This is a genomic window from Planococcus soli (assembly GCF_016881065.1).
In the GTDB taxonomy this organism is placed as follows: Bacteria; Bacillota; Bacilli; order Bacillales_A; family Planococcaceae; genus Planococcus; species Planococcus soli.
Map to the genome: position 1 here is coordinate 288357 of NZ_WXYN01000051.1, position 57671 is coordinate 346027.

Genomic DNA, 57671 nt, shown 5'->3' on the forward strand with positions numbered 1-57671 from the left:
GTACTAATATATGATGATAATTGAAATGAGGGATAGAAGATGAATGCTGGAATAATCGGTTTGGGCAGATGCCTGCCGGAAGATAGATTGACGAACTTTCAATTAGAGCAGCGCATGGATACTAGCGACGAGTGGATCCGTACAATGACAGGCATAGAAGAACGCCGCATTGCGAAAGACGATCAGGACACTTCCGACATGTCACGGGATGCTGCAAAAAAAGCGATTGAAGATGCTGGCATTGATCCTGCTGAAATCGGTTTGATCTTAGTGGCGACAGTTACGCCTGACCAGCCATTTCCATCAATGGCTTGCGTCATCCAGCAGGAAATTGGCGCTGTCAACGCAGCTGCTATGGATATTTCAGCTGCATGTGCAGGGTTCATGTATGGAGTCATTACCGCCAAACAGTTCATCGATTCTGATGTTTATAAATATGTGTTAGTTGTCGGCGTCGAAAAACTATCGAAAATCACCAATTGGGAAGACCGCAACACCGCTGTCCTTTTCGGTGATGGCGCCGGGGCTGCAGTCATCGGCAAAGTTTCGGAAGGCCGTGGAATTCTGTCTTTTGAACTTGGAGCTGACGGTTCTGGTGGGAAGCACCTTTATCAGGACGAAAAAGACCACTTGCAGATGAACGGCAGAGAAGTATTCAAATTTGCTGTACGCCAGATGGGTGAGTCAGCAATAAACGTGATTGAAAAAGCAGGAATGCAAAAAGAAGATGTCGATTTTTTGATTCCTCATCAAGCTAATATCCGCATCATGGAAGCATCCAGAGAACGCTTGGGTCTTCCGGTTGAGAAAATGTCAAAAACGATTCATAAATATGGCAACACTTCAGCAGCGTCCATTCCGATTTCTCTAGTAGAAGACGTCGAAGAAGGCCGCGTGAAAGACGATGATGTTATCGTTATGGTCGGCTTTGGCGGCGGATTGACATGGGGCGCAATTGCTATGAAGTGGGGCAAATAATCAGATATGCGAAAGGAAGAAGATAGAATGGAAAATCGCCGTGTAGTTATTACAGGAATTGGTGCTGTAACACCTTTGGGAAATAATATTGAAACCACATGGGAAGCCATAAAAAATGGTGAATCCGGTGTTGGGCCATTAACTAGATTGGATGCAGATTTGTACTCAGCGAAAATTGCAGCAGAAATAAATGACTTTTCGATAGAAGATTATATTGAAAAGAAAGATGCGCGGAAAATGGACCGATTTACGCATTATGCGCTGGCTGCGTCTATTATGGCGATGAAAGATGCGAATCTTGAGTTGGATGACAAAACAGCGTTGCGGACCGGTGTTTGGATCGGTTCGGGAATTGGTGGAATGGAAACCATCGAAAACCAGATGAACGTACTGAATACGAGAGGTGTTCGGCGCATCAGTCCTTTCCTGATTCCAATGATCATTCCGGATATGGCGTCCGGCCAAGTATCGATTTACTTTGGTGCGAAAGCCATCAACTCTTGTTCGGTGACAGCTTGTGCTTCAGGCACAAACTCGATCGGAGATGCCTTTAAGGTGATTCAGCGCGGAGATGCAGACGCCATGATTTCTGGTGGAGCAGAAGCGCCGATTACTCAATTATCAGTAGCTGGATTTACAGCCAATACAGCATTGACAACAAATCAGGATGCAGCTACAGCATCCCGCCCGTTCGATAAGAACCGGGATGGTTTTGTCATTGGTGAAGGTGCGGGAATCGTCATCCTTGAAGAATATGAACATGCAAAAGCACGCGGTGCTAAAATGTATGCCGAAGTTGTCGGCTATGGTTCAACTGGAGACGCTTATCATATTACAGCTCCTGCTGAAGGTGGGGAAGGTGCAGCCCGTGCAATGGCACAAGCACTGGCAGATGCTGGTGTTGAAACTACAGAGGTTGGATACATCAACGCTCACGGAACAAGCACACCATATAATGATTTATATGAAACAATGGCTGTTAAAACAGTATTTGGCGAGCACGCTTATAAGCTGGGAATGAGCTCGACAAAATCCATGACCGGCCATTTGCTCGGAGCTGCCGGCGGAGTCGAAGCGATATTCACTGCCCTGGCATTGCAGGAAGGCATCATGCCGCCAACAACAAATTATGAAACGCCTGATGAGCAATGTGATTTGGATTATGTTCCAAACAAAGCACGTAAAGCGGATCTTAAATTCGCCATGAGCAATTCATTAGGATTTGGCGGACATAATGCATCTTTGGTATTCAAAAAGATTTAAAGAGTAACAGGAGCAAATGGCAAGCTGCGGAAATAATCCGCTGCTTGCCATTTTTATATTCATGAAAGTAAATGATTAGGGAATAAACCCATAATTTTATAAAAATTGAAAAAGTTTTCCGATTATTCTTTGTCTTATGTTATCCTAAATTAGAGAGGCAATAGTATTGAGGTATTTGGATGGATAATTCAAGTTATATGATTAATAACTCCTATTATTGCGGATTGTTAAAGGACAAGTATTTATGTCTAAAATAAAAAGCTCTCAAAATGCTGATTCTTCAGCGTTCTTTCAAAGAAATACGAACTTTGTACGGCTTGATTTTTTGGAAAATTAAAAATAATATTGTTTTTGTAATTTTATTGTAATAAAATTAATAGGAGAGACTATTATTTAAAAAAAGTATAGTTGCTTATGTGAAATTTTTACATAAGTGAAAACTTACAGTTTTTACTTTATTTTTTTAAATTGATAAGTCTGAAGATTGAATTTTTATGATGTGCCGGCTGCAAAAGTGAGTTATCAAATTACCAGAGAATAGCTATAAGTTGAGGGGGATAAATGTGAGTGAAGTTTTGCTTGACATCAAAAATCTAAAAACGTCCTTTCGAATAAAAGATCACCATTATGCTGCTGTCGATGATGTAACGTTAACAGTCAAAAAAAATGAAGTGTTAGCAATTGTTGGCGAGTCAGGTTCTGGTAAAAGTGCATTTGCCTTTTCCATTATGGGACTGCACACAAGAGCCAAAATTGAAGGGGAAATCAATTACAAAGGCAGTAATTTAGTTCAAGCAGGCCCCAATCAAATGAAAAAACTGCGGGGCAAAGAGATGGGGATGATCTTCCAGGATGCCCTTTCTGCGCTGAATCCGCTTATGGTAGTAGGTGCCCAAATAGATGAGGCGATTTTCCTCCATAACCCAAAAAGCTCCAAGAACCTGCGGAAACTGCAGGTCATTAATTTGCTGAACCAGGTCGGCATTCCCCGACCCGAAAAAACCTATCATCAATATCCACATGAGCTTTCTGGAGGAATGCGGCAGCGTATTGTAATTGCAATGGCAATTTCAAATCAGCCAGAACTGCTGATTGCAGATGAGCCGACTACTGCTCTGGATGTGACAATCCAATCGCAGATATTGGATTTGATAAAAGAATTGAAAGAAACCATCCATGCTGGAATTATTCTGATCACCCATGATTTAGGGGTAGTAGCGGAAATGGCAGATAGGGTAGCGGTTATGTACGCAGGGCAAATTGTGGAAATCGCGGATGTTTATACGTTGATGGAAAATCCGCAGCATCCGTATACACGATCTCTTTTAAATTCAATCCCGACATTAAATGATGTAAAAGAAGAACTTCACGTAATACAGGGCGTCGTTCCATCGCTCCAGAATTTGCCGAGAACCGGATGCCGGTTCGCTTCACGAATTCCTTGGATCGAGGAATCTGAGCACGAGGCTTCACCGGAACTCCACGAAATTAGTCCTGGCCATTATGTGCGCTGCACTTGCTACAAGGACTTTTACTTCCCAGAACAAGCCGAGGAGGAGCGCAATTATGTCGCTAATTGAAGTTGAAAATCTGAAAGTTCACTTTCCGGTGCGCGGAGGTGTCTTTCAGACAGTTAAAGATCATGTGCGTGCGGTGGATGGCGTCTCGTTTTCGATTGAGCAGGGCCAGACTTATGGGCTGGTTGGTGAATCCGGATCAGGAAAAACGACGACAGGCCGCGCAATTATTGGATTAAATGATATAACTTCAGGAAAAGTCATGTTCGAAGGCAGAGATTTGGCTTCTGTCAGCAAAAAAGAATATATCGATGTGCGAAAAGATATTCAAATGATTTTCCAGGATCCTTTTTCATCACTGAATCCCAAAAAACGGGTGGCGGATATTGTAGCTGAGCCGCTTCGCAATTATGAAAATCTATCTCCTAAAGAAGAGCGTGTCCGTATTCAGGAGCTGATGGAGTTAGTGGGACTAAGTCCTGAATCCATCTATAAATACCCGCACGAATTCTCGGGAGGGCAGCGGCAGCGGATTGGCATTGCCCGTGCAATTGCGCTCAACCCGAAATTGATTATTGCGGATGAGCCGGTTTCAGCTTTGGATGTATCTGTACAGGCCCAGGTACTGAACTTTATGCGAGAAATTCAAAAAGAACTGAACTTGACGTATTTATTCATCAGCCATGATTTGGGCATCATCCGCCATATGTGTGATCACATCGGCATTATGTATAAAGGGCGATATGTTGAACACGGCACTTCGGAAGAAATTTTTACGAATCCTCAGCATATTTATACGAAGCGTTTGATAGCGGCCATTCCAGACAGCAATCCACGGAATCGCGAAATGCATTATGAAAACCGCAAATTAGTAAAAACCGAATATGACAAGCTGGAAAAAGACTTTTTTGATGAAGAAGGTTTGCCTTTCTCGTTAAAATCAATTTCAGCTACCCATCAAGTAGCATTGCCTGAGAGAGGTTGAATGGTATGTGGAAATTAATTGTACGAAGAACGCTTATAACCATCCCGCAAATTATTGTCTTAAGTATTTTGGTCTTTATTTTAGCTCAGGCTATGCCTGGTGATGCATTGACCGGGCTGATCGATCCAAATATCGATCCCGCTACCATTGAAGCGATGAGAGAACGGCTCGGCTTGAACAATCCCTGGTATGTACAGTATATCGATTGGGTTAAAGGCGTCCTGCAAGGGGACTTCGGACAATCTTTCCGCTTTAAGATGCCTGTATCCGAACTGATCGGTGAACGCATGATCAATACATTGTGGCTGTCTTTAGCTACTTTGATCCTGACTTACTTGATCGCCATCCCACTTGGCATCATCAGCGGCCGCTTTAACGATACATGGTTAGACCGTGCCATCACTGGCTATACGTACATCGGATTTGCAGCTCCATTATTTATTTTTGCTTTGGTTATGCTGTTCATTTTTGGATTCCAGCTCGGCTGGTTCCCAACTAGCGGCAGTGTCGCACCAGGCACAGAGCCTGGAACTTTTGCCTATTTTATCAGCAAACTCAACCATTTATTATTGCCGGCATTGTCGATGGCATTGATCACGACGGTTTCTACAGTCCAGTATTTGAGAAGTGAGATCATTGATACAAAACAAAAGGATTTTATCGTAACTGCCCGTGCCAAAGGTTCTTCCGAATCAAGGGTTTATAATCGCCACGTATTGCGGAATTCCCTGCTTCCAATCGCAGCTTTTTTCGGCTATGAGATTACCGGTTTGATTGGCGGGACCATATTCATCGAAAATATTTTTGGCTACCCAGGTATGGGTGAATTGTTCCTTTCTTCCATCAGTTTACGTGATTACAGCGTAATGACGGCTCTAGTCCTGTTGTTCGGACTTGCAGCAATTATTGGTGCATTGTTATCTGATATTATCTTGAGTTTAGTCGATCCACGTATCCGGATTAAATAATAAATGACAATTTTGAGGTGTAAATATGAGAATTGATAAAGACAGCGGAGCACAAATACCGGATGTAAGCCTCGGCAAAAGCCCATCCGGATTTAGTATATTACTAAGAGAGTTAATTCGGGACAAAATTGCATTTGGTTCTCTCCTGTTCTTGTTCCTGATCATTATCGGTGTTTTCGGTACATCCATCATCATGGACCAGTCCGAAATCATTAAAGTCGACCTTTTTGCTCTTTATGAACCGCCGTCGGCCACTTATTGGCTGGGCACTGACTATGGTGGACGCGACATTTTTGGCCAATTGATCATTGGAACGCGCAATTCATTGGCTATCGGCTTTTTAGTTACTCTATTGACAGGAATCATCGGTATATTGGTCGGGCTGATTTCTGGATATTACGGCGGCACAGTGGACAATGTTTTCATGCGTTTCGTCGACTTCTTCATGGTATTGCCAATTTTGATGATTGTTATCGCATTCGTAACAGCTGTACCTGGATACAGCATCGTATCCTTTTCGTTAATCATGACAGCTTTCTTATGGATGGGAATTGCGAGGCTGATCCGTTCAAAAGCACTTCAGGAAAAAGAATTGGACTATGTAAAAGCCTCCAAAACATTAGGGACTTCTGATTTTAAAATCATGTTTTTCCAGGTACTGCCAAATCTTAGTTCGATCATCATTGTGACGATGACGTTAAATTTGGCAGGAAATATTGGAATCGAATCTGGCCTTTCCTTTTTAGGATTCGGCTTTCCAGAATCGACTCCAAGTTTAGGGACTTTGATCAGTTATGCAAGAAACCCTCAAACACTGGAATTAAGATGGTGGATTTGGTTACCGGCATCAATACTCATTTTTGTCTTGATGCTTTGTATAAATAATGTCGGGCAAGCCTTAAAACGCGCTACCGATGCCCGTCAGCGCAGAGGGTAACAAAAAAGTGGGGAAAAGGGGGAGTAGGGTTCTAAGTACCAGGCAGAAATTACTCTATTCAAGTGCAACAACAGTCCAAAAGAGCTTTATTCGAGAAGAAAGAGGAGGAAACAGAGAATGCCGAAAAATAAATGGTCTAGATATTTAGCATTGCCAATGTTGTCTTTTGCTTTGATATTAGGAGCTTGTTCCGGTGATGAAGAGGCTTCCCCAGAAGAAGGCGGCGGAGAAGCCGAAACTGATGGCGGACAGGAACTTGAGAATGGCGGAATGTATTCAATCGATGATTTCAGCAACGTGAAAACAAATGAAGGCGAAGCGATTGACGGCGGAACTATTACATTTGGTTTGGTATCAGATACCGTATTTGAAGGAACACTAAACTGGAACTTCTATTCTGGCGCGCCGGATGCTGAAATCCTTGAATGGTTTGATGAAGGTTTACTAACTTGGGATGAAAACTATGTCTACACAAATGATGGAGCAGCAACATATGAAGTTTCAGAAGACGGCCGTACATTCACTTTTACAATTGGCGACAATGTCAACTGGCATGATGGCGAACCTGTAACTGCAGAAGACTGGCTGTTTGCCCACGAAGTAATCGGTAACCCAGACTATGATGGCCCACGCTATAACTCTGATTTCACAAACATTGAAGGAATGGAAGAGTACAACAGCGGATCCGCTGATACGATTTCAGGCATTGAAGTAGTTGACGAAAAAACTTTGTCAATTACGTATATTGAATCTACACCTTCTCTTTTGACAGGAAGCATCTGGTCTTATCCATTGGCTAAGCACATCTTTGGAGACATGGCAGTTGCCGATATCTCTTCTTCACCTGAAGTGCGTGAAAACCCAATCGGTTTTGGACCATTTAAAGTGGACAGCATCGTACCTGGCGAGTCTGTAACTCTTTCTAAAAACGAAGACTACTGGCGCGGCGAACCAAACCTTGATGGCGTTACAATCAAAGTAATCAGCAGTTCGACAGTAGTTCAGGAACTGGAAACTGGCGGAGTAGACTTGATCAGTGAGTTCCCAGTGGATCAATTCCCGGATAATGCTGAAATGTCGAACGTGGAATATTTAGGAGCGATTGATCGCGCCTACACTTATATTGGCTTTAAATTAGGAACATGGGATGCTGAAAGCAGCACTGTAGCTTATGACCCTGAAGCGAAAATGAACAACAAGGAACTTCGTCAAGCTATGTGGCATGCAGTAGACAACACAGCAGTCGGCGAACGTTTCTATAATGGTTTGCGTTGGAATGCGACAACATTGATTCCACCATCCCACCCTGAATTCCATGACGATAGCAATGAAGGCCGTGCGTATGATCCTGAAGCAGCAAATCAGCTTTTGGATGACGCAGGCTATGCAGATACAGACGGAGATGGCTTGCGTGAAGATCCGGAAGGCAATCCACTTGAGATTAACTTTATCTCAATGACTGGCGGCGACACAGCTGAACCGTTGGCACAATACTATGTTCAGTCTTGGGAAGCTGTTGGTTTGAAAGTGAACTTGGAAATGCTTGAATTCAACTCATTTTATGACCGTGTCGGCAACGGCGGCGAAGATGATCCAAATGTAGATGTCTTCCAAGCAGCATGGGGAGTAGGCATTGACGTAGATCCTTCAGGGCTCTACGGCGCTAACGCCATTTACAACTTTGCGCGTTGGGAAAATGAAGATAACGAGCGCCTCCTTGCAGAAGGTCGTTCAGAAGAATCGTTTGACCTTGCATACCGCCAGGAAGTTTACAACGAATGGCAGCAGTTGATGGTTGAGGAAGTACCAGTATTCCCGACATTGTACCGTGCAGTATTAAGCCCGGTTAACGATCGTGTATTAAACTACGCAATCGGCGATGGTACGGAAGTTTACTTGAATGAACTTGCGGTCAACGCAGAATCACCAGTCACTGCAGAATAGTAAAAAGAAAAAGTAACCCTCGGGTTGCTTTTTTTTTTGTTTGAAAATGCATTACAGTTTTTAGTCCATTCGCATCCCGGCACGTCGTTTCGAATTTATAAGACAACTAGAAAGTCCTGTTAATTTCACTCCTCTGCTTAAACTACTGTCTTTCTGGATCTATAAAAAGTTTTATGATGATAAAAATTTGATTAATTAATCATAAATATCAAATAAATGATATGAATTTAGCGAGATAAGCGTATAATAAAATCATACATATAGACTAAATTTGAAGGAGGAAAAGAAGTGAAGATCACCAAAGTTTTTATGCTTATGGTATTGGTTTTACTGGCAATTGTCGTTTTGTCTGGATGCAGCGAACAAGACATTGTCACAGAGACGGATGCGGCACGGAGCGGCGGTGAAGAGACAAAAGAAGAGGAGAGTGGAGGCGGAAAAAATCATTTCGAGAAGGATGACGAACAAATTCTCAATATAATGGAAATGGGTGCACTGACATTGCTGGATTCGGTACTTGCTCAAGATGTGGGTACGTTTAATGTATTGAACAATGTTAATGAGGGGCTTTTCCGTCTGGATGAAGACAACCAAGCGATTCCGGCGCTTGCTGTAGAAGAACCAGAGATTAGTGAAGATGGATTGACTTACACATTCACCTTGCGTGACGCCAACTGGTCGGATGGTACACCGATTACGTCAGCAGATTTCGTTTACTCCTGGCAGCGTGCAATAGACCCGGCTACAGAGTCGCCTTATGGACCTTACATGATGACGGGAACTATCGCAAATGCTGAAGCCATAGCTGCAGGTGAAATGGAGCCTACGGAATTAGGCGTAGAAGCACCGGATGACAGCACATTGATTGTTACACTCGAGCGCCAAATCCCATACTTTATTTCCCTGATGTCGTTCGGAACTTTCTATCCACAAAATGAAGCGTTTGTTACAGCAGCGGAGGACGCTTATGCTACAAACGCTGATCAGGTTCTTTATAATGGGCCATTCAAATTGACCAATTGGGACGGCAGTGATGGATCAAGCTGGACAATGGAAAAAAATGAAGAATATTGGGATGCGGAAACAGTTGTTCTTGAAACGATCAACGTAGACGTTGTAACAGATCCTCAGACCGCTGTTGACCTATACACTTCTGGTGAAAAAGACATTACGTTTCTTGCAGGTGAGTTCGCCAATCAATATTCCGATGATCCGGAAGTGATGGAAGGGCAGAGTCCGAACGTGTTTTACTTTAAATTCAACCAGCTACGTGAAGATGAAAGAACAGCTCTCGCAAATGAGGACATTCGCAGAGCTCTAGCACAAGCCTACGATAAGGAGGACATCGTTGAAAAAGTCCTGGCAGATGGCTCAATGCCGGCAAACTACTTAGTGCCGTCAGAATTTGCTTTCAATGAAAACGATGAAGATTTTCGCTCTATAAATGGAGACATGCTTGAGTTCAACACTGAAGCAGCTGCTGAATTATGGAGCCAGGGATTAGAAGAAGAAGGGCTGGATGAACTCACGCTGGAACTTTTGGGAGAAGATCATAATGTTGCTATTGAACTGAATGAAGAGTTGAAAGTTCAATTGGAAGAAAATCTGGAGGGACTTACTATTGATTTAAAAACAGTCCCTTTTGAGGAACTCCTGGCACTTGAAGAAGCACAGGATTATGATCTCCTGCATACAGGGTGGGGACCGGATTATTTGGACCCGATGACATTTCTTGATCTGTTTGTGACGGATTCTCCACTCAACTCGATGTCTTATTCGAATGAAGGATTTGATGCATTGATCGAATCGGCTAAAGGGGAGCTGGCACGAGATCCGGTTGCCCGGTGGGAAGCTATGGCCGAAGCTGAAAGAATCCTGCTCGAAGAAGATGTGGCCATTGCCCCAATCTTTCAGATGGGGACCATGTCGTTGAAGAAACCTTACGTGAAAAATATCGTAAAACACCCATTTGGAAGTGATTATAGTTTTAAATGGACATATATTTCTGGAAAAGAGTAAACAAAAAGGGCTGCAATCAGAGCAGCCCTTTTTGTTTTATTATCTTTTACGCCCGAGACCCATGGCGTTTTCCATTTTCTTTAATGTCTTGTTTGCCAGGAAGTTGGCTTTTTCAGCGCCAGCGTCAAGAACTTTGTCCAGTTCGTCCGAATCGATCAAAGCAGCATACCGTTCTTGGATAGGTGCCAAATGTTCAGTAACAGCTTTAGCGACAGAAGCTTTAAAATCCCCATAACCTGAGCCTTCGTATTTCGCGACCAGATTCTCAATTGATTCACCGGTCAGAGCAGCTTCAATGGTCAATAGATTTGCCACACCCGGTTTATTGATGGGATCGTAGCTGACGATGCCTTCCGAGTCGGTCACTGCGCTCTTAATTTTCTTTTCAATCGTTTTCAAGTCATCCAGCAATGTGATGATTGCTTTTTTGTTGCCATCTGATTTGCTCATCTTTTTTGTTGGATCTTGAAGTGACATGATGCGAGCGCCATTTTTCGGGACACGGATATCAGGGATCGTAAAGATATCATTGTATTTGCGGTTAAACCTTTCTGCTAGATCACGTGTCAGTTCAATATGTTGTTTCTGATCATCCCCCACAGGCACAATATCGGTCTGATACAACAGGATATCAGCAGCCATTAATGGAGGGTATGTTAACAACCCGGCTAGTACAGAAGTATTTTTAGCTGATTTGTCTTTATACTGGGTCATGCGTTCAAGTTCTCCTATGGTCGAAACGCATTGTAGCATCCATCCGGCTTGTGCGTGCGCCGGAACTTCCGATTGGATGAACAACGTCACTTTTTCAGGATCGATTCCGACAGCCAGGTAAAGCGCCGCTAATGCCTTGATATTTTTGCGCAGCTCTAAGCGGTCCTGGGGCATCGTGATCGCATGTTGATCCACTATGCAAAAGATACAGTCATATTCATCTTGCAAATCCGTAAACTGTTTAAAAGCGCCTATGTAATTTCCGAGTGTTACTGTACCGGTAGGCTGAACGCCTGAAAAGATTTTTTTCATCCCAATTCCTCCTCAAAGTAAAAAACACAGCACACATCCCTAAAAAAAGGGACGAATGATGTGTTTTCCGCGGTACCACCCTAGTTGCCGTCGCCGGCCACTCTTCTTCATAACGTGAAGAACACGGAACCGGCTACTTAGTTGTTCACCGGTTCAGCTCAAAAGTCCATTCAATGCAGCACTTCATCTGTTTTCACCAACCACAGACTCTCTATTATAGAAGGAACTGCATTTACTCCTCTTTTTCATCGCTCATTTTATATCCTATTATTATAATACATTAACAAATCAGGACGCAATATTAGAGACTGTAAATCGCTAAGCAAATTGCCATTAACAGCAAGGTGATAGTTCCTGAAATAAGCAATGGTGCACTAGAAAAGCCTAGAGCTTCGGAAGGCGGCCGCATTTCGTCGTCATCCAATGTGGATTTTAGCTTGAAAGCTTTTCTCATGCTGGCAGTGAATATATCAAATACACCTGTCCGCACGACAAAAATCCAAGCGCCAAAAAACATCAGGATTCCGCCATAGATAAACGAGTTGTTAATATATGACAGAAGGGAAAGGTTTTCTGTTCGGAAAAATATGGTGAGAAAAATTAATAATTGAATAGCAATTACGAAAAAAAGGATTTTTTTCAAGTTTGGCACCTCGATTCTTATCAATTGTAGAAGAAATTTAAAAAAAAATCAAAAAAATCTTCGTTTATCGTAGACGCCGAAAACGCTTACAAATCCAATATTCTTGCGGTTTTCTGTAATATCAATGTAACGGAATTGTTACAAGAGTGTAAAAATTTCCAAAAAAAGTTCTGTACAAGAAAAAAATATTATGTATAATTAGCCTTGTACCAATTTTTCAGAAAATTCGAGGGGGTCAATTAAGTGAAGAACAGCAAGATTTTTTGGCTATTAAGCCTAGTTTTAGTTCTAAGTGCTTTTCTAGCAGCATGTGGCGGTGGAGACGATACTGACACAGGAACTGAAGCTCCAGAAGAAACAGAAGGTACAGAAGAAACTGGGGATTTAGACTCAGAGCAAGTTCTTAACTTGATGGAAACAGCTGAAATTCCTACTATGGATATTTCATTAGCTGAGGATGCAGTTGCGTTTAACATTTTCAATAACGTGAACGAAGGCCTATTCCGTTTAGATCAAGAAAACATAGCTGAACCGGCAATTGCTGAAGGCGAACCTGAAGTCAGCGAAGATGGTTTGACTTACACATTCACCCTACGTGATTCAAACTGGTCAGATGGTACACCCGTTACTGCCAACGATTTCGTTTACTCTTGGCAACGTTCAATTGATCCTGCTACAGGTTCTCCATACGGAGCTTACATGATGGCTGGTTCGATTGTAAATGCTACTGAAATTGCTGCAGGCGACATGGAACCAACTGAACTTGGAGTTACTGCTGTAGACGAAAAAACTCTTGAAGTACAACTAGAGCGTCCAGTACCTTACTTCATGTCACTAATGGCTTTCCCAACTTTCTACCCACAGAACGAAGCTTTCGTAACTGAAAAAGGCGACGCTTATGCTTCTAATTCTGAAAACTTAATTTTCAACGGACCATTTACTCTTAATGACTGGGATGGTACTGGTTTAACTTGGTCAATGCAAAAAAATCCTGAATACTGGGATGCTGAAACAGTACAACTTGAAACAATCAACGTAGACGTTGTAAAAGAGCCTGCTACTGCAGTTAACCTTTACAACTCTGGCGAAAAAGACCGCGCTGGTTTAAGCGGCGAGTTTGCAATGCAATATGCAAATGACGAAAACTTGGTTACTGAATTGGAACCAACTGTTTTCTACTTCAAGCTTAACCAAGAACGTAACGGCGAAGAAAATGCACTTTCGAATGTCAACATTCGCCAGGCAATTGCAAAAGGTTTCAACAAGCAAGATTTGGTTGACGTAGTATTAGCTAACGGATCATTGCCAGCTAACTACTTAGTACCAACAGAATTCACTTTCGATGAAAACAATACGGACTTCCGCGATGTAAATGGAGATCTTGTTGAGTTCAACGCTGAAGAAGCTGCAGAACATTGGGCTACTGGCCTTGAAGAATTGGGAGTAGAAGAAGTTACTCTTGAAATCCTAGGTGGAGACACTGAAACTGCTAAAAACATGGATGCTTATCTTAAAGAACAACTTGAAACTAATCTTGAAGGTTTGACGATCAACCTTAAAGCTGTACCTTTCGGAGTTCGTTTAGAACTTGACGAAGCTCAGGACTATGACATCCAAACTGCTGGATGGGGACCTGATTACCAGGATCCTATGACATTCATTGACTTGTTTGTTACTGGATCTGCTCAAAACAAAATGTCTTACTCAAATGAAGAGTATGATGCTTTAGTTGAATCAGCTAAAGGTGAATTGACTTCAGATCCTGCTGCACGTTGGGAAGCAATGGCACAGGCTGAAAAAATCCTTCTGGAAGATGACGCTGCAATCGCGCCAATCTATCAGCGTGGTTTGATGTCTCTTCAACAGCCTTATGTTAACGGAATCGTTACACACCCATTCGGTGGAGATTACAGCTACAAATGGGCATACATTTCGGGCAAAGAATAATTTAATCCCGCTACTGTAACAACAAAATAGAAAGAGAGTATATCGCATTTATAGGTCGATATACTCTCTTTTCTAATGTAAAGGAATTAACCGAAAATTGACCATTTTCTGCTAACTAATGAATGCTGCAAGTTCCATTTTTAGAGCAATGGACTTGTCAAAATAGAATTATTTTTGGAGGTGCACTATGGCGAAGTATATAGGCAAGCGTTTAATTTATATGGTGATCACTTTAGCGCTGATCGCTACTTTCACATTCTTCTTAATGAAAATTTTACCTGGATCCCCCGTCGCTTCCGCAGATAAATTATCTCCAGAACAAAGGGCAGTCGTAGAAGCTAGATATGGATTGAACGAACCTCTTCCGGTTCAGTATTTCAATTACATGTTCGGCTTAGTGCAAGGTGACTTAGGAATTTCCATCAATCAGTTTAAAGGAGCGGAAGTTACAGATGTCATTTTAAGCCGAATGGGTCCTTCTGCACAAATCGGTTTCCAAGGGATGGTCCTAGGAACAGTTTTGGGAATTCTACTGGGAATGATTGCTGCTTTAAGGCAGAACACCTGGGTTGATTACACCAGCACATTTGTAGCGATTGTCGGAATATCGATTCCTTCCTTCGTGTTTGCATCATTGCTTCAATATTGGTTTGGATTAAAATGGGAATTATTCCCTGTAGCTTTGTGGAAAGACGGCTTCATGTCCAGCGTTCTTCCATCCATCGCATTGGCAATGTTCCCGCTTGCAACAGCAGCACGTTTTATCCGCACTGAGATGATTGAAGTTCTTGGCTCGGATTACATTACATTAGCAAAAGCTAAAGGCGCGAGCGGCTCTGAAATTGCATTTAAACACGCATTCCGCAACGCATTGATTCCATTAGTGACGGTTCTAGGGCCAATGGCTGTTTCCATCCTTACCGGATCGTTGGTTGTAGAACAGATTTTTGCAATTCCAGGCATCGGGGAACAATTCGTTAAATCGATCATGGTCAACGATTTCTCTATCATCATGGGAACTACGATTTTCTTCTCAGTATTCCTTATTGTAATTATCCTGCTGGTAGATATATTGTATGGTGTCATTGATCCTCGTATCCGTCTTTCAGGAGGTAAAAGTTAATGACTCAAAAAATTGATAAAATTCCGGAACTGCCGAAAGGTTCGTTTGAGCGAATTACATTGGATTCCCATCAAGCGGAACGCATCACGAAGCCAAGTGTCAGCTTCTGGCAGGACGCCTGGTACCGTATCCGTAAAAACAAAGGTGCCTTGTTCAGTTTGATTTTATTCGGCCTAGTTGTCATCATGGCTTTTGTAGGGCCAGCTATTAGCCCTTATGAGCCGAATGCACAGACAATCACGCATGCAAACTTGCCGCCGAAAATTCCGGTAGTTGAAAATCTTGGGATTCTTGATGGCGTCGGCACATTAGGCGGCCAGGAAGTTGACTTGTATGAAATGAAAAATGTTGAAGTCAACTACTGGTTCGGAACTGACGGCCTTGGCCGTGATATGTTCTCACGTGTCTGGAAAGGTACTCAAGTATCCTTATTCATTGCCTTTGTTGCAGCTGCAATCGACATGCTGATCGGCGTAATCTATGGAGGAATTTCCGGTTATTTTGGCGGCCGCGTTGATGACTTTATGCAGCGGATCGTTGAGATTTTGACTGGTATTCCTAACTTGGTTGTCGTTATCCTGTTTATCCTAATAATGGATCCTGGAATACTGGCCATTATTATCGCCTTGACCATAACCGGCTGGACCGGCATGTCCCGGGTCGTCCGTGGACAGGTGCTTAAATATAAGAGCCAGGAATTCGTATTGGCTGCCCGTACATTGGGAGCGAGCGACTCACGCATTATCTGGAAACATTTAATGCCGAACGTTTTAGGTGTAATTATCATCAACACGATGTTTACTATTCCAAGTGCTATTTTCTTTGAAGCTTTCTTAAGCTTTATCGGACTGGGGCTACAGGCGCCGGATGCTTCACTCGGTACATTGATTAACGATGGTTATGCGTTAATTCAATTCTCACCGCATATTTTAGCATTCCCGGCTGTCTTGTTAAGTTTAATCATGATTGCGTTCAACTTGATCGGTGATGGACTTCGCGATGCCCTTGATCCGAAGATGAAAGATTAAGGAGGAAAGTTGATAATGGAGAAAATTCTACAAGTAAAGGACCTTGAGCTTTCCTTTAACACCCAAGGTGGGGAAGTTAAAGCGATACGCGGGGTTAACTTTGATCTATATAAAGGTGAAACTTTAGCAATCGTTGGAGAGTCGGGTTCAGGAAAATCTGTAACGACAAAATCCATCATGCGTTTGCTGCCGGAAAACTCAGCTGAATTCAAAAGCGGTGAAATTTTATTCGGTGGACGTGATTTGACGAAGTTGAGCGACAAGGAAATGCAGAAAATCCGCGGAAAAGAAATTTCGATGATTTTCCAGGATCCGATGACGTCTTTGAACCCGACAATGCCGATTGGCCGCCAATTGACGGAGCCATTACTGAAACACCAAAAAATCAGCACAAGTGAAGCCAAAAAAGTAGCAATCGACTTGTTGCGCCTTGTAGGCATGCCAAAACCGGAATTGCGGATGAAGCAGTATCCTCACCAATTTTCAGGCGGACAGCGCCAGCGGATAGTCATTGCTATATCACTAGCTTGCAACCCGAAGATTTTAATCGCAGACGAGCCTACAACGGCACTTGATGTAACCATCCAGGCGCAAATTTTGGAATTGATGAAAGATTTGCAGAAGAAAATTGATACATCGATTATTTTCATTACCCATGATCTTGGTGTTGTTGCAAACGTAGCAGATCGCGTAGCGGTCATGTATGGCGGGAAAATTGTTGAAATCGGCACAGTCGATGAAATTTTCTATAATCCGCAGCATCCTTATACATGGGGGTTATTAAGCTCAATGCCATCGCTGGATACAGAAGATGCAAAATTGTATGCAATCCCAGGAACGCCTCCTGATTTGCTGGATCCTCCGAAAGGAGATGCCTTTGCACTTCGAAGCGAATATGCACTTAAAATTGATATGGAGCAAAACCCTCCATTCTTTAAAATCAGTGATACTCACTCTGCAGCAACATGGTTATTGCACCCAGATGCGCCGCAAGTAGAACCGCCATTGACGGTTATTGAACGAATGAAGAAATTCCCAGGCAGCAGATATTATGAAGGGGGCGTGGTATAATGGCTGAAAAGTTACTCGAAATTAAAAACTTGAAACAGTATTTCAATATCGGTAAAGCGAATGAAGTCCGCGCGGTAGATGATATCAGCTTTGATATTTATAAAGGTGAAACTTTAGGATTGGTTGGCGAGTCAGGCTGTGGGAAATCCACAACCGGCCGCTCAATCATTCGTTTATATGATGCTACGGATGGCGATGTTTTCTATGAAGGCGAGAATGTCCATGGCAAGAAATCAAAGCAGGAACTGAAAAAATTCAACCGCAAAATGCAGATGATTTTCCAGGATCCATATGCTTCATTAAACCAACGGATGAAAGTTATGGATATCATTGCAGAAGGCATCGATATCCACGGCTTGGCAAAAAATCCTGCTGAACGCAAAAAAATGGTCTATGATTTACTGGAGACTGTTGGGTTGAACAAAGAGCACGCTAACCGCTATCCTCACGAGTTTTCAGGCGGACAGCGCCAGCGTCTTGGAATTGCCCGTGCTTTGGCTGTAGATCCTGATTTCATCATTGCCGATGAGCCGATCTCTGCATTGGATGTTTCCATCCAGGCACAGGTTGTCAACTTATTGAAGGAACTTCAGGAAGAAAAAGGTTTGACTTTCCTTTTCATCGCCCATGATTTATCGATGGTTAAATATATTTCTGATCGCATTGGCGTAATGTATTTCGGTAAGTTAGTAGAATTGGCACCAGCAGAAGAGCTATACAATAACCCGTTGCATCCTTATACGCAATCATTATTGTCAGCTATTCCTTTACCGGATCCGAACTACGAACGCAACCGGGTGCGTAAATCTTATGATCCTGCAGTTCATAACTATACACAAGCTGATGATGTACGGATGAGAGAAATCAGCCCTGGCCATTTTGTTCAATGTTCAGAGCGTGAACTCGAATTGATTAAAGCAGCTTCAGTAACCAATTAATAGCAGAACGATGTCCTAAGGGGCATCGTTTTTTTGTGCCAGCAGTTTTCCTGCGGCGCTCAAAATTCGAACTTGGGAGACAGAATAGGCTTTTGAAAAAACTGGATCTAACTACAATAATTTTATTTCAATTTGTCAGAAAAATGATAGAATGGAAGAACAATGGATATGAAAACTTTAATCAAATGGTGTTATTGGACCCTGGTTGATGGTTAGTAAATCCACTCAGTCTTTTGAAATGATTATTCGGATTTAACACGGACATTTCTTGGGTCGCAAAAGAGGAATAAAGGGGTGCAGAAAATGGCGAAATCGTGGAAATGGCTGGCAATTTATGCAGCAAGCATCAGTTTAGCAAGTGCGGGCAACGTTTATGCCGCTGAAGAAGACAAGGCGCCGGATTTTACACCGCGGTCTTACCACGTAGCCGAACTTGATTCGCAAGTATTGGCAGCTTCAAGTTTATATGCGTTTGATTCGGGCTTGGACTTTGCTTATCCGGATGCTGTCCGCGGAATTTTTGTAACCGCCAACTCAGCTGGGGGAGAACGGTTTGATTCGTTGATCGATCTGGTGGATGAGTCGGACTTGAATGCTATGGTTATTGACATAAAAGAAGATTTTGGCCACTTGACATACATACCTGAGGAAGGCTCGGTTTTGGCAGAGCTTGATATGGGACAAGGGTTGATAAAAGATCCGAGAGCTATGCTGGAGCGGTTAGAAGAAAAAGAAATCTACCCAATTGCCCGTGTAGTTGTTTTTAAAGATACAGTTTTGGCGGAAGAAAGGCCCGAACTGACGTTCATGGATGGAGACCAGGTTTGGAAAAACAATCGCGGCGAATCATTTGTAAATCCTTTCATGAAAGAAGTATGGGAATACAATGTGCAAGTTGCTATCGAAGCTGCCAAACTCGGATTTAAAGAAATCCAATTTGATTATGTCCGTTTTCCGGAAGGATTTGAAAACCGTGCGGATAGTCTGAGCTACTCGCTTGGGGATTATGAAGAGGCGGATATCGACCCGACACAAAAAAGAGTACAAGCAGTTACTGATTTTGTCGCATATGCAAGAAAGCAGTTAGCACCCTACGGAGTAGAAGTATCGGTCGATATTTTTGGTTATGCTGCAACTTTGCCGGAAGCTCCAGGCATCGGCCAGAATTTTTCAAAGATCTCTGAAAATGTGGATGTTATCTCTTCTATGATTTACCCAAGCCATTGGACTTCTTATTTCGGGATCGCAAAACCGGATCTGGAACCATACCAACTGGTGGCTGAGTATGCCAAAGTGGAAAATCGGGTATTAGGCGCATTGGATAATCCGCCCGTCTCACGGCCATGGCTGCAGGATTTTACAGCAAGCTACCTGGGGGCTGGCAACTATATGAATTATGGCAAGCCAGAAGTGGAAGCCCAAATAAAAGCCCTGCACGATAACGGAATTGATGAATACCTTCTATGGAATGCCGGAAATTCCTATTCACCGGGTGTGGACTATACTCCTTGATTGCTGGCAAGAGGGCTCGGCGTTCTTCAGCCGGGCTCTCAGCGTGGAGCAATCCAGAAGCGCCTTTTAATGAGTGACTTTTTTCTGCTTTTATATATAAACGGAATTAGTCATCATATAATCAAGCCATAAATGAAACTATTTTCTTTTTGAAACGTAATATATACATGTAATAGCATTTTCAAAAAGCTTCCGTAACTGAGAATAAATAAATTTGGTTTGGAAGTTTACGACAAAAGAAAAAGGGGTAAAATTATATTATATAGTTGTGTAAGTATAATGAATATATAGCTATTATGTGACAAAAAGATTGATTTCTAATTTTTTTATTAAGATATACTATTAAATTCATTCCATACATTGTATAATGAATGTAGAGCCTCTAAACTATAATGATTCTAATTTGAAGCAAAATAATGAGTTTTTAAGAATCCGAAAGGAAGTGCTCCACTATGATGGTTACACTATTTACTTCACCGAGCTGCACATCTTGCAGAAAAGCTAAAGCTTGGCTTGAGGAACACGAGATTCCATACACAGAACGCAATATTTTTTCTGAGCCATTAACAATTAGTGAAATCAAAGAAATATTACGTATGACTGAAGACGGCACAGATGAAATCATCTCAACCCGTTCTAAAATATTCCAAAAATTGAATGTGGATGTTGAGAGTTTACCGCTTCAACGTCTGTATGAGTTAATCCAAGAACATCCAGGGCTGTTGCGCCGTCCGATTATCATGGACGAAAAACGCCTGCAGGTCGGCTACAACGAAGATGAAATCCGTCGATTCCTTCCACGTAAGGTTAGAGCTTATCAATTGCTTGAAGCTCAGCGAATGGTAAACTAACTAAAAGCACATTAGCTGTCCGGTCTTTATGGTATTTCATAAAAGATCTTGGGCAGCTTTTCTTTATTTTAATTAGTTGCATAAATCTGTTAAGTGCATTAAACTCTATGTACTTGTAACTTGTCTTTGGTGATAGGCAGAAACTTTTTCTTTACTCATGAAAAAAGTTATACTTGTTAAAAGAAATACAGCACGGCTCTGAGGAGTGTTCTCTTAGTCCAAACCGTAAAGGAGAGGTGTAAAATGGAAATCGAACGTATCAACGACAACACAGTTAAATTTTACATTTCCTATCTCGACGTTGAAGAGCGAGGGTTTAGCCGTGACGAAATCTGGTTTAACAGAGATAAGAGCGAAGAGCTTTTTTGGGAAATGATGGATGAAGTTAATGAAGAAGCCGATTTCGTAATGGAAGGTCCGCTTTGGATCCAAGTCCAGGCTATGGACAAAGGTCTTGAAGTTACAGTAACGCGTGCTCAATTAACTAAAGATGGGCAGAAGCTTGATTTGCCTGATGATATAGAAGAACGCCGCAAAATGTTTGCAAGTGAAGATGCGGTCACTCCGGAGTTTGATGAATTTGAACCGGTTTTTGATGAACCTGATATTAAGAAACTTGAATATACATTTGTTTTTTCCGAAGTGGAAGAGCTGCTTCCAATTGCGCGCCGGTTAATGTATGTGCCGATTGAATCTGCAGTTTATCATTTCGAGAACAAATATTACCTATATACAAGCTTTGATGAACTCCTCCACTCGGAAGAAGACATCAAAAACAATGTCAGCATCTTTACTGAGTATTTACGTATTTCGCCGGTAACGGTGCACCGTCTTGAAGAATACGGAAAACCAATTTTCAAAGAAGATGCGCTCTCAAATGTACTTCATTATTTTGGCTAAGATCTCCTTTCAGGAGGTCTTTTTTTTATTGCCAAAATGCTCCTAGTTCCATAAACTAGAAGAAAGGAGAGTGATCTATATATTAGTAGCCAAAACCAAACAACAGGAATTGTTTTATTTAACCGGCAAGCATTCCCGCACAGAACTCAGGGAGATGCGCCAGCGAAAACAATTTTTTTGCCCTTCCTGCAAGGCGCCATTGCATTTGAAAATCGGAGAAATCAACATCCCTCATTTTGCCCACCAGACTCGTACAGATTGCGACACTTTCAGCGAACCAGAATCTTCTCTTCATCTCCAAGGAAAACTTCTTCTTTACCAATTCTTCTCTCAGTTAAACCTCAAAGCCGAATTAGAAAGCTATGTTCCCCAAATCCGTCAGCGTGCGGATCTTTTGGTCAACCGCCAACTTGCAATTGAATTTCAATGCAGTACAATTCCGGTCCAACAACTCAAACAGCGATCCGAAGGTTATTTAAAGATGAATTTGGAGCCTATTTGGATCAAAGGCTTAAAAGAATCCTGCCGCGAAGGAATAAGTTTACTCAGACTGAAAACGCATGAATTTGAAATGAGGCAAAACGTCGCCGGAACTTTTTTCATCCTGTTGTTCTACCCACCGGACAATCGATTTTACTATCATTCAAACTTGTTTTATGTGAGCTCGAATCGTTGGGTAGGAAAAACCAAGTCAATCGAGGCAAGCAAGCAAGTTTTTCCTTTCGCAATCCCAAAGTTTCTGACCAAAGAGGAATTTAATAAAGTTCTGGGAATTTTTCGGAATGTGCGCCAGCAATACATCCGAAGCCAGCTGTATAACGAAAATCGAATAAAAAGTTTGTACTGCCGATTATGTTATGAGTTGCAGCTGGATATGACTAATTTGCCGGCTCATTTCGGAATTCCATTGCTCGGTGCCGAATGTCTGAAGCAGCCGGCGGTGTTGTGGCAGTTGCAGGCAGCGGCGGCATGGGAAAAGGGGATTTCGGTGGATTCGCTAATCGCTTCTGGAAAACTAGTGCTATCAGATCCTTCAAGGGCTCCTGAAGCAACGGAAATAATGTCTAGCTACCTGGATTTATATTTGCTGTTAAAAGAGGGTTTTTCAAAAGATTCCAGCCTTTTGGAAATCACCTATGATAACTATTGCAAAAACTTGCGAAAATTGAGAAAATAAGGTGTAGTTCGTTTCCCGAAAGAATGGGACAGAGGAGGAAATTTAATGGTCAACAAAGTATTGGCAAGAGAAGAAGTTCCAACAGAATTAACGTGGAGATTGGAAGATATATTCGAAACCGATGAACTTTGGGAAAAAGAATTTGTGGAAGTTTCTGCAATCGGAGATAAAGCAGAGTCGTATCAAGGAAAATTGCAGGAAAGTGCGGAAGCGCTTTATGAGGTGCTGGTTTATAAAGATGAGTTGACCGAACGGTTGAGACGCCTTTATACTTATTCGCATATGCGCTACGATCAGGATACGACCAATTCGAAATACCAGGCGATGGACAGCCGTGTGAAATCTTTGTTTGCGAAAGTCTCTGCTGGCTTGTCATTCCTGACGCCTGAAATACTGGCTCTGGAAGAATCTGTCCTAAACGGCTATGTGGAAAGCCACAAAGGCTTAAGTTTGTACAAGCAGGCGCTTGAGGAATTGAATTCACTTCGTCCGCATGTATTGCCTGCCGAGCAGGAATCCTTGCTGGCGCAAATGTCCGAGGTAAGCCGCGCATCATCAGAAACGTTCGGCATGCTGAACAATGCAGATTTGGAGTTTCCAGAAATAGAAGATGAGTCAGGCGAAAAAGTCCAAATTACGCATGGCAATTACATCCGCTTTTTGGAAAGCAAAGATCGCCGCGTGCGGGAAGATGCATTTAAAGCAGTTTATGCAACCTATGGCAAATTCCGCAATACTTTTGCTTCCACGCTTTCGGGCAACATTAAGCGCGATAACGTTAACGCACGGATCCGGAAGTTTGAGTCAGCTCGCCAGGCAGCCTTAGCTGACGACCATATCCCGGAAGCTGTTTACGATAACCTGGTGGAGACTGTCAACAATAACCTTCATCTTTTGCACCGCTATGCAGCGTTGCGCAAGGAAGTACTTGGAATCGACAAAGTGCATATGTGGGACATGCACACTCCTTTGGTTAAAGAAGTGAAAATGGAGATTCCATATGAAAATGCCACAGGGATTATGCTGAAAGGCCTTGGAGCACTTGGCGAGGAATACGTAGGCATTGTTCAAGAAGGCATCAACAACCGCTGGGTAGACGTCAAAGAGAACAAAGGAAAGCGCAGCGGAGCATATTCATCCGGTGCTTATGGGACCAATCCCTATATCCTGATGAACTGGCAGGACAATGTAGACAATTTGTTCACATTGGCCCATGAATTTGGCCACAGTGTCCATAGCTATTATACACGCGCAAACCAGCCGTATATTTACGGTGATTATTCGATTTTCGTAGCGGAAGTGGCTTCGACCACCAACGAAGCTCTGCTGAACGAATACATGGTAAAATCCACTGAGGACGACCAGGAGCGCATTTACTTATTGAACCACTGGCTTGATGGATTCCGCGGAACGGTATTCCGCCAGACCATGTTTGCCGAGTTTGAACACATGATACACAAAATGGATCAGGACGGGGAAGCATTAACAGCTGATCGCCTGACAGAGGTTTACTACGAACTAAACCAAAAGTATTTCGGACCGGATGTGGCAGTCGATGAAGAAATCGGATTGGAGTGGGCAAGAATTCCACACTTCTACTATAATTATTATGTCTTCCAGTACGCCACGGGCTTTAGTGCTGCGACAGCATTGAGCAAAGGAATACTTGAAGAAGGGCAACCTGCAGTAGATCGCTATATTAATGAATTCCTAAAGGCCGGCAGCTCGGACTATCCGATTGAAGTGCTGAAAAAAGCCGGTGTCGATATGACGCAGTCGAAAGCTGTTGAAGAAGCGTGCAAAGTATTTGAACAAAAGCTGAATGAACTCGAAAAATTATTGCTGAATAAATAAATAAGCAAAAGAAGTAGACTTCATAACTCTACTTCTTTTCTTTTTGCTATATAGGAATAATTAAAAGGAATAGTTGAAATGTATAAAGAAGATTGATTATGACGAAATTGTGAAAGTCTTTGTGAATTATTGCATTAACTATTATTCCGTGATAAGATTAAGTTGTGAAATAAATCACATACAAACATACACCCCTTTGTTTGAGCGTGAACATTTCTCCCATCCCCTTTGTGTAATATAGAAAGGCGCCTTCCGGACGTGGAAGGCGCCTTTCGCTTTGGGAAAAGAAAAGCGGCAGCGCCCGTGTAGCTCTGACGGGCATTTATAAAAGGTTTTATTTCCACTAACTGGATATACTTTCTGATCCTATTTAAATACTTTCTAGTTCAAGCCAAATACTTTCCAGCAGAAATCAATTACTTTCCCAAAACCTTAAAATACTTTCCGAAGCCAAATCCGAGCCAAAAAAATAACCTGTCTCCCACAAGTGGGAGGCAGGTTATTTTACTTTCCATAAGGTTTCTTTCGGCATGCAGATGCGTTCGAGCTTTTGTTGAAGAACTTGTTTCTTCAGTTCGCATTCTGCGGTTTGTTCGGAAATATTGTATATAGAAGCAATTTCTCTAGTTGCCATAGTTGAGTATTTTGTAAAAAGATCATCCAAAGATGGTGGGGTTTGCCGGTTCAGGCTTTCTTCCCCCAGCATTTCTTGTAAAATTGTTTGATAAACATCATAAGAATAAAGTCCGGATACTTTCACGCCTTCGTCTTCAATGCACTCGTTAAAAAAGACGATGCTTGGCACTTCGTTGATTTCCATTTCGCGGGTAATCTGTAAATCGCATTGGAAAGCTTTTGCGGTATGTACAGAATGAAAATCCAATTTGAATTCTTCCTGATCCAATTCTGCTTCTTCCGCTATTTCCAACAAGACGCTGTATGAAGAAACATCTTTGGACTGAAGGAACAGATGCTCCTGGAGTTTGTGAAGGAACCGGTTTCCTGAACGTTTTCCCTGAAGTTCTGCAGCTTTTATCGCTACAGACGGCAAGACAGGATGCGTCAAATTATCGGTATCAATATTTGATGACAGTGTTGACTTGTTTAAGTTGAATAATTGCGTACTCAAGACAATGCGCATGGAAAAATAATGGCCGTATTCGATTTGTAATTTCCGGATGATTCCTTGCAGTTCCCAGCATTCCGAGTTTAATGGATCTACGAAAACGTATAGTTCCATTGGTTTAAAGGAATTCGCAGGCTCACGAATCTCCTGAGCCAAATCTAAGTTGCTCACTCCAACTCCTCCTCACTGTCATACTCATTGATCATATGATGCGCAGTCATAACAAGGCGATTGTATAACGTTTCACGGAATTTTCCGCTTAACCCCACTTCGTCCATTGCTTCACTCATGCACTCCAGCCAAGCCTGAGCTCTGGCAGGCGTAATTGCGAATGGGTGATGTCTTGCCTTTAGTCTCGGATGGCCATGCTCTTCTGAATAAAGGTTGGGTCCACCTAAGTATTGGGTCAAAAATTGTTTTTGTTTACGGGCGGTCTCTGAAAGATCATTTGGAAAAATAGGCTGCAGCTGTGGATGCTCCGCTACGCGGGCATAAAATGCATCGACTAACTTTGATAATGTTTCCGCACCAATTTCATCATACGGAATAATAGGTTTTCCAGTCATTATCGTGTCTCCTTTGCTTTAGCTGTAAATTCATTCTAACAACGCAGCCCGAATATCTCAAACAAATCGATTGAGCAGCTGCCAAATTTTAGGTTTAGAGAATATTATTTTGTTCAGTTGACAGATGCAGAATCCATAAAGCGGGCAATTTTTTTGTTTGCCGGCCGTTCAGGAATCTCTTGTTGCTGAAGGAAATGGAAAAAGCGCTCTTGGCCAGTTTCGGCATCTGCCACTTCAAACTCCAGTTCGAAATCCTCTTGTCCATTGTACTCAGAATGATCGATGACCAGTAAGCCTTCCAGGTAATTGAATTCCACGCGGTGAGTAGTCAATGTGCCGATCGTTTTCAATTCCGCAATTGATACATCCATTTTTTGAAGAGCATCTGATACTTCAGCTGCTTCGAAAATTTTTAATTCGAGCATGCGCTGCGCCTGCTCTTTGGTCAATTTATCGGTAGTTTCGTAATGGCCGACAGGAGCAGGAGTTTTCAACGTGCACTCAAAAAGGCCGCTTTTGTTCCGAATGCGCAAGGCGCTGTGCTGTGTCTTTAATTGAAAATTATCGGTATCAAAATAATGGTTATGCTGGGTGACAGGACCGTTATGGAAAGCCGCAAAATCTTTCAGCAAGCGTGTATATTCTTCTTTTGTCAGCATGTTTTTAAATTCGATTTCAAGTTCTTTTGTCATAGGGAACACCTCTCTGTTAACTTCATTATCGGATAGTTTAGTGCAAACTGCAACGAATGGCAGAGCTGTGTTAAAATATCATTATTAAGAAGCTAGAAAGGAAGTATCGATTTGCACAAATTCGTAGCGGTAAACCGAACCGAAATCACTGAAAACAACATTGAATTTTTCATTGAAGAAACTGAACCATCTGAAGCAATTGAAGCGTCAGGACAAATGCTCACAGATTCTGACAATCAGGCGTTTGTCTATTTGCTGGATACGGGTACTGACTATATATATGTTCAGTTTGGCGTACATACATGGCCAGCGTTGACCAAAGCGCTGCAGCAAAAAAAAGTTCCGCTCCTGACATGGGGCAAACAAGTCATGCCGCTGGCAGAGTTCCACGAAGAACTATGGATGCTGGTGGAGAACATAGAAGGCAATGACAACTACGGAGAAGCTTTCCGTACTGCTGTAGAACAGGCATTTCATGAGGCACTTGCTTCACGATCTTAAAAGAAGTGAGGAGGACCGGAGATGGGTCAATGGAATCGATTTTTAGCACCATATAAACAGGCAGTAGATGAATTAAAGATAAAATTCAAAGGGATGCGAAGCCAGTTTGAAACCGACAACACAAATTCGCCGATTGAGTTTGTGACTGGCCGCGTCAAGCCTTTAGCGAGCATCTACGACAAGACCCTGGAAAAAGGCATTCCATTTGAGCCTTCTGAAGAACTTGCCCATCAATTGCAGGATATCGCCGGAATTCGAATGATGTGCCAATTTGTCGGGGATATTGAGACGGTGGTCGGTTTGTTGAGGCAGCGTAAAGACTTGCGTATTGTGGAGGAAAAAGACTATATCTCCAATGAAAAACAAAGCGGCTACCGCTCATACCACGTCATTGTGGAATACCCGGTTCAGACCATCAGCGGAGAGCAGCTGATTTTAGCGGAAATTCAAATCCGGACTTTGGCAATGAATTTTTGGGCATCGATTGAGCATTCCCTGAATTACAAATACAAAGGTGTTTTTCCGGAAGAAATCAAGAACCGCCTTCAACGTGCCGCCGAAGCCGCGTTTCAATTGGACGAGGAAATGTCGCAGATTCGGGATGAAATTCAGGATGCTCAGGCCTACTTCACCGAATTCAAGGAATCGCCTGGAACTCATTTTCGAACCGATAGAGAGGGAGGTCGACCAGAACGATGAAATTTTATATCATATCAAGAAGCGACAAATTATCCAATGAACTGATGGCTACTGCTAGAAACTACCTGGAGGATTTCGGGATGGAGTGGAACGAAGAATCGCCTGATGTAGTCTTGTCGATTGGCGGGGATGGAACTTTGCTTCATGCATTCCATAAATACAGTGAAAAGCTGGCAGATGTGGCTTTTGTCGGAATACATACAGGCCATCTTGGTTTTTATGCTGATTGGAAGCCGATTGAAATCGAGAAACTTGTTTTATCGATTGCCAAAAAGGAATATGAAGTGATCGAGTATCCATTGCTGGAAGTGAGCATCCATTACCAGAACCTGGAGGAACCGGCCGTTTATTTGGCGTTGAATGAGTCGACTGTCAAGTCTCCGGATGTCACATTGGTTATGGACGTCTTTTTAAATGAACATCATTTTGAACGCTTTAGAGGAGATGGCCTGTGCATGTCCACCCCTTCAGGCAGTACAGCTTATAACAAGGCGCTGGGAGGCGCCATCATCCATCCGTCGCTGCAGGCAATGCAATTGACAGAGATGGCTTCTATCAATAACCGGGTTTTCCGGACGGTGGGATCGCCGCTGGTCCTGCCTGGCCATCACCGTTGTGCCTTGCGCCCGGTAAAAGCGCCTGATTTCATGGTGACGATCGATCATCTTCAGCTGCTTCATAAAGATGTAAAATCGATCGAATACAAAGTTGCAGATGAAAAAGTTCGATTTGCCAGATTCCGCGCGTTTCCATTCTGGCAGCGCGTCCACGATTCCTTTATTGACAGCGAGCTTTCAGATTGAGCGCCATGAAACCCTTTCAATTGACCTATACTGCTAAAGCCCCGAGCCTGTTGCGCGAGGCGCTAGAGGACTGGGGCATCTCCAAACGAACATTGGCTTCCGTCAAATATGGCGGCGGTCAGATTTTAGTGAATGATGCAGAAGTAACGGTCAGGCATCCCTTGAAAAAAGGCGATGCCGTGACCGTTATTTTTCCGAATGAAGAGCATGGGAAAGGCTTATCTGCAGAAGACGGTGAGCTGGAAATCGTCTATGAAGACGAGGCGCTGCTGATTGTTGAAAAGCCGCCTTTGCAAAATACCATTCCATCGCGCGAGCATCCGTTTGGCAGCTTGGCCAATATTGTCGCGAAGCATTTCAATGACCACGGGATTCCTTCCACCCTGCATATTGCGACGCGGCTGGACCGGGACACTTCCGGGCTGGTTTGTATCGCAAAAAACCGCCATATCCATCACATGATCTCGCTGCAGCAGCAGGAGAAAAAGATGAAACGGCGGTACGAGGCATTGGTTCATGGAACAGTAGAAAAAGATGCATTTACGATTACTGCTCCCATCGGGCGAAAAAATGCCAGCATTATCGAAAGGGAAGTGCGTGAAGACGGGCAATTTGCAGAAACCGAAGTCCGCGTAATCGAGAAACTGGAAAGCTATTCGCATGTCACCTTGCAACTGAATACCGGAAGAACCCATCAGATCCGTGTCCATCTGGCCCATCTCGGCCATCCGCTGCTTGGGGATGATTTGTATGGGGGCAAGAGGGATTTGATCGGTCGCCAGGCGCTTCATTGTACGGAGTTGGAACTGATCCATCCGGTTTCTGGGGACTCGCTGTTTTTCAGTTCTTCGTTGAACCCGGACATGCAGTCATTGGTTTAATGGAAAAGATGAAAGCGATCCGGTTGATAAGGCTGCTGGGAAGGCACTGAGACTATTTCTTTTTCGGGAAAGCGGAAAGCGGTCAAAGTGCCGCCAAACACGCAGCCGGTATCGATATTGACGGTGTTGTTAACAAAATAGGGCTCTGCAGTTGGCGTGTGGCCGTAGACCACCCACTTTTTTCCTCTATAAGATTTAGCCCAGTCGCGCCTGACAGGACGGCCATCAGCGTGAAATCTTCCAGTGATATCGCCATATAGTACAAAGACCGCAATGCCTTTGCTGAGCGGTTTCCCAATCATTTCGGCCTTTAATCCGGCGTGGGCGACAATCAAGTCGTTTTCCAGCTGTTGGTAATGCGGAAGCTGTTCATAAAAGTGGATATAGCGTTTTCGGAATTGAGTTTTTTCCGGATCGGGCAGCTGCTGCCACTCTGCTACAGTGACTTCCAGGCCGTGGGCAAGCTGAACATCGTGCCCTTTAAAAAAACGAAAAAGTTTGTTGCAATGATTTCCCGGAGAATAGTACAGGATGCCTTCGTCCTGCAGCGCAAACAGCAGTTTCAGAACATCGAGAGATTGGGGGCCGCGGTCCATCGCATCGCCGACAAAAGCGAGTTTGCGGTTTTCCGGATGAACAAATAGATGGCCTTGCTTTTCATAGCCAAGCTGTTTGATAAGCTCCAGCAGCTCCTGGTAGCAGCCGTGGATATCACCAATAATGTCATATTTCATAATGGACACCTTCTTTGTTTTAAAATTTACTATACATACCTAGGGTGTAGCGTATAGACTACTATAGCAAGCATAGAGAATCTTCGAAAGGAGGGAGTATACATGATGGAAGAAAAAGCAGTACGTGATGAAGAATTGAATGATGCATTGTTCACTGAATTGCTGATCCGCGGAGATGTCAAAGAATTCCGCGATGAGTTTTTATCGCACCATCCATACGACCAGGCAAGTTTTTATGAAAAGGCGGATTCCGGGAACAGGCAATTGCTGTATCAGTATCTCTCTCCTAAAGAGATGGCGGATATTTTTGAAGCTATTGATTTGGACGACGATGAATACGAAGACTTATTCCACGAGATGGACGCGCGTTACGCCTCTGATTTATTGTCCTATATGTACACAGATGACGCGGTGGACGTCTTAAATGAATTGAATAAAGAACAGGTCGCAAGCTACTTGACGATTATGGATAAGGAATCGGCGCAGCAAATCAAGGACTTGCTGCATTACGAAGAGTATACAGCAGGTTCCATCATGACCACGGAGTTTGTGGCCATACCGAAAAACTCTACGGTGCGCTCGGCGATGAACATTTTGCGGAATGCAGCACCGAATGCCGAAACTATCTATTATGTGTTTGTAATTGATGATGATAAGAAACTGTCGGGTATTGTGACATTAAGAGATTTGATCCTTGCCGAAGAAGATACGCTCATCAGCTCCATCATGAACGAGCGGGTCGTCAGCGTTTCTGTCAGTGAAGACCAGGAAGAAGTAGCCCGGATGATCAAGGATTACGATTTCCTGGCTTTGCCGGTTGTCGACTTTCAAAACCATTTGCTCGGAATTATCACAGTCGATGACATCATTGACGTGCTCGAAGAAGAAGCATCGGACGATTACTCCAAACTGGCAGCTGTTTCCGATATGGATACGTTTGACAAAGGACCATTGACCGCTGCGAAAAAACGGCTGCCTTGGCTGCTGTTGTTGACATTCCTTGGAATGCTGACAGCCAATTTAATGGGTATGTTTGAAGCGACCTTGGATGAGGTTGCGCTGCTGGCTGTCTTTATCCCGCTGATTGCCGGAATGGCCGGAAACAGCGGAACACAGGCACTGGCCGTAGCTGTCCGGGGAATTGCGACAGGCGATATCGAAGAACAAAGCAAGATGAAGCTGTTGTTCCGCGAGGCTGGGACAGGCCTAATTACCGGTGTGGTTTGCGGTATCGTCGTTGTCGGACTGGTTTATTTCTGGAAAGACGAGCTTCTCATCGGCGTGCTCGTCGGAACAGCTGTGATGAGTTCCATTTTTGTGGCGACATTGGCCGGTTCATTTATTCCGTTATTGATTCATCGGATGAAAATTGATCCAGCAGTAGCATCGGGTCCGTTTATCACCACCTTGAACGACATCATATCCATTGTGATTTATTTAGGCTTGGCAACTACATTCCTAAGCCGGCTTTAGAAAAGTGCGAATTGCACTTTTCTTTTTTGTGAGGTATTATTAGTACCAGGTAATAATAACAGACGCAGGGGGAATGGACATGTCAATATCATTAAAAGGAAAGACTTTTGTCATTATGGGAGTAGCCAACAAGCGGAGCATTGCTTGGGGGATTGCACGTTCTTTGGATCAATCGGGAGCAAACTTGATTTTCACTTACGCAGGTGAGCGCTTTGAAAAATCGGTCCGTGACCTGGTAGCAACGCTCGACGGCACCCACGAACTGATTTTGCCATGTGACGTGACAAACGACGAAGCAGTAGCGGAATGCTTTACTGCTATTAAAGAGCAGGTGGGAACTATCCACGGATTGGCACACTGCATCGCGTTTGCCAAAGGCGAGGAATTGTCGGGTGATTTTTCGGATACCTCAAGAGATGGCTTCCTATTGGCGCATAACATCAGTGCCTATTCGTTGACGAGCATCGCGAAAAACGCCAAGCCATTGATGGCTGAAGGCGGAAGCATTGTTGCATTGACGTATATCGGCGGCGAACGCGTCATGCCGAATTACAATGTCATGGGAGTTGCGAAAGCTTCTCTAGAAATGTCCGTTCGTTATTTGGCAGCGGATCTTGGGCGACATGGCATCCGCGTCAACGCCATTTCTTCTGGTCCAATTCGCACACTATCATCAAAAGGCGTCAGCGATTTCAATTCCATTCTTCATGAAATCGAAGAAAAAGCACCGCTTCGCCGCAATACGACACCTGAAGAAGTTGGCGATACCGCTGCTTTCCTATTCAGCGATATGTCACGCGGAATTACAGGGGAAACCATCCATGTAGACAGCGGTTTCCATATTCTATAAGAAATATGAAAAAGCAGATCGGCCGATAACTCGGCTGATCTGCTTTTTTGTCTTCATAGATTAACTAACGACTTTTTCCATCGATTTATGGGGAATGCCAGCATCCATGAATTCATCGGATGTGATGTCGTAGCCCAGTTTTTCATAGAAGGCGAGTGCATGGGTTTGGGCATTCAATTTGAGTCTGAAAATGCCGTTTGTCCGTGCATACTCTTCCATTTCGTTCATCATCAGAACGCCTATATGCTGACCGCGATATTCGGAAAGTACGCATACCCGTTCAACTTTGCCAAGGCCTGCTTCCACTTCCCGGATGCGCCCTGCCGCAATCGGCTGTTCAAGCTGATAACCGACAAAATGAACCGCTGTATCATCGTATTCATCCATCTCAATATGAATCGGAACGTGTTGTTCATCCACAAAAACTTTTCTGCGGATATCAAAAGCCTGTTCTTTTTCCATCTGAATTTCAGCAATTTTTACTTTCAGCACTTATTGATCATCTCCAGTTAATCTGAATGTCTCGTAGACCGTCCATGAACCATCTTCCAATTGATAAAGCAGATGCATACGGTCAATCACTTCTTCGTGGTCGATGCCGGCCATCTTCAATTGCGCGTAGACATCGGCGTGTTCTGTATCGGATAGTTTTTGTCCGATCGTAATATGGGGCACGAAAGAATGCTTTGGCATGCCTCCGAAGAAATCAGAATGGAGATCTTCGTGCAATGCAGCGATTTCAGCATTTGGCTCCACCTTGAAATACAAGGTATTGGTAACCGGTGAAAACGTGCTGACACGCGTAGCGTGTAGCTTAAAGGGTTTTTGCCGCTTGGCGATGTTCTGCATTTCTGCTGCGACATCTTTGATTGTTGATGCATCCGCCTCAAACGGTCCTTTTAACGTCATGTGAGGGGTAATCAGCTCATAGTGCGGATCATAACGCTTGCGGTACGAATTGGCGAGATCCTGCAATTTTTTTGAAGGAAAAGCTGCGACTCCATAGTTCATTTTAATGACCTCCTTGTCTGTGATAACCATCCATAGCAATGGTGCCAACTTTGTCTCGGAACACGGTCAGCCTTTACATGCCGAAATTCTGAATAAGCGCACGCCTCAAATCGGGCTGCCAATGCTTCCAAGTATGGTCTCCTTCAAATTCTTCATAAAAGATCGAAAACCCTTTATTTTTCATTAAATTATTTAATTGCCGGTTGGGTTCAACAAAATCTTCGGTGGTGCCGTTGCCCAGTTTGACAGCCGTTTCTTCTTTTCCAATCACATGGTAAACCGTAAAAGAATTGGCCGATTGGAAGGCTTCCACTGCGGTCAGCATTTCTTGCCCGACCTTCGGCGATTGCAGGATGACACGGCCGAAAATATTCGGGTATTTTAAGGCGGCCATTAGGGAGACGGTTGCGGCCAACGAATCACCGATTAAGGCACGTCCCATGCCCACCTGATAGGTCGGATATTTTTCGTCAAGGAACGGCACCAGTTCGTGTGCCAGAAAGCGCAGATAAGCACCATGCTGTTCGCCGGTGGGTTCATATTTTTTGTTTCGATCAGCTACGCTCTTATAAGGTACGCCGACCACGATAATGTTTTCGATTTCCTGGCTTTCCAACAATTCATCCACAACACGTGGAATCCTCCCTAATTGAAAATAATCTTTGCCATCAGAAGCGATGACCAGTGTGTATTTATAAAGGGGGGAGTAATTGGAAGGAAGATAGACAAGCAATTGCATGTCTTCCTGGAGCTCTTTGCTGTAGATGGATAAATCTTCTACCTTTCCAGTCGTCATTCGGAAGCCTCCTTTAAGGTTCTGTAAGAAAATTGTACCATACTGAATGTCCAAGGTATAATGGGAAAGAACACCAACTTACTAGAGCGAAAGGGGTTTTTGACATGGATGGTGCAAAATTTCGGGTTCACTCAGACGACGTGACAAAGGCGACGCATGAAGCATTGGAACGCAGAGGGGTTACGAATGAAGACATAGCCAAAATAGTTTTGGATATGCAGCTGCCTTTTAACGAAGGGCTTACCATTGAGCATTGCATGGAATCGGTTGAAAGTGTTTTGCGCAAACGCGAAATGCAGCATGCCTTGCTTGTTGGAATCGAGTTGGACGAGCTTGCAGAGCAAGGGAAACTGTCACGTCCGCTTCAACAGATTGTCGGATCGGACGAAGGGCTCTTTGGCGTCGATGAAATGATCGGGCTGGGTGCGGTTTTAACTTACGGGAGTATTGCCGTTACGACATTCGGACATTTGGATAAAAATAAAACTGGGATCATCCACAAGCTCGATACAAAATACGGCGGCCAGGTTCACACTTTCCTGGACGATTTGGTAGCGAGTATCGCTGCATGTGCATCCGCACGCATCGCACACCGGACACGCGACCTGGAAGAACAGGGAAAAACGTTCGAAGATCTGGCCCCGGAAGATACGACTCCGGAAACGCATGTGGAAGGTGCCGAAACATAAGGAGTTTTCTAAATGTTCCCTCTGTAAGCGTTTGTATTTTGGAAATTCGTTGAAACTAGTAAGAAAGACATGGTATTATTAAATTGGAACATAAAACATTATAGAAAAGGGAGGTCACCTTATGTTGAAAAAGAAATTTGGTTTATTTGCTGCAGTAACTCTTGCAGGATCTGTATTTTTGGCAGGTTGCGGAGATGACGCAGCTACAGAACCGGAAGGCGAAGGCGGCGGGGCAGCAGATCCCGAATTCCTAAGCATCCTGACTGGCGGTACGACAGGAACTTATTATCCGCTTGGCGGAGCAATGGCTACAATCGTTGAAAACGAAACAGGTTTGGATACGACTGCTGAAGTTTCACAGGCATCTGCTGCGAACATGACAGCACTTGCTGATGGAGCTGCCCAAATTGCTTTTGTTCAGACGGATACAGCATTTTACGCTGCTGAAGGAACGAATATGTTCGAAGGCGAAGTAATTGATACGGTTTCAGCCATCGGTGCACTTTATCCGGAAACGATTCAGTTGGTTACTACTGCAAATTCAGGAATCGCTTCGTTTGAAGATTTAGCAGGAAAAAGCATTTCTGTTGGTGCTCCAGGATCTGGGACTTATATTAACGCTGAACAATTATTGGAAATCCATGGCATGACAATGGACGACATTGACGCTCAGAACCTTGACTTTGGTGAGTCACAGGAAAGCTTGCAATCAGGCCAAATTGATGCGGCATTCATCACTGCAGGAACTCCAACAGGCGCAGTTGAAAGTCTTGGAGCTACTTCAGACGTTGTCATTGTACCTGTAGAACAGGACAAAGCTGACGAACTGATCGAAAAATATCCATATTATGCTCATGACGTTGTACCGTCTGGCATTTACGGATTGACTGAAGAAGTTCCGACTGTCTCTGTTTTAGCTATGCTCGTAGTTCAAAACGATCTTTCAGAAGATCTTGTTTATGACATCACGAAAGCGATCTATGAAAACACAGATCAAATCCAGCACGCAAAAGCTGAATTTATCCAAGCAGAAACGGCTCTTGACGGAATCGGAATCGATGTCCACCCAGGAGCGCAAGCCTATTTTGACGAAGTAAATTAATTGAATGAGCGATTAACTGACGGTAAAGCGCAAGCTCTGCCGTCAGTTATTTGTTTTATAGATGGAGGAGAAAAAATATGCGGATACTCCGGATACGAATAGTTCTTCCATTATTGATTGCCCTCATCTTAATCGGCTCCTTAATCGCATTCTTCCCTTTTCACAAGTATTATGTGTTTATCGATAATGAGACTGAAAAAACAGCGGCTTATGTACCGGTAGAAAGCCCATTTTTTCAAATCCAATATACACATTCCATTCATCTGTCAGAAGTTATTGAAAGCTACAAAGTAGCTGAAAACGATGTGTTGATGATGACCGAGCTTGAATATGAAGATTTCAATATTGGCATGCCCTCGAATGCAGGAGAAGGCGAGACCTTTGTCGAAAAGAACGGGAAATACTTTATTAAAAATATGGCAAGGGAAATTCCCGAGTTCCGTCTGTTTGTGGGGGACGTTGATGCGGGATTGTCATTTCGCACCAAAGGGCACCAAACGGATTTGAAAAAAACACTTGAAAGAGGCAAGTCCTATACTTTTCGGGTAGAGCGATTATCCCTATTTCAACTAAGAGAAGGAGTGAGAATTGATGAGCGATAAATTGCCTCCAGAAGAACGTGAACAGCAAAAGCTTCCACCAGAGGATGAGTCTTACATTTCAGAAGAAAAGCAAAAGGAAATTTTACAAAAATACGATCCCGAATCAAATACGCGGGATTTAAGTGGAATGATTAAGCATGTGGTCTTTTTCGGTTTATTGGCATTTTCCTTATTCCAACTCTATACCGCTATTTTTGGACAGTATACCGCTTATATTCAGCGGTCGGTTCACTTAGGTTTTGCCTTGTCCTTAATCTTTCTGCTGTTTCCTGCCAGAAAGCGCAAAGGGGCTCGCCACAAAGTGGCCTGGTACGATTACATACTGGCGCTGCTGTCAATCGGCGTAGCTGCCTATTGGCCGATTATGTATGATGATTTGGTATTCCGGCTAGGACGCGTTACCGAATTGGACTTGATTGTCGGAATTTTAGCGATCCTGCTGACGCTTGAAGCGACACGCCGGGCAGTAGGCATGCCGATTACGGTCATTGCCAGCTTATTTTTGGCCTATGCCTTTTTCGGGCCTTACTTCCCTGGATTTTTACGCCACAGAGGCCAGGACCTGGATGCAGTTATCCAACTGATGTTCTTTACAACCGATGGGATACTAGGAACACCGCTTAGTGTATCGGCAACCTTTATTTTCACCTTCCTGTTATTTGGAGCATTCTTGGTGAAAACTGGAGTCGGGCAGTATTTCAATGACCTGGCCGTCTCACTTGCTGGCCATTTAACAGGCGGACCGGCAAAAGTGGCGATCTTCTCCAGCGCCCTGCAAGGAACCATTTCCGGGAGTTCTGTTGCCAACGTTGTTACATCGGGTTCGTATACGATTCCGATGATGAAAAAGTTGGGTTACAAGAAAGAATTTGCAGGCGGGGTTGAGGCAGCGGCCTCAACAGGCGGGCAATTAATGCCGCCGATCATGGGAGCCGCCGCCTTCCTGATGGTAGAATTTATCGGGGGCGTGACTTACTGGGAAATTGCAAAAGCCGCGGCTATACCGGCGCTTTTGTATTTTACGGGTGTTTGGATCATGACCCATTTTGAAGCCAAGCGGATTGGTTTGAAGGGTTTGCCGCCGGAAGAAATGCCGGATCGCAAAGAAGTTTTGAAAAAGATTTACCTTCTTTTACCGATTATCGCCATCATCGTCTTCCTGTTAATTGGTATTCCAACGATGCAGGCAGCACTTTACGGAATTCTGTTAACAATTTTTGTCAGTGCCTTTAATAAGGAAACACGTCTGAATTTCAAAGACATCATTTTAGCACTTGTCGACGGTGCCCGAACTGCTTTGGCTGTCGCCGCCGCCACAGCCGCCGCCGGTATTATTGTCGGGGTGGTCGTGAAGACTGGACTCGGATTGAGTTTGGCAAATGGGCTGGTTTCAGCTTCAGGAGGAAATATCCTGTTGACGCTATTCTTCACGATGCTCGCGGCGATTGTTTTAGGTATGGGATCTCCAACCACTGCCAACTATGTCATCACGTCTACAATAGCGGCACCAGCCATTATCACGCTGTTGATGATCGATGAGCCAGTGGGAGCAGCAGTGCCGCTGGTGGTCGCTTTATCTGCCCATTTATTCGTTTTTTACTTTGGGATTATCGCAGATATCACACCGCCTGTTGCGCTTGCAGCATTTGCAGCATCAGGAATCTCAGGCGGAGAACCAATACGGACCGGGTTTATTGCAGCCAAGTTAGCAGCCGCAGCGTTTATCATTCCGTATATGTTCGTGTTGTCGCCGGCTCTGTTAATGATCGATACAACCTGGTTGGAATTGATCTGGGTATTGATTACAGCATTGACAGGAATGGTAGCCATCGGAGCAGGGCTGATCGGCTATTGGTACCGGAAACTTAACTGGTTCGAGCGCATTATTACATTCGCAACTGGATTGGCTTTGATTTATCCGGAAGGCTTGACTGATACGATTGGTGCAATATCGTTTATCATCCTATTCGGAATTCAATGGTTAGCACGCGATAAAAAGCCTGCTAAAACAGTAGAAGCCTAATAAAATAAAAACCGGCGGGGCTGATGCCCCGCCGGTTTTTATTGTTGTTTCATTTTGCCAGAAACAACGAAAAAAGCCACCGCCCGAAGGCGATGGCTTTTTCAAAGCAAACTTTGTTCCTAAAGCTTGCAGTGGGTTTGGCACCCAATGTTTCCTACTGATTTTCAAAACACAATAAGAACGATCGATGCCAAATCTCTTGCTTGTCCCATCTTATAATGCCCGCAACAAAATGTAAAGTTGTTAGAAAATTTGACGAATATCCCATTGTAGACACACGGGGTTTGAATGCTTCAAACAATAAAATAAACTCTTTTAGAAAAGCCCTTTCGGTGTGGATTTGGAATCATCCGATGCCCGAGGGTTTTTATTTTTTCAAAAAGGATTGCTGTAAGGATATTCGTGGTATATTATAAGAACATACGTTCCCTTTTGAGAGGTGGTAATTATGAACGGTCTTGAATTGCCAGAACGTTATATATTCTGCATCGATATGCGCGGTTTTTACGCCAGCGTTTCCGCAGTCGAACTCGGGCTGGACCCGCTGGAAGTTTGTCTTGCCATTGTCGGGAATCAGGAGCGGAAAGGAAGTGTGGTGTTAGCGGCATCGCCGATGATGAAGGAGCGCTTTGGGGTGAAAACCGGCACCCGGCTTTTTGAAATTCCAGACCATCAGGACATTTTGCTGATCGAACCGAAAATGAAACTGTATTTGCAAAAGTCCATGGCGATTACAGAACTGTTGGGAACCTATGTGCCGAAAGAGTCGATCCATATCTACAGCGTGGATGAAAGTTTTATCGAGCTGACGGGTACTGAAAAGCTATGGGGTCCGCCGGCGTTCACCATGCGCCGCATCCAGCAGGATTTGCTGGAGTTTTTTAAGTTGCCCTCCTCTGTCGGGGGAGGGCCGAATATGCTGATGGCCAAACTGGCCCTGGATCTGGAAGCGAAAGAAACAGGTTTTGCTTATTGGACCCATGCCGACATCGCAATGAAGTTGTGGCCAGTAAGCCCTTTAAGCAGAATGTGGGGCATTGGAATCCGCACAGAAAAAACCTTGAACAGTATGGGCATTTATTCAGTTGGTGATTTAGCGTGCGCGGATGTCTCGCTATTGGAAGAGCAGTTTGGCATTTTAGGCAACCAGCTGCACCAACATGCCAATGGCATCGATCTGTCAGATCTAGGCTCGCCTTTAGTGGAGGGGCAAATCAGTTACGGAAAAGGCCAGATTTTATACCGGGATTACATAGAAGAAAAAGACATCATGACGATCATCCTGGAAATGTGCGAAGACGTCGCAATGCGGACGCGCCAAGCCCGTCGTGCGGGACGAACCATCCACTTGAGTGTCGTCTACAGCAAGACAGCTTTTGGCGGCGGATTTTCCCGCTCGCGATCCATCGACGAAGCTACAAATGACACATTAAAGATGTACCAGGTTTGCCTGGAGATTTTCCGGGAGCATTTCCAGCATAAACCGGTTCGAAAGATTTCACTGGCTATCAGCAACCTGGAAGAGGAATCATCGATGCAGCTAAGCCTTTTTGATGAAAGGAAGTTCGAAAACAGAAGCCTGGGAGAAGCGATGGACACGATACGGAAACGATATGGTTACTCGGCGATTTACCGTGGAATTTCGGGTACTGGAGCAGGGACAGCTATAGCAAGAACAAAGTTGATCGGCGGACACAATAAAGAATAAGGGGGTGGTCCAATGAAACGCAATAAATATTTGAAGACAGTAGGCGACATCAAAGACCGCGGACGGATCAAGTGGACAGCGTTAATGCTGCCGGAGCATGTCGAGATGATCCGGGAATGGTACGAAAAAGACGAAAGGGTGCCCAAACCCGATCTGAATGAATTCGACCTGCAGCTGATGCAGGAGGAAATGGATATCGCACTCAAGCGCCAATGCGACGTCATCATCCGGAGTTGGAAGGCCGGCGCAATCCATACGCATCGAGGGGTGATCCAAGGAATCGATGCAAAAAGCCGAATGTTGATTTACGGAAATCAATTTGAGAAGCACAGACTGCCGATGGACGAAGTGGTTTCGATTGTGATTGTTGATTGAAAATTGCAGGTGTACTGGCAGAAAAATATACCAGCACACCTGCAGTCCTATTATGTTGGAAACTGTTAATGCCTTTAAGCTGTTACATTGAACGGATGGACTTAAAAGTAGCGATCAATTATTCTTCCTGAATAGCTATTGACTTTTTTCACAGGCAGGATATAATTGTATTTGTCCTGGAAATTGAGATTCCTTAGCTCAGCTGGGAGAGCGCTACCTTGACAGGGTAGAGGTCGCTGGTTCGAGCCCAGTAGGAATCATATAAGAGTAACCGCGCAGCCCTTTAGGTTGCGCGGTTTTTTGTTGACTTCGAACTGATTTCCTTAGGGAATTGCCAATAATGCCGGGGGCGATAAAGTCCTATAAATTCTGCATAAGGGTCGCCAGTTCTATTGCCCAACACCCCGAAAGCCGGCATCTTCTGCTTCCTGCTCCGAACAGAACCATTCTTCGGGATTGGTCTGTTCGTACGAAGAATCGCTTGGCAGGTGGTAGATTTTATTGCCGCTGCGGTTGATGTTGCCTTTGATGTCGCAGTCGCGGTTCGTCTGTTCTTCAGCGGAAGAGGGGGCATCTTCTTGTCCATAGGCATCTGAATTGAAGCCTCGGTCAGTTGAATAGTTTTCGTATTGCCAGATGCCTGTTCCATCCTCTTTGGCGACTTGTTCCGCTTGCTCAAAGTCATCGAGATAACGGGTGTTTGGAGGAAAGACATAGGCGACTCTGGCCAAACCAGACTCCAGCATCTGTTCCTGGACGCTCTCGCCATCAACATAAATATAAGCCAACAGCCGGTCATAATCATCAAAGCGGTCGCCGACGTCAAACTCGATTGACACATCGCCCGATTCAATCAGCCGTTTGTTCGCTTCCGTGGCTTCTTTGCCAAGAGGCTGTTCGCCAAGTCGCGGGTGATTGGTTTCCGGCGTATCCATCAACAGATACCGCACGGTCACTTCTTCGCCTTCGTAGATGATTTTAATGGTGTCGCCGTCAATGACCTGCGTCACTTCCACATCAATGCGATCGGTCGTGCCGGATGTGTCAGTCGATTCAAGCATACCGCAGCCGGATAGAAAGAATAAAGCCAACAGCATAAGTATCAGTTTCATAGGGATCCCCGCTTTCATTTCTTCATTAATTATATGAACAAATGGGCCTTCTGGCAATCAGGCAACTGGTGGAGGACCTGCAATGCTTGTAAAAATCTGCATAACAAAACGCCTTTTTCAATCCCCAAATTGAACAAGGCGTTTTTATGTACTTGAGCAACGGGAATAAGCAAGGTTCAGCAATTAAAGGGCTGACTCCGTTGGCGATGCTGCTTCATCGTAATACAAGAACGTTTCCTCCGTAATGCTTTCCAGCTTTTCTTTGTTGACGCCGACTTCTAATTGGCCTGTGAAGATCGGCTCCCACCAATTTTTGGGATTGTCCATGTTATTTCCTCCTTGAGGGTGTAATGGTATTGTTTGACTATTCTATACCCTTACAGGTTACACTAATAAACAAATAGTGAAAAAAAGCCGAAAGGCACTCAAAGGGGAGATTCTACATGATTTCAATTGGCATTATTGGAGCAGGCATTGTGGGTGAGCGAATCATTAAACAAATTCAGCAGGAAAGCCATGTGGAAATAAAGACAGTCTACGACCAACAGACAGAACGCCTCACAGAAATCAGTGAAGCCTACGGAATTCCAATGGCAAAATCTGTGGAAGAAGTGCTGCATTCGGATATTAACTGGGTTTACATAGCAACACCGCCCGCTTTTCATGCAGAAATTGCAGAACTTGCGGCCAGTGCAGGAATCAATATCCTGTGTGAAAAACCATTGGCACATAATGTGGAAGGGGGCGAATTGATGGCAGCATCTGTCCAGAATAACCGCGTCCGAACAGCCATGCATTTTCCGTTGATGTATAAACCGGCAGTCCGTGAGATGGCCAAGCGCATCAAAGGGGGCGACATCGGTAAAGTGGTCCGGGTTGAACTGCAAACCTTTTTTCCGGATTGGCCAAGGTTGTGGCAGCAAAATCCATGGATCGGTTCAAGAAGCCAAGGCGGATTTGTCCGTGAAGTTTTCCCGCATTATTTCCAGTTGATGAACCGGCTCTTTGGCGAGCTGTCGTTCACTTCCCATCACATCACCTATCCGGAACAAGCGGATAAATGCGAAACCGGACTGATCGCGCATGGCGTTACCGCCCAGGAAATTCCTTTTTTGCTGACAGGCATCAGCGGAATTGGCCAGAAGGAATTGCTGCAATTTAAAGTCTACGGGGAACAAGGAGTTTTGACGCTGGAAAACTGGTCAAATCTCTACGAATCAAAAAAAGGTGAAGACCGGCAGGAAATCACAGAATTTGAACAGGTTCCGTCGCTTTTTGAAGAAATGAACAATCAGTCGACTTTTTTAGTTAACTTTGATGAAGGTCTGGTCATCCAGTGTTATATCGATCATTTATTGGCTGAATAGTACCCAGTTTCGGGCCGCACCCGGGCATCGTTATGGGTAAGCTTGACGCAAATCATTTGCTTAGCTTATATATAGCCTCGATTGGTATAATGTAGAAACTCGAAGGAGGTTGGACAGTGAATTTTACAGCAAACGACGTAGAACAGATGATAGAAGAACAGCGGACTTATTTTTATACAGGTGATACAAAACCGGCCGCTTTTCGGATCGAGCAATTGCTCCGGTTAAGGAGCGCCATCCAGTCCCATAAAGCAGAAGTGATAGAAGCTTTGAAGAAAGACCTCGGCAAAAGTGAATTTGAAGCCTATGCAACAGAGGTCGGCTTTGTGCTCGACAGCATCAGCAGCATGGCTAAAAACCTGGAGGAATGGATGAAGCCTGAGCAAGTAAAGACGCCGATTCACCTTCAGCCGTCGAAAAGCTTTGTTATCCGTGAACCCTACGGCTCTGTATTGGTCATCGGGCCATTCAATTACCCATTCCAATTGGTGATGGAGCCGCTTATCGGTGCTATTATCGGCGGCAATTGTGCAGTGGTCAAGCCTTCTGAAGCAACGCCGAATGTGGCAAAAGCGATTCGCACGATCATTGAAGAAGCGTTCCCTACCTATTACATTCGGGTAGTCGAAGGCGAGCGGGAAGAAGTAACGGCGTTGATCCACGCTTCGTTCGATTATATTTTCTTTACAGGCAGCGTCAATGTTGGAAAAGTCATCATGAAAGCGGCCTCGGAGCGCTTGACGCCGATTACATTGGAACTTGGCGGAAAAAGTCCGGTAATTGTCGACCAGACAGCGAATCTGGATCTGGCGGCGAAACGCATTGCCTGGGGGAAACTGATGAACACCGGCCAAACTTGTGTAGCACCTGATTATATTTGTGTGCACCAATCGGTCAAAGACGAATTCCTCAAAAAGCTGACGAAAACGATACAGGAGTTTTACGGCAAGGATGCACAACGGAGTCCGGATTACGGACGCATCGTTAATCACCAGCATTTTGACCGTTTAGTAGAGATTGTGCAGAAAGAATCCGGCAATGTCATTTACGGCGGTAAAATGGATCGCAGTGACCGCTATATTGAACCTGTGGTGTTGGACAACATTACCTGGGACAGCCCTTCAATGGAAGATGAAATTTTCGGGCCGATTTTACCGGTTATCAGCTATACGGATCTGCCGCTATTGCTTCGCCAAATCCGGAAGTTGCCAAAACCGTTATCAGCTTATTTATTCTCGGAAAACGACCGCGCTGTCCGATTTTTCCTGGATCAATTGCCATTTGGCGGCGGCTGCATCAACGACACGGTTTCCCATGTAGGCAGCTCCTACTTGCCGTTTGGTGGAGTTGGCACGTCAGGGATCAATTCCTATCACGGCAAAGCCAGCTTTGAAACGTTCACACACGCCAAATCGATTTTGAAGAAATCAACGAAGTTTTCCGTAAATATTGTTTTCCCACCTTATAAAAACAAAGCGAAATGGATCAAAACGGTATTGAGATAAGCGGCCTGCGGGTCGCTTTTTTCATTTTACTCCTGCTATGATAAACGTTAAGAGGTGATGGTGATGGCGGAACGCATTTTGATAGTGGAAGATGAAAAAAGCATTGCACGTGTGCTGGAACTGGAATTGAAGTTTGAGGGATATGAAATAGGTGTAGCTTATACAGGATCCGAGGGGTTGATCCAATTTCGCGAACAGGACTGGGATTTGGTGCTGCTTGACTTGATGTTGCCGGAAATCCACGGTCTTGATGTATTGAAACGCATCCGTTCGTCCGACGCAGCGATTCCGGTTATTTTGTTAACCGCTAAAAACGATGTGAAAGATAAAGTGGCAGGCTTGGATCTGGGAGCTAACGACTATGTCACCAAACCGTTTGAAATCGAAGAGCTGCTGGCAAGAATTCGCGCCTGTCTGCGCTTGTCGAGCGGCAATGGGAATTCAGCTGTGCACCGTTTTCATGAGCTGGAGATGAACGAAAGCACGCGCGATGTGAAACGCAATGGGCGGTTGATTGAACTGACACCGCGTGAATTCGATCTGCTGCTATATCTGATCAAAAATCCGCAGCAGGTGCTCAGCCGCGAACAAGTGCTGAATGCTGTATGGGGTTACGATTACTATGGTGATACCAATGTCATAGATGTCTATATCCGTTATTTGCGAAGAAAAGTGGACACCGGCGAAAGTTCGACTTACATTCAGACGGTTCGCGGAGTCGGCTATGTCATGAAGGAGCAGGGCAATGAAGCTAAAAAATAAAATCCATGTGTCCTCGGCATTGCTCATGCTGGTCATTTTGCTGATCCTGGCTTTTGTTATTTATTTTTCGTTCAGTCAGCTGACATATTCAACGGAAGTGGAACAGCTGCAGGCAGAAACAAGCGCATTGGTGGCCGATCTCAATGAAACTGCCGGTGCAGATCCAGGCATTGTGCTGCGCGCATATATGCCTGTTAACGGGCTTGTAAAAGTTACTCTTCCGGAAGGGCCACAGCCATCGCCCATCCAATCCCCGGCGGTAACTGTTGAGCTTCCTGCTGAACTGGATGGACAGTCCGGAACGGTGGAAGTGGAAGGAGAACGGTTTGCCTACGCTAAAGCACCGATTATCTGGACAGATGGCCAAGTGGCAGAATTGACAGTTGCTCAGTCTCTGCGGGAAACGACTAATAATTTGAATACTTTGCGCCTGGTGCTGATAGTTGGAACCTTGTTAGCCATGATTCCCGTTATCGTTTCCAGCATCGTGCTCGGGAAAATTGTGACGCTGCCGATTACAAACTTGACGAAAACCATGACGCGCATCCAGCGCAATGGCCAATTTGAAAAGCTCCCAATTGAAGGGAAGTCGCAGGACGAACTGACACAGATGGGCAATACCTTCAACGAGATGATGGGCTTGCTGGAAGAAAACTATTCCAAGCAGGAAGAGTTTGTTTCCAACGCATCCCATGAGCTTAAGACGCCGCTGACTGTCATCGGCAGCTACGCCAAGCTGCTCGAGCGGCAAGGCATGCAGGATAAACAGATTGCAGAAGAAAGCGTGACGGCGATCCGTGCAGAAACCGATCGGATGAAGGCCTTGATTGAGCAATTGCTGCACATTGCCCGCCGCAGCGAATCCCAGGTGGAATGGACAGAAGTGGATGCTCTCGAGCTGCTGCAACAAACCGTCACAGCGCTGAACGCATCCTATGATCGTGAATTCAAACTGATCACAACAGAACAATCCTTGCCCGTTATTACCGACGTTGCAAAGTTAAAGCAACTGCTGTATATCCTGTTGGACAATGCACGGAAATACAGCTCGGACAGGATTGAAGTGGTGGCAAAAAAGAACGGGGACACTGTGATTCAAATCCGTGATACGGGGATCGGCATTCCAAAAGAAGCAGTGCCATTGGTCTTTGAACGTTTTTACCGCGTGGATAAAGCACGGAGTCGGGAGACAGGCGGTTTTGGTTTGGGTCTGGCGCTGGCGAAACAATTGGCTGACTCTTTAAAGGTCGAAATTGAACTTGAAAGCATTGAGCAGCTGGGAACTACAGTATCCATCATTTTCTCAGAGAATTTTAATGTTGGCGATGTACACTCAAATCAGGAGGGATTGTGATGCGAAAATGGATGTTAATGGCGTCAGCAACAATCTTGTTTGGAGTGGCCGTCTTGGCTTTTGTACTATTCCCACGCACTTCTCCGGAAGTTACCGCAGACCAGGCCAATGAAACAGTAATTAGCCTCTACGGGGGAGAAGTGGAGCAAACCACAGAATCCGGAGATGCCTACAGAGTGGAATTTAATCGGCCGGATGGACGTTATTTGGCTCTCGTCAACCGCCAGAGCGGCCAAGTAGAGACGATGGAATTGCTTGAAAAAACGGAAGCAGCAAAAGAAGTGACAGAGCAGCAGGCAGAAGAAATTGCATTGGAGCAGGCAACTGGGACGATTGACAGCGTTGCTTATAACGAAGAACGCAATGAATATGACGTCAAAGTAAAAGAAGAGACGCAGTTATCGACGGTTGTTTTGTCTGCAGCTACCGGTGAAGTGCGGAAGATCAGCCAGGAGCCGGTCGAACCTTCAGCTCCAGTTGATGAACCGGTGCCTGAGCCAGAACCAGAACCAGATCGAGTCATTACGCGTGATGAAGCAATCGTATTGGCCCAAGAAACCCTGAACGGAGAGGCGCAGGAAGCCGAGTTTGTCCAGACGACTGACGGAGGCTACTATCTGGTGGAAATTGAAAACGACCAGACCGATCAAGAAGCGACCATTCAAATCCACGCGATCCGCGGCGATACGATGTCGGTCGAGTGGGACGAGGATGACTGACTCTGAGAACAGTTTCATGTATTTCTCATCAAATTCTCATAAAGCCTTAATCTTCTGCTCAGAAGAGAAGGTTATTGTAAGAGTAACAACAAATGAGGAGGAGAAAGAACATGAAAAAATTAATTTACATTCCGGTGGCAGCAGGGGTTTTAGCTTTTGGGGGAATCGTTTTGGCGAACTCGGATACACCCGCAGCAGATCCATCATCCACATCAGGAACGGTGACCAACGAGGTGCAAAAGTCGCCAGCAACCGAAGAAATGCTCAGTTTTGAAGAAATTTCAGCAAAAGCGTTGGAGTTGGCAAACGGCCGCATTACCGATATCGAGCTGGACAATGATGACAGAAGAGCCCATTACGAAGTCGATGTCGATTTTGATGGCTATGAATATGATTTTGACTTTGATGCTTACTCAGGCGAAGTGCTGGAGCAAAAACGTGAAAAAGACAGAGACGATGATCTTTCCCAATCGAAATCAGCAGCGCCTAGCAACTCACCATCAGCTGCAAGCGATTCGAACAACAAATCGGCTTCATCAAGCGAAGGGCTGATCGGTTCAGACAAAGCCATTGAAGCGGCATTAGCCGTGGTGAGTGGAACAGTCGAAAGCTTCGAGCTTGAAAATGACGATGGCGTTGCTTATTACGAAATCGAAATTAAAGACGGACGTTCCGAGCATGATGTCGATGTTCATGCAAAAGACGGATCCATTTTAAAAGTCGATTCGGACTTTGACGACGACGATAATGATGATGACGATGATGACAACGACTGGGATTGACTACAAGCCTGAAGTTCGGTAAAACAGTTAAGATGAAAAAGACAGAGGGAGAAAAATCCACGGATTTTTCTTCCTCTGTCTTTGATTATTTTGCTGGCAAAAGAATGGTTGCGGCTGTTCCAACTCCCAATGTGCTCGATATAATAAGATCGCCTTGGTGTTCTTGAATGATTTTCTGTGAAATGAGCAGCCCCAAACCGGTCCCGGTTGCTTTCGTTGTATAAAAAGGCTGGAAAATTTCACCCAGATCTATTTCGGAAATGCCATTTCCAGAATCGTTGAAGCTGATAGACAGCATAGAATCTTTTTCAGCTTTCAGCAAAATCCAAATTTCGCCAGGCTGTTCCATAGATTCAATGGCATTTTTCAACAAGTTGATGAAAACTTGCTTCATGTGGTGCTCTTCTCCATTCACATGAAAATCTTTCTGCCAGTCTTTTTTCACGGTGATGCCATGGAGGTTAAGCTCTGGACCAAACAACAGCAGAATATCATCCAGTGCATTCTGGATGCTGAATTTTTTCAAGGCCGAAGCCTGGGGTTTAGCCAGGACCAAAAATTCGCTGATGATTAAATTGATGCGCTCCATTTCGGACTGAATCAAAGCCGTATATTCCGGAAACTGATGTTTCGGGTCATTGTGCATGATTTGGACGAATCCGGAAATAACGGTCATGGGATTTCTGATTTCATGTGCAACACCTGCGGCAATTTCCCCAGCGAGTTTGAGTTTCTCGGATTGCAGCATCATTTTTTCGGATTCTTTCTGATAGCTCATGTCCCGTGAGATGATGGAAGTGGCAATCACTTTTCCAAACTGGTCGAAAATAGGGGACAATGTCACTTGGGCATGAAAGCGCGTTCCGTCTTTGCGGGCATCCACCGTTTCCAGGAGAGAATAACTTTTTCCTTGTTGGACTTCCCATGTTCGCCTCTCGGCGTCTTCTTTCATATCCAGTGGATAAAGCGGCAGCGATTTTCCAATGCTTTCTTCAGAAGTCCATCCATACAGTTCTTCAAAAGCCGGATTGACTGCAATAATTTTATTGTTCGAATCGAACACGGCGATGGCGTCTTTGGCAGTTTCAAAAAACAGCTGCAAATAACCTTCTTTCGACAGCAGAGCCTTTTCCATTGATGCATTTTTCATCTCTAACTGCTTCCAATACCGGCTGAAATAAATGCTGTGAAGCAAGGTGATCGTCAGTACTGCTGTGAAAAAGACAATGATGGACAATTGAATATAAGGCAGCGGAGCTCTTGCGGTAAACCGGTCAAATACGGTAATGAGAAGTAAAAACTCGAAAGAAGTGACAATCGCCAGCAGGATGATTGGTTTCGTGTCGTTGTATAAGGCGGCAGCAATAATAGGCATTACAAAAAAAATAAGCGTTATGGAAGATAAGGATTCAAAATTCAAAATGAAGACATAGATGTTCATGGCAAACAACACAGCAAGTTGAAGTGCCCGCTCTTTTATATTGCAGGAAAAAAAAACCAGCAATATGACGTAAGTTGCCATGCCGAAAAATGGAGAAATAATGGCTGAATTCATATCGACCCATTGATTGAGCAAGAAATGCAAGATGCTTGAAAACCCATATAAATGGATGAATAATTGATTTCTTTTGCGATTGGTTACATTGCTATCCATTAAGCACCTCGAATTTTCTGCATTTTAGTTTTGATCGAATAGGTTGAACCGAAGAAACCGCCTCTGCATTGCTTAAAAAAGGAAGGAACTTTAGCGGTAATTAGACAAAGCGGCACCTGAATACAGTTCAACTGAATAAAAATACTTAAACTAAATACTATAATACTATAAGACAGGACTGTCCGAACATCATTGATTTTGATATGATTATAAGACCGAGGAGTGATAGAGATGACTTACCAATGGAATCAAAGCGAAACGATCGAGTTATTGAAAGAAATAGTGGAAATTCCGAGTCCGTCCGGCTACACCATGGACGTCATGTCAAAAATTCGCACTTTGCTGGCTCAATGGAATGTTGAGCACAAAACGACCCATAAAGGGGCAGTGATTGCGACCATCCGAGGAAGAGATCAGCAGCACCATCGACTGTTGACTGCACATGTCGACACATTAGGCGCCATGGTGAAAGAAATTAAACCGAGCGGCCGTTTAAAGCTGTCATTGGTTGGCGGCTTTAAGTTCAATGCGATAGAAGGCGAAAATTGCCTCATACATAAAGCGGACGGTTCGACCGTTTCCGGAACAATACTGCTCCACCAGACAACAGTCCATGTCTACAAAGATGCGGGCACGGCTGAACGCACTGCCGATAATATGGAAGTGCGCCTGGATGAAAAAGCCTTTTCGAAAGAGCAGGTGCAAAGCCTGGGCATTGAAGTGGGGGATTTCGTATCGTTCCAGCCAAGATTTGAAGAGACCCAATCCGGCTACATCAAATCCCGGCATTTGGATGACAAGGCAAGCACTGCTTTATTGCTTCAGCTAGTAAAGTATTTCAGCGATACGGGAGAAGAGCTTCCTTATACAACCCATTTCTACATCTCCAACAACGAAGAAATCGGCTATGGCGGCAACTCCAGTATTCCCCCAGAAACGCAGGAGTATATCGCTGTTGACATGGGTGCTATCGGAGATGGCCAGGAATCGGATGAATATACGGTTTCTATTTGTGCAAAAGACTCGAGCGGGCCCTATCATTATGGATTGACCCGCCATTTAATCTCTTTGGCGCAAGATCATGCCATCGATTACAAAGTCGATATCTATCCCTATTATGGGTCAGATGCATCTGCTGCAATCAGTGCTGGCCATGATGTTAAGCACGCATTGTTTGGCCCGGGGATTGAAGCTTCCCATTCATACGAACGCACACATACCGATTCATTAAAAGCGGCGGCAGCATTGCTACACGCATATGTGTTGTCTCCCTTGGTTTCTTAACAGTAAGGAGAGGGATTTTATGAACAGCAAAGAGTTACTGACGTCAATTCCATACAAGCAGATTAAAGGTGAACTGCCGGAAACGATTGAACACCTGACAATAGATTCCCGGGATATTAAAGCAGACTCCATGTTTGTTTGCATCGCGGGCTATACAGTGGACGGCCATAACTTCGCCCAGCAGGCAGCCGATCAGGGAGCTACGGTGATCGTAGCAGAACGACCGTTGACGATTGACAATGCGACAGTCGTTGTTGTCGACAGCACTTCGAGAGCGCTTGGGCTGTTGGCTGCAAAATTTTACGACTACCCGTCCAAGCTTCTGCACATGACCGGTGTCACAGGCACCAATGGCAAAACCAGCGTGGCGGGAATTTTGCATTCGATGCTGATGAAGCTTGGTGAGAAATCAGGGCTGACAGGAACAATCGGTTTTGACTTGAACGGCCAATTGCATCCATCGGCCAATACAACAAATGACGCACTCACGACACAGCAAATGATTGCACGTGCACGTGACGAAGACTGCTCACACATGACCATGGAAGTATCGTCGCATGGATTAATATTGGGGCGCTTGGCCGGAGTGGAGTTTGATACTGCGATTTTCACCAACCTGACGCACGACCACCTGGATTTTCATGGCACGATGGAAGAATACGGCCATGCCAAAAGCTTGTTGTTTTCGCAACTGGGACAGGATCTGGCCAACCGGAAGCAAGCCATTTTAAATGCCGATGATCCATGGTCCAACGAAATGGCAAAAATGACCCCGCATCCGGTTTACACGTACGGAATTCAAAACAACGCACAATTCCGTGCGAAAGATATTCAATTGACGCATGAAGGAACAACCTTTACGCTGGATTGCAAAGAAGGGCAATTCCCGGTTTCTATGAAACTGCTGGGTGAGTTTAATGTGTCCAACGCCTTGGCGGCCATTGCCGCATTGTATGCGGAAGGCTATGAGCTGGACGAAATATTGAAGGTTTTGAAATCGATTGCTCCAGTTGAAGGGCGCATGCAAAAAGTGGAGCTGGAAGCACCTATTTCTGTTTTCATTGATTATGCCCATACACCTGATGCCATCGAGAAAGCAATTGATGCCGTACAGGACTTTAAAGAAAAACGCATCATTTTTCTGGTGGGCACAGGCGGCAACCGCGATAAGACAAAGCGCCCCATCATGGCTGAAAAAGCGTCTGTTGCAGATTATGTCGTCTTAACGACGGATGATCCGCGTGACGAAAGCTATGAAAGTATTTTAGGCGATTTGGAAACCGGAATGACCCATAGCCAGTTTGCCTGCATAGGCGACCGGGAAGAAGCGGTCAAGCACGCGGTGCAGCAAGCAGAAGCGGGTGACATCATCATTCTCGCCGGTAAAGGGCATGAAGATTACCAGATTATCGGCAGCACCAAATATCCACACAGCGATAAAGAAATCGCGATACAGGAAGCAATGAAAAAGTTTCAGTGAAAAGGGGCCAATGAAGGCTCCTTTTTTTCTGCAAACGTTAAAATTCCTTGTTTTTTTCAGTCCCCTTCTCTAATATGAAGAGAGTAGATTAAAGGAGCGTATAAACATGTCAGACCAATTACAGAATGAAATTCAAAATAGAAGAACTTTCGCTATCATTTCCCACCCGGATGCCGGGAAAACAACCTTAACAGAAAAGCTGTTGCTGTTTGGGGGAGCGATCCGTGATGCGGGAACTGTCAAAGGGAAAAAGAGCGGCAAGTTCGCCACATCCGACTGGATGGAAATTGAAAAGCAGCGGGGGATTTCCGTTACTTCTTCCGTCATGCAATTCGATTATGCCGGACACCGCGTCAATATTCTGGACACTCCAGGGCACCAGGATTTCAGTGAAGATACGTATCGTACATTGATGGCAGTCGACAGTGCTGTCATGATCATCGATGTTGCCAAAGGAATTGAAGCACAGACTGTCAAGCTGTTCAAAGTTTGTAAAATGCGCGGCATTCCGATTTTTACTTTTATCAATAAGATGGACCGCCAAGGTAAAGAGCCTTTGGAATTGATGGAGGAACTGGAAGAGGTTCTTGGCATCCAATCCTACGCGATGAACTGGCCAATCGGCATGGGCAAAGAATTCCTGGGCATCTATGACCGTTTTAACAAGCGCATTGAACCGTTCCGTTCAGAAGGAGATCGTTTCCTGGAACTTGACGAACAGGGCAAATTGATCGAAGACCACGAGATGAAGAAAACTTCCTATTATACACAGGCAATGGATGACATCGAACTGTTGAATGAAGCAGGAAACGACTTTTCAATTGATCGTGTGAAAAAAGGTGAGTTGACGCCGGTTTTCTTCGGCAGTGCGTTAGCTAATTTCGGTGTCGAAACGTTTTTGGAAACTTACCTGCAATTTGCACCATCACCACAGCCGCGCGATACGCAGGACAATGAGGAAATTGATCCGATCGAGATGCCTTTCTCTGGATTTATTTTCAAAATCCAAGCCAATATGAATCCGGCTCACCGTGACCGCATTGCATTTGTGCGCATCGTATCAGGCAAGTTTGAACGAGGAATGAATGTCACTTTGGCGCGCACCGGAAAAAGTTTCAAGCTGTCACAGACAACTCAATTTTTGGCAGATGACCGCGAAATGGTCAACGAAGCGGTGGCGGGAGACATCATCGGTCTCCACGACGTAGGAAACTACCAAATTGGAGATACCATCACGAGCGGCAAGAAGTTCCAATTTGAAAGCCTGCCGCAGTTTACGCCGGAACTTTTCGTTAAAGTTACTGCTAAAAACGTCATGAAACAAAAGCATTTCCATAAAGGGATCCTTCAGCTTGTTCAGGAAGGTGCGATCCAGTACTATAAAACGCTTCATCTGGAAGAAGTCATCCTTGGTGCAGTCGGTCAGCTACAATTTGAAGTGTTCGAACACCGGATGAAAAATGAATACAATGTGGATGTGCGGATGGAGCCGGTCGGTTCCAAAATCGCTCGCTGGATTGAAAATGAAGAAGATGTCAAAGAATCAATGTCCAGCGGCCGTTCAATGCTGGTACGCGACCGTTTTGACAACTATGTCTTTTTATTCGAAAACGAGTTTGCGACACGCTGGTTCCAGGATAAAAATCCTGGCATTCGATTATACAGTCTGCTATAAAAATAAAAACCTGCTGCTGGCAGGTTTTTTTGTTTTCTTCAAAAAAGTGGCAGATCAGTGAACACCTTCTGTAAAGTTTGCGGTTGCAGGTAATTTTTCTTATGATAGAAGAACATGGAGAGAAGGTTGAGCAAATGAAAATAAGCGATTTTTCGATAAAAAGGCCAGTCTTTACACTGGTAATCATGTTTTTGGTCATCATTCTGGGAGCGGTATCATTCACCCGCATCCCAATTACTTTAATTCCCGAGCTCAATCCGCCAATTGGTGTAGTAGTTACTAATTATCCAGGCGCCAGCCCGACAGAAGTAAGTGAAAAAGTGACAAAGCCTCTGGAGGCTAACCTATCGACATTGCCGGGAATCGAATCGATTCAATCGAATAGCCAGGAAGGCTCGAATTTTATCCTGCTGGAATTTGACTGGTCGACAGACATAGACGATGTTCAAACAGATATCATGCAGCGGATCGATCAAACGCCAATTCCGGATGATTCAAATGATCCGCGTTTTTTAAAGTTTGATCCTTCCCAATTTCCGATTCTTCAATTATCATTGCGTTCGAGTGATCCGGATGCTGATGTGCGGGTAATTGCAGAAGAGCTGGAAACAGAGCTTCGCCAAACGGATGGAGTGGCGAGCGTCAATATCTCAGGTTCTTTAATAGAGGAAATCCAAATTGAATTAGACCAGACTGAGTTGGAAGAACGGGGCTTACAGCAATCAGATGTTGTACAGTTGATCCAAGCCAACAATATTTCCTTGCCTGGTGAACCGATTGAGACCGAAGATGGACGTAACCTGACAACACGGATTATCAGCACCTTGACCAATGTAGAGGAAATCCGGGATTTGGTGCTGACCATTGACCCGCTAGAAGGCGATAATGTCACCATTGATGATATAGCCGAAGTTAATGTCAGTGAACGTGAAAGCAACAGTGAGACAAGAACCAATGAAGAGCCAGCTGTCTTATTGTCTGCCCTCCAGGAGTCACAGGCAAACACAGCAGATGTTTCAGATGCCTTCCAGGAAAGATTGGATGAACTGCTGAGCGAAGAGCGTTTCGAGGGTGTCGAAGCGGACATTCTCTTTGACCAGGGCGACTATGTCAAACTCGCCATTGGCAATATTGGGCAGACATTGGTTTTGGGTGGTCTATTTGCTATGCTGGTCCTGTTTTATTTCCTGCGCGGTATTAAGAGTCCCATTATTATCGGGATAGCGATTCCATATTCAGTCATCGTCACCTTTGTTCTCATGTTTTTTGCCGACTTTGCATTGAATATTTTAACTTTGGGGGCGCTGGCATTAGGAATCGGAATGCTGGTAGACAACGCAATTGTCGTTATTGAAAACATTGAACGGCATTTAGCGATGGGCAAAAATGCCAAAAAAGCAGCATCCGAAGGGGCGAAGGAAGTTTCTGGTGCAATCATTGCGTCCACTTTGACCACTGTAGCTGTCTTCATTCCGGTCATCTTTATCTCGGGATTAATCGGTGAAATATTCTTTGAGTTTGCCTTGACGATTTCGTTCAGTCTTATTGCCTCTTTGGCAGTTGCGCTAACTGTCATTCCAATGATGGCTTCCCGAATGCTAGGGAAACCCGGTGTTAAACCGAAAGTGGAGAGGGATGCATCCAGAAGTGTCAAAGCATTCGAAGGGTCCGTTATTTGGGCGCTGCGCCATAGAATTGTCGTGTTGTTTACCGCACTGGTGCTTTTGGTGGTCGGGGCTTTCGGCGTTATGCAAGTGGGCACGGAATTTATTCCAGCTACCGATGAAGGCTTTGTCAGTGTTTCCGTCGAGCTCGAAAATGGATCTTCCAGAGCTGCAACGGACGAAGTAGTCAACTTGATAGAAGAAGAATTAAAAATTGAAGAAGAAGTCGACGTGTATGTCAGCTTGATTGGAGCTACGCAGCAGGGCCAGGCACAAGGCTCTGCGGAATCGAATACCGCTGAGATTTATGTGAAGCTGGTGGATTTGGCAGATCGGGACCGTTCGATTTTTGATTTTGTGGATGATGTGCAGCCGCGAATTCTCGAGACTGTTGGGGAACGTGCGTTAGTCAGCTTTAATTTGCAGACTGCAGCGGGCTCCTCACCGAACACGTTATCGTTCACTGTAACAGATACAGATCGTGCCCGTCTGGACACGGCAGTTGCCGATATAGAGTCAGCTTTAGCAGAGCTTTCAGAAGTGACCGAGCTGACGAACGACCGTCAGGAAACGATTGATGAAATTCAAATGACGATCAATCGTGAAGCAGCGACCGAATACGGGCTGCCTCCGGCTCAGATAGCCCAAACGGTGAATAACATCACACGCGGGGTTTTGGCTACACAAGTATTGGCGGAGAATGATGAAGTTCTCAGTGTATATGTGGCTTATGAAGAAGGAGAGCGGGACAGTCTTGAACAGCTTCGGGCTCTGTCTCTTCGGACGCCGGCGGGAGAATTTGTGGAGCTTCAGGAGCTGGCCGATATTGAAGTGGCCCAAGGTCCTGTCAGCATCCAACGGGTAGATCAGGCAGACAGTGTCTCATTTACACTTCAGCATCAATCAAGCATTACCCTGGGTGACATGTCAGATCAAGTGGACTCGACGATCGAAGAACTGGACTTGAATGAAAACACGATGATTTCGTTTGGGGGCGACCG

At 44.5% G+C, this 57671-nt stretch carries 52 protein-coding genes, 1 tRNA gene and 1 other annotated feature (1 of these 54 only partly in view); of the genes, 41 read left to right on the top strand and 12 right to left on the bottom strand.

The genetic code is table 11. From position 1 onward, the window contains the following. The first annotated feature begins 39 nt into the window (after positions 1 to 39). The 8 genes from GJB59_RS16175 (at position 40) to GJB59_RS16210 (ending at position 10611) form a co-directional block, all read left to right on the top strand. Positions 40 to 978 carry a beta-ketoacyl-ACP synthase III gene (locus GJB59_RS16175; RefSeq protein ID WP_142826109.1) on the top strand — a complete coding sequence of 313 codons (939 nt, stop codon included), beginning with the start codon at positions 40 to 42 and terminating at the stop codon, positions 976 to 978. A gap of 27 nt (positions 979 to 1005) precedes the next feature. Next, entirely contained in the window at positions 1006 to 2241 is a 1236-nt protein-coding gene (fabF, locus tag GJB59_RS16180) for a beta-ketoacyl-ACP synthase II (protein ID WP_142826110.1), read from the top strand. Positions 2242 to 2804: 563 nt separating this feature from the next. Further along, the gene (locus GJB59_RS16185) at positions 2805 to 3821 is read left to right on the top strand and encodes an ABC transporter ATP-binding protein (protein WP_142826111.1); all 1017 of its coding nucleotides are present in this window, start codon (positions 2805 to 2807) and stop codon (positions 3819 to 3821) included. Continuing rightward, entirely contained in the window at positions 3808 to 4743 is a 936-nt protein-coding gene (locus tag GJB59_RS16190) for an ABC transporter ATP-binding protein (RefSeq protein ID WP_142826112.1), read from the top strand. Before GJB59_RS16185 ends, GJB59_RS16190 begins: the two co-directional genes overlap by 14 nt. 5 nt (positions 4744 to 4748) lie before the next feature. Further along, on the top strand, positions 4749 to 5711 hold the full coding sequence (gene opp4B, locus GJB59_RS16195) for an oligopeptide ABC transporter permease (protein ID WP_142826113.1): 963 nt from the start codon (positions 4749 to 4751) through the stop codon (positions 5709 to 5711). A 25-nt stretch (positions 5712 to 5736) separates the two neighbouring features. Beyond that, entirely contained in the window at positions 5737 to 6648 is a 912-nt protein-coding gene (locus tag GJB59_RS16200) for an ABC transporter permease (protein WP_142826114.1), read from the top strand. 117 nt (positions 6649 to 6765) lie between these two features. Continuing rightward, positions 6766 to 8592: an oligopeptide ABC transporter substrate-binding protein gene (gene opp4A, locus GJB59_RS16205; RefSeq protein ID WP_142826115.1), complete on the top strand. Its 1827-nt coding sequence runs from the start codon at positions 6766 to 6768 to the stop codon at positions 8590 to 8592. A 288-nt stretch (positions 8593 to 8880) separates the two neighbouring features. Next, positions 8881 to 10611, top strand: coding sequence for a peptide ABC transporter substrate-binding protein (locus GJB59_RS16210; protein ID WP_142826116.1), 1731 nt, complete (start codon positions 8881 to 8883; stop codon positions 10609 to 10611). A 39-nt stretch (positions 10612 to 10650) separates the two neighbouring features. On the opposite strand, the gene trpS is transcribed toward GJB59_RS16210, so the two are convergent. Together trpS and GJB59_RS19225 are read right to left on the bottom strand one after the other, a co-directional pair. Continuing rightward, a complete protein-coding gene (trpS, locus tag GJB59_RS16215) occupies positions 10651 to 11637 on the bottom strand; it encodes a tryptophan--tRNA ligase (RefSeq protein ID WP_142826117.1) in 987 nt (328 codons plus the stop codon). A gap of 44 nt (positions 11638 to 11681) precedes the next feature. Further along, positions 11682 to 11895: a binding site (T-box leader), on the bottom strand. A 43-nt stretch (positions 11896 to 11938) separates the two neighbouring features. Beyond that, positions 11939 to 12289, bottom strand: coding sequence for a DUF3899 domain-containing protein (locus tag GJB59_RS19225; protein WP_280525799.1), 351 nt, complete (start codon positions 12287 to 12289; stop codon positions 11939 to 11941). A gap of 234 nt (positions 12290 to 12523) precedes the next feature. On the opposite strand from GJB59_RS19225, the gene GJB59_RS16225 reads away from it, so the two are divergent. The 10 genes from GJB59_RS16225 to pepF all read left to right on the top strand — a co-directional run bounded on the left by GJB59_RS16225 (position 12524) and on the right by pepF (position 24681). Further along, positions 12524 to 14227 carry a peptide ABC transporter substrate-binding protein gene (locus GJB59_RS16225; RefSeq protein ID WP_142826119.1) on the top strand — a complete coding sequence of 568 codons (1704 nt, stop codon included), beginning with the start codon at positions 12524 to 12526 and terminating at the stop codon, positions 14225 to 14227. A gap of 187 nt (positions 14228 to 14414) precedes the next feature. Continuing rightward, positions 14415 to 15350 (top strand): oligopeptide ABC transporter permease, encoded by a 936-nt coding sequence (opp3b, locus tag GJB59_RS16230; protein ID WP_142826120.1) that lies wholly within the window; start codon positions 14415 to 14417, stop codon positions 15348 to 15350. After that, the gene (opp3C, locus tag GJB59_RS16235) at positions 15350 to 16378 is read left to right on the top strand and encodes an oligopeptide ABC transporter permease (protein WP_142826121.1); all 1029 of its coding nucleotides are present in this window, start codon (positions 15350 to 15352) and stop codon (positions 16376 to 16378) included. Before opp3b ends, opp3C begins: the two co-directional genes overlap by 1 nt. A gap of 15 nt (positions 16379 to 16393) precedes the next feature. Continuing rightward, positions 16394 to 17449, top strand: coding sequence for an ABC transporter ATP-binding protein (locus GJB59_RS16240; protein ID WP_142826122.1), 1056 nt, complete (start codon positions 16394 to 16396; stop codon positions 17447 to 17449). After that, entirely contained in the window at positions 17449 to 18387 is a 939-nt protein-coding gene (locus GJB59_RS16245) for an ABC transporter ATP-binding protein (RefSeq protein WP_142826123.1), read from the top strand. Before GJB59_RS16240 ends, GJB59_RS16245 begins: the two co-directional genes overlap by 1 nt. 303 nt (positions 18388 to 18690) lie before the next feature. Next, complete coding sequence (locus GJB59_RS16250) at positions 18691 to 19899, top strand: putative glycoside hydrolase (RefSeq protein WP_142826124.1); 1209 nt, start codon at positions 18691 to 18693, stop codon at positions 19897 to 19899. Between the two features lie 455 nt (positions 19900 to 20354). Continuing rightward, entirely contained in the window at positions 20355 to 20750 is a 396-nt protein-coding gene (spxA, locus tag GJB59_RS16255; protein WP_006829729.1) for a transcriptional regulator SpxA, read from the top strand. Positions 20751 to 20993: 243 nt separating this feature from the next. Further along, positions 20994 to 21650 carry an adaptor protein MecA gene (gene mecA, locus GJB59_RS16260; RefSeq protein WP_142826125.1) on the top strand — a complete coding sequence of 219 codons (657 nt, stop codon included), beginning with the start codon at positions 20994 to 20996 and terminating at the stop codon, positions 21648 to 21650. Between the two features lie 70 nt (positions 21651 to 21720). Next, positions 21721 to 22827 (top strand): competence protein CoiA, encoded by a 1107-nt coding sequence (locus GJB59_RS16265; RefSeq protein WP_244946823.1) that lies wholly within the window; start codon positions 21721 to 21723, stop codon positions 22825 to 22827. Between the two features lie 45 nt (positions 22828 to 22872). After that, on the top strand, positions 22873 to 24681 hold the full coding sequence (gene pepF, locus GJB59_RS16270; RefSeq protein WP_142826126.1) for an oligoendopeptidase F: 1809 nt from the start codon (positions 22873 to 22875) through the stop codon (positions 24679 to 24681). A gap of 499 nt (positions 24682 to 25180) precedes the next feature. On the opposite strand, the gene GJB59_RS16275 is transcribed toward pepF, so the two are convergent. The 3 genes from GJB59_RS16275 to GJB59_RS16285 all read right to left on the bottom strand — a co-directional run bounded on the left by GJB59_RS16275 (position 25181) and on the right by GJB59_RS16285 (position 27065). Beyond that, complete coding sequence (locus GJB59_RS16275) at positions 25181 to 25978, bottom strand: ClpXP adapter SpxH family protein (protein ID WP_142826127.1); 798 nt, start codon at positions 25976 to 25978, stop codon at positions 25181 to 25183. Further along, on the bottom strand, positions 25975 to 26373 hold the full coding sequence (locus GJB59_RS16280; protein WP_142826128.1) for a globin domain-containing protein: 399 nt from the start codon (positions 26371 to 26373) through the stop codon (positions 25975 to 25977). Before GJB59_RS16280 ends, GJB59_RS16275 begins: the two co-directional genes overlap by 4 nt. 113 nt (positions 26374 to 26486) lie before the next feature. Next, complete coding sequence (locus tag GJB59_RS16285) at positions 26487 to 27065, bottom strand: CYTH domain-containing protein (RefSeq protein WP_142826129.1); 579 nt, start codon at positions 27063 to 27065, stop codon at positions 26487 to 26489. 111 nt (positions 27066 to 27176) lie between these two features. On the opposite strand from GJB59_RS16285, the gene GJB59_RS16290 reads away from it, so the two are divergent. Genes GJB59_RS16290 through GJB59_RS16305 form a run of 4 tightly spaced genes read left to right on the top strand, consistent with a single transcriptional unit; the run spans position 27177 to position 29949 of the window. Beyond that, positions 27177 to 27566, top strand: a complete 390-nt coding sequence (locus tag GJB59_RS16290; protein WP_142826130.1) for a UPF0738 family protein — start codon at positions 27177 to 27179, stop codon at positions 27564 to 27566. A 21-nt stretch (positions 27567 to 27587) separates the two neighbouring features. Next, complete coding sequence (gene yjbM / locus GJB59_RS16295) at positions 27588 to 28265, top strand: GTP diphosphokinase (RefSeq protein ID WP_142826131.1); 678 nt, start codon at positions 27588 to 27590, stop codon at positions 28263 to 28265. Next, positions 28262 to 29068 (top strand): NAD kinase, encoded by an 807-nt coding sequence (locus tag GJB59_RS16300; RefSeq protein WP_142826132.1) that lies wholly within the window; start codon positions 28262 to 28264, stop codon positions 29066 to 29068. The genes yjbM and GJB59_RS16300 overlap by 4 nt, the downstream gene beginning before the upstream one ends. Before the next feature lie 5 nt (positions 29069 to 29073). Further along, a complete protein-coding gene (locus GJB59_RS16305; protein ID WP_142826133.1) occupies positions 29074 to 29949 on the top strand; it encodes an RluA family pseudouridine synthase in 876 nt (291 codons plus the stop codon). Here the strand turns inward: GJB59_RS16305 and prpE are convergent. Then, entirely contained in the window at positions 29946 to 30683 is a 738-nt protein-coding gene (gene prpE, locus GJB59_RS16310) for a bis(5'-nucleosyl)-tetraphosphatase PrpE (RefSeq protein ID WP_142826134.1), read from the bottom strand. The genes GJB59_RS16305 and prpE overlap by 4 nt on opposite strands. Positions 30684 to 30785: 102 nt before the next feature. On the opposite strand from prpE, the gene mgtE reads away from it, so the two are divergent. After that, positions 30786 to 32156: a magnesium transporter gene (gene mgtE / locus GJB59_RS16315; protein WP_142826135.1), complete on the top strand. Its 1371-nt coding sequence runs from the start codon at positions 30786 to 30788 to the stop codon at positions 32154 to 32156. A gap of 79 nt (positions 32157 to 32235) precedes the next feature. Further along, complete coding sequence (gene fabI / locus GJB59_RS16320; RefSeq protein ID WP_142826136.1) at positions 32236 to 33006, top strand: enoyl-ACP reductase FabI; 771 nt, start codon at positions 32236 to 32238, stop codon at positions 33004 to 33006. Positions 33007 to 33066: 60 nt separating this feature from the next. Here fabI and GJB59_RS16325 read toward each other — a convergent pair whose 3' ends face one another. The 3 genes from GJB59_RS16325 to GJB59_RS16335 form a co-directional block, all read right to left on the bottom strand. Further along, complete coding sequence (locus GJB59_RS16325; RefSeq protein ID WP_142826137.1) at positions 33067 to 33498, bottom strand: GNAT family N-acetyltransferase; 432 nt, start codon at positions 33496 to 33498, stop codon at positions 33067 to 33069. Further along, complete coding sequence (locus GJB59_RS16330; RefSeq protein WP_142826138.1) at positions 33499 to 34017, bottom strand: YjcG family protein; 519 nt, start codon at positions 34015 to 34017, stop codon at positions 33499 to 33501. It lies immediately after the preceding gene. A 73-nt stretch (positions 34018 to 34090) separates the two neighbouring features. Further along, the gene (locus GJB59_RS16335; protein WP_142826139.1) at positions 34091 to 34813 is read right to left on the bottom strand and encodes an alpha/beta hydrolase; all 723 of its coding nucleotides are present in this window, start codon (positions 34811 to 34813) and stop codon (positions 34091 to 34093) included. 104 nt (positions 34814 to 34917) lie between these two features. Here GJB59_RS16335 and GJB59_RS16340 point away from each other — a divergent pair, with 104 nt between their 5' ends. The 7 genes from GJB59_RS16340 to GJB59_RS16370 all read left to right on the top strand — a co-directional run bounded on the left by GJB59_RS16340 (position 34918) and on the right by GJB59_RS16370 (position 41572). Then, on the top strand, positions 34918 to 35502 hold the full coding sequence (locus GJB59_RS16340) for a phosphatidylglycerophosphatase A family protein (RefSeq protein ID WP_142826140.1): 585 nt from the start codon (positions 34918 to 34920) through the stop codon (positions 35500 to 35502). A 121-nt stretch (positions 35503 to 35623) separates the two neighbouring features. After that, positions 35624 to 36604, top strand: a complete 981-nt coding sequence (locus GJB59_RS16345) for a TAXI family TRAP transporter solute-binding subunit (protein ID WP_142826141.1) — start codon at positions 35624 to 35626, stop codon at positions 36602 to 36604. A gap of 77 nt (positions 36605 to 36681) precedes the next feature. Next, entirely contained in the window at positions 36682 to 37206 is a 525-nt protein-coding gene (locus GJB59_RS16350; RefSeq protein WP_142826142.1) for a DUF1850 domain-containing protein, read from the top strand. After that, positions 37196 to 39229 (top strand): TRAP transporter permease, encoded by a 2034-nt coding sequence (locus GJB59_RS16355; RefSeq protein WP_142826143.1) that lies wholly within the window; start codon positions 37196 to 37198, stop codon positions 39227 to 39229. The genes GJB59_RS16350 and GJB59_RS16355 overlap by 11 nt, the downstream gene beginning before the upstream one ends. Positions 39230 to 39677: 448 nt before the next feature. After that, positions 39678 to 40937 carry a Y-family DNA polymerase gene (locus GJB59_RS16360; RefSeq protein WP_142826144.1) on the top strand — a complete coding sequence of 420 codons (1260 nt, stop codon included), beginning with the start codon at positions 39678 to 39680 and terminating at the stop codon, positions 40935 to 40937. A 12-nt stretch (positions 40938 to 40949) separates the two neighbouring features. Next, the gene (locus tag GJB59_RS16365) at positions 40950 to 41312 is read left to right on the top strand and encodes a YolD-like family protein (RefSeq protein ID WP_142826145.1); all 363 of its coding nucleotides are present in this window, start codon (positions 40950 to 40952) and stop codon (positions 41310 to 41312) included. Positions 41313 to 41499: 187 nt separating this feature from the next. Beyond that, positions 41500 to 41572: transfer RNA gene (locus tag GJB59_RS16370), tRNA-Val, on the top strand. A gap of 129 nt (positions 41573 to 41701) precedes the next feature. On the opposite strand, the gene GJB59_RS16375 is transcribed toward GJB59_RS16370, so the two are convergent. Next, positions 41702 to 42424: a thermonuclease family protein gene (locus GJB59_RS16375; RefSeq protein ID WP_142826146.1), complete on the bottom strand. Its 723-nt coding sequence runs from the start codon at positions 42422 to 42424 to the stop codon at positions 41702 to 41704. 183 nt (positions 42425 to 42607) lie between these two features. Further along, positions 42608 to 42751 carry a hypothetical protein gene (locus GJB59_RS16380; protein WP_185959974.1) on the bottom strand — a complete coding sequence of 48 codons (144 nt, stop codon included), beginning with the start codon at positions 42749 to 42751 and terminating at the stop codon, positions 42608 to 42610. Positions 42752 to 42867: 116 nt separating this feature from the next. Here GJB59_RS16380 and GJB59_RS16385 point away from each other — a divergent pair, with 116 nt between their 5' ends. The 6 genes from GJB59_RS16385 (at position 42868) to GJB59_RS16410 (ending at position 48913) form a co-directional block, all read left to right on the top strand. Further along, a complete protein-coding gene (locus tag GJB59_RS16385) occupies positions 42868 to 43791 on the top strand; it encodes a Gfo/Idh/MocA family protein (RefSeq protein ID WP_142826147.1) in 924 nt (307 codons plus the stop codon). A 116-nt stretch (positions 43792 to 43907) separates the two neighbouring features. Beyond that, a complete protein-coding gene (locus tag GJB59_RS16390; RefSeq protein WP_142826148.1) occupies positions 43908 to 45296 on the top strand; it encodes an aldehyde dehydrogenase in 1389 nt (462 codons plus the stop codon). A gap of 63 nt (positions 45297 to 45359) precedes the next feature. Beyond that, positions 45360 to 46058 (top strand): response regulator transcription factor, encoded by a 699-nt coding sequence (locus GJB59_RS16395; RefSeq protein WP_142826149.1) that lies wholly within the window; start codon positions 45360 to 45362, stop codon positions 46056 to 46058. Beyond that, on the top strand, positions 46042 to 47412 hold the full coding sequence (locus GJB59_RS16400; RefSeq protein WP_142826150.1) for a HAMP domain-containing sensor histidine kinase: 1371 nt from the start codon (positions 46042 to 46044) through the stop codon (positions 47410 to 47412). Before GJB59_RS16395 ends, GJB59_RS16400 begins: the two co-directional genes overlap by 17 nt. After that, the gene (locus tag GJB59_RS16405) at positions 47412 to 48131 is read left to right on the top strand and encodes a PepSY domain-containing protein (protein WP_142826151.1); all 720 of its coding nucleotides are present in this window, start codon (positions 47412 to 47414) and stop codon (positions 48129 to 48131) included. Before GJB59_RS16400 ends, GJB59_RS16405 begins: the two co-directional genes overlap by 1 nt. 110 nt (positions 48132 to 48241) lie before the next feature. After that, positions 48242 to 48913 (top strand): PepSY domain-containing protein, encoded by a 672-nt coding sequence (locus GJB59_RS16410; RefSeq protein WP_185959975.1) that lies wholly within the window; start codon positions 48242 to 48244, stop codon positions 48911 to 48913. Between the two features lie 85 nt (positions 48914 to 48998). On the opposite strand, the gene GJB59_RS16415 is transcribed toward GJB59_RS16410, so the two are convergent. Continuing rightward, positions 48999 to 50567, bottom strand: coding sequence for an ATP-binding protein (locus tag GJB59_RS16415; RefSeq protein ID WP_142826153.1), 1569 nt, complete (start codon positions 50565 to 50567; stop codon positions 48999 to 49001). Between the two features lie 231 nt (positions 50568 to 50798). Between GJB59_RS16415 and GJB59_RS16420 the strand changes: the two genes are divergently transcribed. From GJB59_RS16420 to GJB59_RS16435, 4 genes are all read left to right on the top strand, one after another. Beyond that, entirely contained in the window at positions 50799 to 51851 is a 1053-nt protein-coding gene (locus GJB59_RS16420; RefSeq protein WP_142826154.1) for a M42 family metallopeptidase, read from the top strand. A 19-nt stretch (positions 51852 to 51870) separates the two neighbouring features. Further along, complete coding sequence (locus GJB59_RS16425) at positions 51871 to 53331, top strand: UDP-N-acetylmuramoyl-L-alanyl-D-glutamate--2,6-diaminopimelate ligase (protein ID WP_142826155.1); 1461 nt, start codon at positions 51871 to 51873, stop codon at positions 53329 to 53331. Positions 53332 to 53437: 106 nt separating this feature from the next. Then, the gene (locus GJB59_RS16430; protein WP_142826156.1) at positions 53438 to 55006 is read left to right on the top strand and encodes a peptide chain release factor 3; all 1569 of its coding nucleotides are present in this window, start codon (positions 53438 to 53440) and stop codon (positions 55004 to 55006) included. Between the two features lie 134 nt (positions 55007 to 55140). Beyond that, positions 55141 to 57671, top strand: the 5' portion of a protein-coding gene (locus GJB59_RS16435; protein ID WP_142826157.1) for an efflux RND transporter permease subunit. It continues 529 nt past the right edge of the window; the window shows 2531 of its 3060 coding nt (coding positions 1–2531); it begins with the start codon at positions 55141 to 55143; its stop codon lies off the right edge, out of view.

Bases quoted from the DNA above. Each gene is read 5' to 3' on its own strand.
- opp4B (WP_142826113.1), top strand. From the start codon at position 4,749: ATGTGGAAATTAATTGTACGAAGAACGCTTATAACCATCCCGCAAATT.
- GJB59_RS16190 (WP_142826112.1), top strand. From the start codon at position 3,808: ATGTCGCTAATTGAAGTTGAAAATCTGAAAGTTCACTTTCCGGTGCGC.
- pepF (WP_142826126.1), top strand. From the start codon at position 22,873: ATGGTCAACAAAGTATTGGCAAGAGAAGAAGTTCCAACAGAATTAACG.
- GJB59_RS16400 (WP_142826150.1), top strand. From the start codon at position 46,042: ATGAAGCTAAAAAATAAAATCCATGTGTCCTCGGCATTGCTCATGCTG.
- GJB59_RS16405 (WP_142826151.1), top strand. From the start codon at position 47,412: ATGCGAAAATGGATGTTAATGGCGTCAGCAACAATCTTGTTTGGAGTG.
- GJB59_RS16330 (WP_142826138.1), bottom strand. From the start codon at position 34,017: ATGAACTATGGAGTCGCAGCTTTTCCTTCAAAAAAATTGCAGGATCTC.
- fabF (WP_142826110.1), top strand. From the start codon at position 1,006: ATGGAAAATCGCCGTGTAGTTATTACAGGAATTGGTGCTGTAACACCT.
- GJB59_RS16395 (WP_142826149.1), top strand. From the start codon at position 45,360: ATGGCGGAACGCATTTTGATAGTGGAAGATGAAAAAAGCATTGCACGT.
- GJB59_RS16365 (WP_142826145.1), top strand. From the start codon at position 40,950: ATGAAACGCAATAAATATTTGAAGACAGTAGGCGACATCAAAGACCGC.
- yjbM (WP_142826131.1), top strand. From the start codon at position 27,588: ATGGGTCAATGGAATCGATTTTTAGCACCATATAAACAGGCAGTAGAT.
- GJB59_RS16305 (WP_142826133.1), top strand. From the start codon at position 29,074: ATGAAACCCTTTCAATTGACCTATACTGCTAAAGCCCCGAGCCTGTTG.
- mgtE (WP_142826135.1), top strand. From the start codon at position 30,786: ATGATGGAAGAAAAAGCAGTACGTGATGAAGAATTGAATGATGCATTG.
- GJB59_RS16380 (WP_185959974.1), bottom strand. From the start codon at position 42,751: ATGGACAATCCCAAAAATTGGTGGGAGCCGATCTTCACAGGCCAATTA.
- opp3C (WP_142826121.1), top strand. From the start codon at position 15,350: ATGACTCAAAAAATTGATAAAATTCCGGAACTGCCGAAAGGTTCGTTT.
- GJB59_RS16335 (WP_142826139.1), bottom strand. From the start codon at position 34,813: ATGACGACTGGAAAGGTAGAAGATTTATCCATCTACAGCAAAGAGCTC.
- GJB59_RS16350 (WP_142826142.1), top strand. From the start codon at position 36,682: ATGCGGATACTCCGGATACGAATAGTTCTTCCATTATTGATTGCCCTC.
- GJB59_RS16175 (WP_142826109.1), top strand. From the start codon at position 40: ATGAATGCTGGAATAATCGGTTTGGGCAGATGCCTGCCGGAAGATAGA.
- spxA (WP_006829729.1), top strand. From the start codon at position 20,355: ATGGTTACACTATTTACTTCACCGAGCTGCACATCTTGCAGAAAAGCT.
- GJB59_RS16285 (WP_142826129.1), bottom strand. From the start codon at position 27,065: ATGACAAAAGAACTTGAAATCGAATTTAAAAACATGCTGACAAAAGAA.
- GJB59_RS16385 (WP_142826147.1), top strand. From the start codon at position 42,868: ATGATTTCAATTGGCATTATTGGAGCAGGCATTGTGGGTGAGCGAATC.
- GJB59_RS16410 (WP_185959975.1), top strand. From the start codon at position 48,242: ATGAAAAAATTAATTTACATTCCGGTGGCAGCAGGGGTTTTAGCTTTT.
- GJB59_RS16300 (WP_142826132.1), top strand. From the start codon at position 28,262: ATGAAATTTTATATCATATCAAGAAGCGACAAATTATCCAATGAACTG.
- GJB59_RS16420 (WP_142826154.1), top strand. From the start codon at position 50,799: ATGACTTACCAATGGAATCAAAGCGAAACGATCGAGTTATTGAAAGAA.
- GJB59_RS16360 (WP_142826144.1), top strand. From the start codon at position 39,678: ATGAACGGTCTTGAATTGCCAGAACGTTATATATTCTGCATCGATATG.
- GJB59_RS16355 (WP_142826143.1), top strand. From the start codon at position 37,196: ATGAGCGATAAATTGCCTCCAGAAGAACGTGAACAGCAAAAGCTTCCA.
- opp4A (WP_142826115.1), top strand. From the start codon at position 6,766: ATGCCGAAAAATAAATGGTCTAGATATTTAGCATTGCCAATGTTGTCT.
- GJB59_RS16425 (WP_142826155.1), top strand. From the start codon at position 51,871: ATGAACAGCAAAGAGTTACTGACGTCAATTCCATACAAGCAGATTAAA.
- prpE (WP_142826134.1), bottom strand. From the start codon at position 30,683: ATGAAATATGACATTATTGGTGATATCCACGGCTGCTACCAGGAGCTG.
- GJB59_RS16340 (WP_142826140.1), top strand. From the start codon at position 34,918: ATGGATGGTGCAAAATTTCGGGTTCACTCAGACGACGTGACAAAGGCG.
- GJB59_RS16415 (WP_142826153.1), bottom strand. From the start codon at position 50,567: ATGGATAGCAATGTAACCAATCGCAAAAGAAATCAATTATTCATCCAT.
- trpS (WP_142826117.1), bottom strand. From the start codon at position 11,637: ATGAAAAAAATCTTTTCAGGCGTTCAGCCTACCGGTACAGTAACACTC.
- GJB59_RS16280 (WP_142826128.1), bottom strand. From the start codon at position 26,373: ATGACTGGAAAACCTATTATTCCGTATGATGAAATTGGTGCGGAAACA.
- GJB59_RS16345 (WP_142826141.1), top strand. From the start codon at position 35,624: ATGTTGAAAAAGAAATTTGGTTTATTTGCTGCAGTAACTCTTGCAGGA.
- GJB59_RS16240 (WP_142826122.1), top strand. From the start codon at position 16,394: ATGGAGAAAATTCTACAAGTAAAGGACCTTGAGCTTTCCTTTAACACC.
- GJB59_RS16375 (WP_142826146.1), bottom strand. From the start codon at position 42,424: ATGAAACTGATACTTATGCTGTTGGCTTTATTCTTTCTATCCGGCTGC.
- GJB59_RS16200 (WP_142826114.1), top strand. From the start codon at position 5,737: ATGAGAATTGATAAAGACAGCGGAGCACAAATACCGGATGTAAGCCTC.
- opp3b (WP_142826120.1), top strand. From the start codon at position 14,415: ATGGCGAAGTATATAGGCAAGCGTTTAATTTATATGGTGATCACTTTA.
- mecA (WP_142826125.1), top strand. From the start codon at position 20,994: ATGGAAATCGAACGTATCAACGACAACACAGTTAAATTTTACATTTCC.
- fabI (WP_142826136.1), top strand. From the start codon at position 32,236: ATGTCAATATCATTAAAAGGAAAGACTTTTGTCATTATGGGAGTAGCC.
- GJB59_RS16250 (WP_142826124.1), top strand. From the start codon at position 18,691: ATGGCGAAATCGTGGAAATGGCTGGCAATTTATGCAGCAAGCATCAGT.
- GJB59_RS16245 (WP_142826123.1), top strand. From the start codon at position 17,449: ATGGCTGAAAAGTTACTCGAAATTAAAAACTTGAAACAGTATTTCAAT.
- GJB59_RS16430 (WP_142826156.1), top strand. From the start codon at position 53,438: ATGTCAGACCAATTACAGAATGAAATTCAAAATAGAAGAACTTTCGCT.